Raw genomic sequence first — 56,408 nt, forward strand, 5'->3', positions numbered from 1 at the left:
GTCGGCCAGCGGGGCGCCATCGAGGCCACGGGCGATCTGTCCATGCAGGCCGGGCGGGATATCGGGATCATCGGGAGCGACGTGAAGGCCGGGGGCGATGCGACGTTTTCCGCCGGTCGCGACGTGATTATCGCGGCCCAGGAGCTGGAGTCGCACAACTTTGGCAAGACCGGGAAATCCAAAAGCACCTTCAATACGCAGACCAGCAAGGCGGCCACCGTCGAAGCTGGCGGTTCGGTAAGCATCAGCGCGGGCCAGGATGTGGCAGTTCACGGCAGCAGCGTGTCGGCCGGAGCGGACGTGAACATCGAAGCGGGCCGCGACGTCTCCATTACCTCCGCCACCGACGGCTACGACTATCACTTCAAACAGAAAAGCAAGGGCGGATTCTTCGGCGGCTCAAGCTCCGAGATGCACACGGGCAAAGTCACGACCAACGTGGCTTCCGCCATCACGGCGGGTGGTGATGTGCATGTGGCGGCGGGTCAGGGTGGTGCCGGAGATCTGGCGGTCGTGGGCAGTAAGGTGCGCTCGGGCGGGGATATGAGCCTCAAGGCCGAGGATGGCATCCTCGTCTCTTCGGCTCAAGAGAGCGAATCCATGATCTCCGCTTCGAGCAGATCAACGCTGTTCAGCGGAAAATCAAAAGCCTCTGGAGATGCTCACGTAACCCAGGTGGGCAGCGAGATCGTCGCAGGCAACGATCTTAAAGCGGAAGCCAAGAATGTCGCCGTATCCGCAAGTCAAATCCATGCGGGTCACGATGTCGACATTAAAAGCGCTGAAAGTGATCTTATCGTCTCCGGTGCCCAGAATACAGTATCGGGGTACCGCTATGAAAAGAAGAGTGGTTGGAACCTGTCTGCGCCGCTGGAGATTCCACTGGCCATATTGGTTGGTGGCGGAGTGGAGTTTTACAGTTCGAAGATGAAAGAGGGGAAAAATACCGCATCATCCAACTTCGGTTCTCTCATAACCGCAGGAAACAATATAGATCTGGAATCGGCGCGTGATGCGGTCATGATCGGTTCCAGCGTTGCAGCAGGCAATGATGTCAATATCAGCGCCGTCAGGGACAGCAACATCATTCCCGGTCTGACTGCCCAGATCAGCGAGCGCAGAATCAAAGAGAAGAGCATTGGCTTCTCGTCCCTTTCCATTTCTGAAAACGAAATCAAAGGGTTTGCAGGCGTTACCAAGACAGAAAGCGGCAGCAAATTTACCGGTGATTACAATGCCGGTTCCGTTGTCAGCGCAGGCAATGATGTCAGCATCGAGGCCGGAAATAACGTCAATCAGTTTTCATCGGGCATTGAAGCTGGCCGTGACGTGAAGCTCAAATCCGGCAACGATGTCAATATCGATGCCGATCAGGACGTCGAGCACATGGAGAATTATGCTCGGGAGATCCAGATCGGCGTGACCGCATCGGCCAGGCAGAGCGTCACCACGGCGGCTCGCACTCTGGCGGACACTCCCGGGAACATGGCGGCCGGCGAAGGCAGCGACGCGGCCAAAGGCATAACGGCCGCCAGCGCCATCCTGCGCGGCGTGTCGGCCGCGCAGCAGTTGACCAATGTCGGCGCTTCTGCCTCCATCACCGCTGGTGCGTCCGTTTCCCAGAGCAGATCCTTCATGGATGCGGCTGACGCGGTTGCCTCTTCCATTCGGGCAGGCCGTGATGCGGAGCTTGATGCGGACCGTGACGTCAGGGTCTCGGGGGCAATGGTGCTGGCGGAAGAAGATATCGCCATCCAGGCGGGGCGTGATGTCGAGATCAAGTCCGCCACCAACACCTACAGCGTCGGCGCGGATTCCTTCTTCGCTTCGGCCGGCGTCGGCGTCGGGGCCAGCTACAGCGCACGGGGTGGGGCCGCCGCAGGCATACGGGTGCAGGCCGAGGCCGCAGGCTCCGAGAATACGTCCCGGGCTCAGACGCATGCGAATTCCGTAGTTGCGGCCGGTGAGACGCTTTCGGTGAAGTCCGGTGCGGATACGACGCTTGCCGGGGCCAATCTGGAAGGCAGAAAGGTCGCCATGGATGTAGGTGGGGATCTGCTTGTGAAAAGCGAGCAAGACAAACGTGCCGCCGCTGGGTCCAACTGGAACGCTGGCGGTTCTGTCACCTTTGGCTACGGGTTTTCTGCAGATGCTCATCTTGGCATGGGCAAGAGTTCGGCTGATTCCGCCTGGGTGAACAGGCAGACCTCGGTCATCGGCCAGGAAGAGGTCGATATCCGCACCGAGAAGAACACGCATGTCGAGGGCGCGGTCATCGCCGCCAAGAACGGGAACCTCAAGCTGGATACGGGCACCCTGACTTATGGGGATATCAAGGACAAGGACACGTCCAAGGGCTTTCAGGCCAACCTGTCCGGCTCCTACTCCTCCGGCGGGGACAACACGGGTCCCACTTTCGACGGCAGTTATGGCTCCTCGGATCGCCGCCAAGTCAATCGCGCCACCATCGGCGAGGGCGAGATCATCATCCGCTCCGACCCCGCCACCGGGCTGGAGGGGTTGAATCGGAACTTGAGGAGAGCCCAGGAAATCACCAGGGACGAACAGACCTCGGTTGTCGTGTATTTCGACAGTGCGGCGATCCAGGAAATCGCGAGCGGTTTTGCGGGAATCCGGGGCAATCTGGAGACGCTGGGCGAACTGGTGAAACAGGCGCTACCTGACGATCAACGTCTCCAGGACAGTGTGGATAACCAGCTGTCCATCCGGGGTAAGCTCATTGAAAAGGGAATGACCGATGAGCAGGCAGATGCGATGCTTCAGAAGTATGCCCTGTACGCCGACTTGATGGGTGAGATCGGTAAGTTAGTCGATGCGAAGGGTGGTTGGAGCAATCTGACAGAAACCGAGGCGCAGGCTTTCGTTGATTCGCTCCAGAGAGATTCGCGCTTCGTTACGTTGTTGGCATCCTCCGATAATATTGTTTCTGATTCGCAAGCAATCACTATAAATAGTGGAAAATACCTAGTCGGTACTGTCACTGGCGGCCTTCAGACTGCAGGTTCCGACACGAAGTCAGTTTTGCTCTTTCTCAACGACATGTCAGGTTACATGTTATACAGTGCGAGCGGCGGACTTTTGTTTCAAGAGAATGCCATCAATTTCACAAATACCGTGCATGATTTCACAGATGCAGTTGTATACTTGTCGCAACACATCGATGAGGTTGGCCCAGCCGTAGTTGAAGGGCTAGAAAAAAAGTGGAATGATTACTTGCTGGCTGTCGGGGATGGGGACTATTATCGCGCAGGCAACCTGTATGGAGAATTCTATTACGAAGTAGGCACGGTTCTCGTCACGGCCATAGGAACTGCGAAAAGTTTGATGAGCGGGCTGAAATCCGCAGCCCCGAAGTTCGCTGCGACGGTGGAGGCTGCGGAGGCGGCGAGGGTTGCGAAGGTTGGGGATAAAGTTTTTGGAGTAGCGGTAAAGAGTGTACTGGAGGAAGCGAATTATGCTCAGAAAACTATCGGTAATATGTTTAGCAAGGCTGGTAAATTTGCTGGCCAAAGTGTGGATGATGTTGCTGCTGCCCTCCGCGCTGGTAAACTGAATCCTTCCGAAGTGCCTATCGACTATATAGTCCGTGATGGTAACGCCTTAATTTTAAACACTCGTTCAGCTCAAGCCCTCACTAATGCAGGAATCCCTCGATCTCAATGGAATGCAATTAATAGGACAGGGCAAGCGGCATATGAAGCCAGGTTAACGGGACAATTAACTCGAAACAATCTGACTTCCAAAGGGATTTCAACGGTCAGGCAAACAGGGGGAAGATAATGAAGTACAATATCAAAAAGCATTTTGCACTTGCTGCTCCGTCCACTTCTACCATCTCAGGAGTTAAGCTGACATTTCCTGGAGACATTTTAAAACTCCAATTTGACTATGATAAAGACGGAATAATCTACAAAAGCACTATTCAATTCGATAAGGTTCGGGCGCACCGTCATGAAGCTGAAATTTATTGTCCAGCATGGAAGATTGAATCCAGCTATGATACATTAGTCGAAATTCTAAATTCTACTTGGGCTAGTGATCTGAAAAGCAATGCTCCAGATGATCTGAAGAATTCGTGGAAACTAAATCATTATATGATATATTTTGAAAGCGATGGTTGTTTTGAGGTCATTTCTGATTCATGGAGCATTGCTCCAGAAATGGAAGGATGCTTAGAATGAATTTTACACAGCTAAGAAAGGATGTATTTCATGCCATCAGAAACGATAATTTGATTTATAATCTGGAACTTTATGATTAATGATGTATCGTTACTGAAGACATGTTATAAATATTCAATTGTAATCGACCTGAAAATACATAGGGTTAGACCTTCTTTTGACGATGCTTTCCTGGGGTTACAGATTCTTCATTCGTCACTGCTAGTAAGTGTTGTCTTCAAAGCACTTCTTTCATGGATTCGGCCGATGTCGTTCCTCTTCCATCTGCGCCGGGCGTGAACTCCGTCCGGCCTCCGATGTAGGCATTGCCGGCTAGGAGGTACTGGCATCGGAGAGCTCTTCCGGCCGGCCGGGATGTGGCCATCACATCGGCCACCAACACCTACAGCGCCGGCGCGGATTCCTTTTCCGCCTCGGCCAGCGTCGGAGTCGGGGCCAGCTACAGCGCACAGGGTGGGGCCGCCGCAGGCATACGGGTGCAGGCCGAGGCCGCAGGCTCCGAGAATACGTCCCGGGCTCAGACGCATGCGAATTCCGTAGTTGCGGCCGGTGAGACGCTTTCGGTGAAGTCCGGTGCGGATACGACGCTTGCCGGGGCCAATCTGGAAGGCAGAAAGGTCGCCATGGATGTAGGTGGGGATCTGCTTGTGAAAAGCGAGCAAGACAAACGTGCCGCCGCTGGGTCCAACTGGAACGCTGGCGGTTCTGTCACCTTTGGCTACGGGTTTTCTGCAGATGCTCATCTTGGCATGGGCAAGAGTTCGGCTGATTCCGCCTGGGTGAACAGGCAGACCTCGGTCATCGGCCAGGAAGAGGTCGATATCCGCACCGAGAAGAACACGCATGTCGAGGGCGCGGTCATCGCCGCCAAGAACGGGAACCTCAAGCTGGATACGGGCACCCTGACCTACGGGGATATCAAGGATCACGACAAATCCAAGAACTTCCAGGTCAGCCTGTCAGGTTCTTACTCCTCCGGCGGGGACAACACGGGTCCCACTTTCGACGGCAGTTATGGCTCCTCGGATCGCCGCCAAGTCAATCGCGCCACCATCGGCGAGGGCGAGATCACCATCCGCTCCGACCCCGCCACTGGGCTGGAGGGGTTGAATCGGAACTTGAGGAGAGCCCAGGAAATCACCAGGGACGAACAGACTTCGGTTGTCGTGTATGTCGACAGTTCGGCGATCCGGGAAATCGCGAGCGGTTTTGAGGGAATCCGGGGCAATCTGGAGACGCTGGGCGAACTGGTGAAAAAGGTCTTTCCCGATAACGCCCGCCTCAGGGATAGCGTGGCCAATCAGTTGTCCCTCAAGGAAAAGCTCATCGAGTCCGGGAAGTCGGCCGAAGAAGCTGAGGCTTTGGTCCAGAAGTATGCCTTGTATGCGGACTTGCTTGGGGAGATCGGCAAGCTGGTCGATGCGAAAGGCGGTTGGGACAACCTGACGGACGTCGAGGCGCAGGAGTTCCTAGATTCGTTGATGAGGGATTCGCGCTTTGTGACGCTGGTGGCGTCTTCGGATGACAGCCTCTCTGATTCGATGGGGATTGTGATAGGCAGCGGCAAGTTTGTACTCGGAGCGGTCATGGGTGGCCTTGAGGCCGCAGGTTCCGACGCGAAGTCGGCGCTTTTCTTTCTCAACGACATGTCCGGCTACATGCTGAACAAAGTAAGCGGGGGCTACCTGTATCAACAGGAGGCCCGTAATTACACCAATACTGTAAATGACTTCGTCAATGGTATTGGATATCTGGTTCAGCACGCAGATGAGGTTGGCCCGGCCATTGTCGCCGGATTGGAGAAGAAGTGGAATGACTATCTGACAGCCTTCGAAGCGGATGATTATTACGAAGCCGGCAGGCTGTACGGAGAGTTCTACTACCAGATAAGCATGCTGTTCATCGCGGGCCAAGGGGTTGCGAAGAGCATCATGAGCGGGCTGAAATCCGCAGCCCCGAAGTTCGCTGCGACAGTGGAGGCTGCGGAGGCGGCGAGGGTTGCGAAGGCTGGGGATGGGGTTGTTGAGATTGCTTCAAAGAGCGTAACCAATGTCACAGACGATTTTTTTGCTAACACGAAATTTACAAACAAAGTTCTTAATCAGATGGAGCAAGGTGACTTTCATTCTTTTCCAAAAAGCGTGGAGGGATTCCAAAGTTCCGGAAAAGTAACTAAAATTATCGGAGATGATGGTGAAATACGGGAAATACTCAAAATACAAGGTACCTACAAGGGTAAAGAAGGAGTTTTTGAATTTATAAAGGAGGCGGATGGTACGATTAATCACCGTTTCTTCCGTCCAAATCTGGGGCAATAAGTATGGACACGATTTGGTCAAAAGAATCCGATGCTATTTTAAAAGTTGGTCGTTCCCTTAAAGATGTTGGTGTTTGCAACTGGGCATTGACCAAGGAAGAGACCTTAATGGCTTTGGATCAATTAGAAACTGAAGGAATCGCCATCTTGGGTGGTGATGTGTACGAGATGCAAAGAGAAAACCTGCAATCAAACTATGATAATTGGTATTGTGACCGAGGGGAGAATGAATCCAAGTCGGCCTTCGTATCTCGAAGTATTGCAAAAGCACGAGAATACGTTTCCAACTACAAGTTGAATCGAGATGCAGAATATTATTTCGCAATCGTTCCCAAGTCTTAGTTTAAGTTCGTGTGGGGATTTCAGACTGCATGTTCTGACGCGAAGTCCGTTTTTTTAACGATATGTCTGGTTACATACTCTACTGTGCGATCTGCGGGCTTTTGTTACAGGGAATGGTCAGAAATTTTACCTAGAAAAGAATAGGAAGGGGGTGCATAGGGGTCTTCCGAGTTCCAATTTATAGCTAAGTATCGCCCTCGAGGTAGACCCTCTTCGTTGGTTCCAATCCGATCACTCCATTTCATCCAACAGCCGAAGATTACGATCCCATTCAGGGAGCATGTAGCGCTTGGGCTATCCCATTTGGACATCTGAACTTGCTTCGATCATCTTTCCTTTGCCGCCGCAGTGTTTTGTGGCGTCGCCAATGCGTGTCGCCGGGATGCCGTTCACAAAAACCGAGGCGCTGCCTTCGGAGGCGGTCCATGTGTTGGGGCCGCAGCATTTGCGGTGCCTTCCTGGGTCGCCAATGCGAAGCACCGGGCGTCCGTTGATCAAGACGTCAGGAGAGCCGCTCACGGCTGGTCCGCTGACGCGGTGGGAGCAGCAGGCGCTGCCGTGGGAATCACTCGGGCAGTGTGCCTTGTCTCCGACTCTGCAAATTGGGGGCATGAGATCTCCATGAATGATATTTAATGGCTTGTTATTATTGAGATACGTCTGTCTGTTAGCGGCCCGCGAAATCGGTGCGTTGAGGTCGGCGGGAACAGCCTTGTCGATCAAGCACGCTGCCGCTTGTTTCTTTCCAGATGAATGGCGCCATTTTCAAAAAGTTAATTCGACACAATGTGTAAACGGGGGCCCGCAGAGTTTTTGCAGGCCCCCGTTTGCTTAGGCGGATGCGGACATGGTCCTCCAGTCGTCGCTTTCAGACGTGCTGGCGATTTCGTGCGTTTTGATGATTTTGCGGTAGGTCATGTAGACGTCTTCAAGATGGGTGAAATGCGCTTGTCCAGGGTCTTGGCAGTTGGGCATGTAGGCTTGGATGTCCACGATGATGGCGTCTTCGAGTTGGATGGTGAAGTAGTGTTCCATGGTTCCCGATGCCGAGGTGCGGTAGAACTTCATCGCGACCTTGGGAAGGCGCTCGCCACTGACCAGTGACCGGAAAAGCAGGGGTGATGCCTTGTCCATGACTTTGGTGATCTTGAGGGGCTTGTGCACGCGCTGGCCAGTGGGCTGGCCGGATTGAGGGTCGCGGGGGAGGATGATCTGGTGTTCGAAGGCTTCCACCAGACTTTCGTCCTCGTGACCTTCCTGAAAGATGTTGCCGACAGATGCCTCGGTGAAGTTTCCGGCGGTAATGAGGCCCTGACGCTCTCCGGTGATGCTGATGTAGGCGGGTACTGGCATGATATTCTCCACGTTAAAGGTTGATAATGCCAGCATGTAAGGCAACATCCGTGCCCTCTAAATAATACATTAAATATCAAGTGGTTGCTTGTTTTTTGTCGAGCTGAATTTGGCAAGGTCTTGCTTGTACTTCATCGCAGATGCAGTTTTTTTGGGAAAATCTTAAATTTCGGTGGCTTGTATTGGCAAGGTGTTGCCTGGTTTCTTGGATGTTTCTTTTTGATTTAGTCGCAACAATATAAAATATTGGAGTAAAATATGAGTAATAATTTGCCGGAGGGGGTCCAGTAGGTCGTGTTTTTCTGAAAATTTGAGTGAGCAAATCTCTAAACGCATATTAAGATTATTCTAAATGCAATGGAGTATTTGAAGCATGTTTTGACTAAATTTTATTGTTTATAATTATTCAAAAAATGATCATATCGAAAAATTATTTTTTTAATATGTAAAAAAATATAGATTTTGTTTATGAAATATAATTTTCATAAATATAAGTGTGAATATTAAAATAGTTCGATTTTGTATTTAATAAAAATAAATATTATTAATATCTGTTTAGTCGAGAATTTTCTCTTTTTTTCTTATATGTGTATAAAATATGTATCGATACTACGTGTCAATATTTAAAATATGAGAGCTTTAGTCAGCGAAAAAACTTAATTTTTATTTAAATTATAATTTGTTTCCCGAATTGATTGAAATCTATGTGTCTCATTAAGAGAACGCATGGAAAATTCAGGAATTATTTCAGCAAAGCAAGATTTGCTTCCTTCGCTTCCCGACCCAATATTTCAAACATGGCTCGCCCCTGTTAGCGAAGAATTTCCGTGCGGCGAGGATATTAGTTTTTCCGATGGGTTCGAATCTCTCAAGGAAGAAGTGGAGAAAGAAGTCTCTCTGCACGGAGGACAGAGCACTGACTGGGCTTTTGTCCTGCGCATGGCGACTCAGATTCTCGGAAAGAAAAGTAAAGATTTGTGGGTATTGTGTTATGGAGTGGTGGCGGCGCACGAAACGCAGGGGTTTGTGTGTTGTGCGGCAGCGCTTTCGGCGCTTTCGGCGCTTCTTGATTCCTGTTGGGATGAACTGCATCCCAAGCCTGTGCGCATTCAGAGGAGAATTGCTCCGCTAAGGTGGCTCGCATCACGTTTTGAGGCAAAGATTTCGGCCGTGGTGCATGAAAATGAAAAGGCTGCCATTATTGCACTTAAAAAGGAACTGATCGGACTCCAGACAATTCTTGACTCAAAGATAGGTGACAAAGCCCCTGCCTTTGCCAACCTCTTGCAACTGCCTGCCGAAGAGATCAGAGACAAAGCACCTCTTGGCTCCTCGCAGTGCTCTCCTTCCGGAAATATTCCCCAGACATCTTGCCCTTCCGCTTTTCCTCATTCATGCGCCGACGATCTCCTCGCGGCCATCGATGGTGACGGGCGGGTTTCAGCCGCAGTGCTGCCTCGTCTACTGCGAAGCACTCAAGACCAGTGCCGACAGTTGGCAACGCATTTCGCTTCCTGCGACCCCTTGGATTGGCGAGTGATACTTCTTCATCGTGCGGCGTTGTGGTGCACTGTCACCCAGCTTCCCCAAGCGGACGCGGCCGGCGTGACAATGTTGCGTTCAATCCCTTCCGACAGAGCGCAATTGTACTCGGTGGCGGTTGAAAACAAGCGCTACATGGAGGTTCTTCCGCAGCTGGAACGTTCCGTCGCTCAAGCACCATTCTGGTTCGATGGGCATCACCTGGTTGCCCGCTGCCTTGAAGGGCTGGGCGTAGTTTCTTCTCTGGTAGTCCTGCGCGCCATTATCGCCCAATTTCTGCAAAGTTTTCCTGAATTGCTCCGTTACAAATTTCAGGACGGCACTCCTTTCGCCTCCCCGCGAACATCTCAGTGGCTTGAGTCACTTGAATCCCCGCTATCCGCCCACGCCGCGCCCCGCAACTCATCAAGCGGTGCGGGTGCCGTGCGTGAGCAGGAGCTTTTGGACGAAAGTCTGGCCATTTGGGCGGAGAGAGGCTTTCAGGCTGGCCTGTCACATCTGGAACGGATTCCAGCGGGACGCAGTCGCGCCTCCGTGCGGCAAGGGGTGCTGCTTGCTCGGTATTGCATTGCTGCCAGGAATAAAAAGGCGGGTGTTCGCTTATTGCAAGCACTCTATGCGCAGTTGGAAAAATGGGAGTTGTTGGACTGGGAGCCTGAACTCAGTGCCGACATAATTTCGCTTTTGATCTCTTCGCAGCCCAAGGAGAGAGGTCCTGGGGCGGAGATCATGCTGAGCCGATTGCATTGGCTACATCTCGGAGCGGCAGTGGGCAGTTTCAAAGAATCGTAAATTCAATCTGAACGGAGACTAAAATGGCCAAAGATTCGTCAATTGCACCAAAAGAGCGCATCAACGTCACTTTCAAACCCGCAACAGGCGGGGCCTTGGAAGAAATTGAGCTGCCAATGAAGGTCATGGTCGTGGGTGATTTCATGCAAAGGCATGATCCTCGAAACCTCTGTGACCGCAATCCCGTATCCATCAACAAGCAGAATTTTGAGGAGGTGCTCGCAAAGCAGGAATTATCATTGCAGATATCTGTGCCAAACAGGTTGCTCGACAACGCAGCGGATACGGACATTCCTGTTAGTCTTGAATTTAAGGCAATGAAAGATTTTGAACCAGCTGGAATAGCGGAGCAAATCCCTGAAATGCGCAAGCTTTTGCAGTTGCGTGACGCTCTGGTTTCCCTGAAGGGCCCGATGGGCAACATCCCGGCATTTCGAAAGGCCATTGAGGAGGTGCTAGCTGATGACCGCCAGCGCGAGATGATCATGAAAGAGCTGGGAATGAATGATGCCGAGGTGCGCAACCTGTTGAAAAAGGATGTTCCTGGAGGCGAAACGACCGAGTCCAAAGACACGCCCCGTGCCCCGCAGAAGAAGAATTGAAATTCAGCCACAAAGGAGATCTGCCAATGAACCAAAAGCAAGATGTCGTGCTGGAATCACAGCGCACAGGCTCACTTCTTGAACAAATCATACAGGAAACGAATCTTGATCCGCAGGACGAAGGTTACGAGGCCGCAAGACTTGGCATCAGCGCATTTATCGAAGAGATGCTCAAGCCGTCCTATGCGGGGGAGCAGGTCAAAAAAATCACTGTCGATCGCATGATCGCGGAGCTGGACCGTCGCCTTAGCGCTCAGACCGACGAGATTCTGCATCACAGGCAGTTTCAGGAACTGGAGTCCGCCTGGCGTGGCATCAAGTTGTTTGTGGACCGAACCGATTTTCGGGAGAATATCAGTATTGAGATGCTGCATGCCAGCAAGGACGAATTACTGGATGACTTTCTCGATGCGTCGGAGATTTCCCAATCCAGTCTCTACAAGCTTGTCTACACCGCTGAGTATGGGCAGTTCGGGGGTAAGCCCCTGGGGGCCATCATAGGCAACTACTATCTTGAACCCACGGCTATGGACATGCGTCTGGTGCAGAGTCTGGCCAGCGTTTCGGCCATGGCACACGCGCCCTTCATTGCTTCCGCAGGGCCTTCCTTTTTCGGCTTGAACAGTTTTGAGCGTTTGCCTGCTTTGAAGGATCTGCAGGATATCTTCAGCAGTACCCGCTATGCAAAATGGCAAGCCTTCCGCGACTCGGAAGACTCCCGATACGTTGGTTTAGCCGTGCCGCGCTTCCTCCTCCGTCAGCCCTACGACCCCGAAGAGAATCCCGTCAGGGCTTTCGTTTACAAGGAAAGTGTCGACGACAATCACGAGAATTTCTTGTGGGGCAACGCCGCTTTTGCCTTCGCTTCCCGCATCACGGACAGTTTTTCCAAGTATCGATGGGCCGCGAACATCATCGGTCCCCGTTCTGGCGGTGCGGTGGAAGATTTGCCCGTGCATCATTACGAAAGCCTCGGCGATATCGAGATGAAGATTCCCACCGAGATTCTCATCTCCGACCGCCGCGAATATGAACTGGCCGAGCAGGGGTTCATCGCCCTGACCATGCGCAAGGGCTCGGACAACGCGGCGTTCTTTTCAGCCAATTCCTGTCAGAAGCCCAAGTTTTTTGGCACTTCCGCCGAGGGGCGCGCGGCCGAGCTGAACTACCGCCTTGGAGCCCAGTTACCATACCTGTTCATAGTGAGCAGGTTGGCGCATTACATAAAGGTGCTGCAACGCGAACACATCGGCTCCTGGAAGGAGCGTACGGACCTTGAGCGGGAATTGAACACCTGGATTCGTCAGTATGTTGCCGATCAGGAAAACCCCAGTTCCGACACCAGGAGCCGTCGGCCGTTGCGGGACGCTCGTATCATTGTGGAAGACATCGAAGGCGATCCGGGCTGGTACAGGGTTTCTTTGAGCGTGCGTCCACATTTCAAGTACATGGGTGCGTATTTCACCCTGTCTCTGGTCGGCAAATTGGACAAGGAGTAGCGTCATGGCGGGGAGTCTGTTCGACCGATTGACGCGTGGCGAAGCGGGCCTGCGGATGGATGAGGACGAGTCCATCCGCAGGCATCTTCTGCGCATGCTGACGACGCGTCAGGGCGCGGTGCAGGCGCTGCCGGACTACGGGCTCCCCGACCTCAACGATCTGCGCCTCTCCAGGGCCGAGGTGATCAGGCGGTGTTGCTTGGCCATCGAAAAATGCATCGCCGGATACGAACCGAGGCTTCATGGCGCGAAGGTCGGATATGTGCATCTTGAGGAAGATCAGTTCGTCATGGCCTTTCGCATCGAGGCCATGCGGGTGGACTGCGAAGGCAGGCAGATACCGTGGCGCTGGTCCGTGGTCATGGATGGCGACCAGGTGAAGGAGACGGCGTGAGCTCGTTCAACCGGTACTATCTGGACGAACTCGTTTCGTTGCGAGAACTTGGGCGCGAATATTCCAGGAACAACCCGTCCCTGGCACCTTTTTTCGATACCCCTCATCGTGATCCGGACGTGGAGCGCATCCTGGAGGGCGTGGCCTTTCTGTGCGGGCGCCTGCGGCAGAAGCTGGACGATGAGTTGCCAGAAATCACTCACGCCCTGTTCAGTCTGCTCTGGCCCAACTATCTGCGCACCATCCCGTCCTGTAGCATCGTGCGTTATGAGCCGGCGGCCAATCTGACCTGGGCCGTGACGATTCCGCGCGGGACCATGGTTGAGTCGGCGGAAGTGGAGGGCACCAAATGCCTCTTCCGCACGGTTTACGAAAACCAGGTGTTACCCGTTCGGCTTAATGAGCAGACCGTTTTCGAGCACGACGGGCAGATCATTCTGGCTCTTCGTTTCGGGATCATCGGCTCTAGCCTTGAGAACATTCCGCTTTCCAGGTTGCGCCTGTTTTTCACTGGCGAGCCGGCGATCGCTCATTCCCTGTACTTCACCCTGACGCGTAGCGTTCGCGAGATACGTTTTCTGTTGCGGGGGGAGCAGGGGGCATACAAACCGGTCCATGCTCTTTCGCCGGAAATGATCCGCCCTGTCGGTTTCCGGGAGGACGAGGGCCTGTATCCCTACCCGGCCAACACGTTTCCCGGATATCGCATCATCCAGGAATATTTCTGCTTCAGCGAGAAATTTCTGTTCGCGGAAATTTCAGGTCTCGATACCTGCGTCGCGGCCGGAAAAGATGCTGTGGAGGGGGCCGATGAATTCGTACTGCATTTTGTGCTGTCGGAATTCCCCGAGCAGTACGAATCCTGGCGGCGGGACAACATCCAGCTGTTCTGCACTCCCGTGGTCAACCTCTTCCCCATGGATGCCACTCCCCTGACCGTGGACCACCGTCAGTCCGAATACCGCATCGTGCCCGATCCGAGGCTTCCGGACCACTATGCCGTGTACAGCGTGGAACGGGTGCGCAGATGGGGGAGCAACGGCAAGTTCCGGCGCGAGTACAGAGCCTTCGAGTCCTTTGAACACGGGAGTTCCCCGGATACCGACGCGGCCTACTACCGTCTTCGACTGAGGCCCGCTCTCAACGACGATAGCACGGAAACCTATATTTCCATCGTGCACTCCCAGGCTTCGCCTGCGGCTCAGGACGAGGAGATCATTTCCCTGGAACTGACGTGCACCAACCGCCTCCTGCCGTCCCGATTGATCGTCGGGGACATCAACACCCATGCCGATGACACGCCGGACACCGTGACTCTGGGCAACATCACTCCGGTCACCCCACCCTACACGCCCCCCCTGGAGGGCGACCTGCTCTGGCGGCTCATTTCCAACATGTCCCTCAACTACCTGCCCTTAAGCAACGTGCATGCCATGCGGGCCCTCATCGCAAGCTATGACTTTCGGGCACTGCATGACCGCAACAGGGCGCGGATTCTGAACAAGATGCTGGGGGGCATGACGGGCATCGAATCGAAGGAGACGGATCGGATCTATCAGGGTCTGCCGGTGCGCGGCGCGGTGACGCGGCTGACCCTGGACCGCGGGGGGTTCAGCTGCGAGGGCGACATGTACCTCTTTGCATCGGTCATTAATGAGTTTCTGGCGCTGTATGCCACGGTCAACAGTTTTCATCAGCTCGTGGTCGTCGATGCGAGGCGGGGAGAGGAATACCAATGGCCGGCAAGGCTCGGGAGGAAACTGATCCCGTGAAAGATCCCAAGAAGTCCGTAGCTCTCTCAATGACGGAGGCTGCGGCCCGCATCTCCGGGAACTACGCCTTTTCCAGGGCGGTTGAACTCCTGCTGCGCGTAGGCGACGACAAGCATCCTCCGGAAGATTGGCTGCGGTTCAAGGTCAACCCGAACCTGTCCTTTCCGCCCAGCGACATCCACGGCGCGACGCGCAGTGATGATGACGGCAAAGACGGGCGCGTCTGGTTCGTGCTCAACCTGATGGGATTGCACGGGGCGGCTTCGCCGCTTCCCGCCTATTTCACCGAGCATGTCGCGCAGCACCAGGACGAGCCGGATGCGTTGCGCGATTTTTTCGACGTGATCAACCATCACCTCATCTCGCTCTTCTACGGAATCTGGAACAAATACCGCTATTATCTCCAGTTTCGCGACAACGGGACAGACATCAACTCAAGGCATTTTTTCAGTTTCATCGGCCTTGGGCACAAGGAATTGCAGGGCAGCAGCAGCCTTCGACGCGAACGGCTTCTTTCGTACATGGGCCTCATCGCATTCAGCGGAGAGGCCGCCGGTTCACTGGAGAGTATTCTGCGTCATTACTTCGGGCACCCCCTTGTGCACATCATCCCCTGCATTCGCCGCCTGGTGCCTATCCCTGCGGACCAGCAATGTTCCCTGGGACTGGCCAACTGCAGATTGTCCGTGGATTTTCTGCTGGGCAGCAAGGTGCTCGACCAGACCGGCAAATTCCGCGTGCTTTTCGACAACCTTTCCTGGAAACGATTCACGGACTTTCTGCCCGGGGGGAGCCTCTTTTCGGAACTGCAGACCCTGGTGCGGTTCGTGCTCCGTTCGCGGCTTGGCTTTGACGTGGAGCTCAGGCTTCGTCCTTCGGAGATTCCCGAATTCATCATCGGCCAGGCCAGCCCTTGCCGTCTTGGCTGGACAACCTGGGCGGGAGTCGGGGGTGATGGGGTTATCGTGCTTGAAACAGACAGCAGGTATGTGGACTAACTTATGATCTCAATGAATCTTTCTTCTCTTGTCGGTGCCCTTGACGAAGCATGTCGCGAGGCTCTTGAGGAGGCGGCCGGTGCCTGCGTGAGCCGGGGCGGCTTCGAGATAGGTATCGACGATTACATGGAAAAACTGCTCGCAACGCAGGAGATGACGGACATCTTCACGCAGTTCGACCGCAGCCTCGACACCATGCGCGGACTGCTCGCCCGGACCGTGCGACGGGAGGCTTTCACGTCACGGCCGGTCTTTTCGCCGCTTCTCATCGGGTTCCTGCAGGAGGCTTATCTGCTGGCGAGTCTCGAACTGCGTCGGGACAAGGTCGGGGTCGGCGAACTGGTCCTGGCCCTTCTGCTCAACCCTGCGCGCTATGGGGCCATGCCCTTCTATCAGGAACTCGGGCAGATCCCCGGCGACGCCCTGCGCCGCCTGTTGGACGGGTTGCGGGAAGGGCGGAGCGGACCTGCCGGCAGCCGGGAGACAAGCGGAGGCGGAGGATTCCTGGAAAAGTACGCCACGGATTTCACCGCCGACGCCAGGGCGGGGCGCACGGACCCGGTTTTTGCCAGAGGGCCCGAAATACGCATGATGATCGACATCCTGACGCGGCGCCGCAAGAACAACCCCATTCTGGTGGGCGATCCGGGCGTGGGCAAGACCGCCGTGGTGGAAGGTCTGGCTCTGCGTGTCGTCGAAGGGCAGGTGCCCGATGCCCTGGCCGGAGTGCGCATCGTCGGACTGGACATGGGGCGTTTGCAGGCGGGAGCCAGCGTGAAGGGGGAGTTTGAAAAGCGGCTCAAGGGCGTCATTGACGAGGTCAAGGCCGCGCCCGTTCCGACCATTCTCTTCATCGACGAGGCGCATACCCTGGTGGGGGCCGGTAATGCCCCGGGGGCGGGCGACGGGGCGAATCTGCTCAAGCCCGCCCTGGCTCGGGGCGAGATGCGAACCATCGCGGCCACAACCTGGAGCGAGTACAAGAAATATTTCGAGAAGGACGCGGCCCTGGCCCGCCGTTTCCAGCTGGTCAAGCTGGATGAGCCGTCCGTGGAGGAAACGGTGACCATCCTGCGCGGCATCGTCCCCCATTACGAGAAGACCCACAATGTCTATATCCGCGACGACGCGATTCTGTGCACGGCGGAACTCTCATGCCGCTATCTGAGCGGCCGCCGTTTGCCCGACAAGGCCATCGACGTCCTGGACACGGCCTGCGCCAGGGTGCGGGTGAGTCTTGGCGCCAAGCCGCCAGCCCTTGAGGCTCTGGAAGAGGAGTTGGCCTCGGTCCGCAGGGAACTCGACGCACTGGAGCGTGACTGCGTGACCTGCGGTCTTAAAACCGCCGATCTGCCTGACGGAGACAGACACGCGGGCCTGCGCGGGCGGGTCGACCAGCTTGTCCGGGACATGGAGGTCCTTGCCGAGCGCTGGACCAGGGAACGAGGCCTCGTCGAGTCCCTCCTCAGGCAGCGCAATCAGCCCGGGGGGCAGGATTGCAGGAGCATGGGGGAGGATACAAGAGGTCTGGTGGACGAATTGCGTATTGAACAAGCCGGCCGACCCCTCGTGTTCCATGAAGTCACTCCGCCCCTGGTGCGCGGCATTGTCTCCGAATGGACGGGAATTCCCGTGTCGAAACTCGGTGGCGACGGAGCCGGAGTGATCGAGCGGCTGGGAGAGGATTTGCGCCGACGGGTCCGCGGCCAGGATTTCGCTCTGCAGACCATCGAGCGGACAGTCCTGGCCGCCCAGGTCGGACTCAACAGCCCGACCAGGCCCACGGGCATATTTTTGCTGGTGGGACCCTCTGGTGTCGGCAAGACCGAAACGGCTCTGGCCGTGGCCGACGCGCTGTTCGGGGGCTCCCATATGCTGGTCTGCATCAACATGTCTGAATTCCAGGAGAAGCATACGGTCTCGCGTCTCATCGGATCGCCTCCGGGTTACGTGGGTTTTGGCGAGGGCGGGCGCCTGACCGAGGCCGTACGGAGGCAGCCCTACTGCGCCGTGCTCTTCGATGAAGTGGAGAAGGCGCACCCCGAGGTGCTGAATCTCTTCTACCAGATCTTCGACAAGGGTATGCTTGCAGATGGCGAAGGGCGAGAGGTGGATTTTCGCAACTGCGTCATCTTCATGACCTCGAATATCGGCGGCGACATTGTTTCGGCCCTTTGCGAAGAGGATGAAACCCCCGATCCGGAAGCGCTCAAGGAAGCCCTGCGTCCGGCTCTGCTTCGGCATTTTCAGCCGGCGCTGCTCGGTCGCATGACTGTCGTGCCCTACACCACCATTGGGGGCGAAACCTTAAGAGAGCTCGTCGAGATGAAGCTGGCCAAGGTCAAGTCGCGCCTGGCCGGGAGGCATCGGATCAACCTGCGCTGGGAAGAGGAGGTGGCAGCCTCCATCATGGCCAGCTGCACGGCGGTGGAGACCGGGGCGCGCAATATCGACCACATCATCGGAACATCGTTGTTGCCCGGCATCGCCACCACGCTTCTCGGAGCTCTTAGCGAAAACGGGAATCCCTGCGGCGAGTTGCGCATGGGGCTGAACAGAACGGACGGCTCGTTCACATTCGAACTGGGGGGGCGGTCGTGACGGATGTTCTGGCCCTGAAGGAGTGGGGCGAACGTCTGCGTGGCTGCTCCAGGCCCGATGAGGTGGCTCGCTGTCTGGCTAGCGCCGTGGCCTCCCTGATCGAAACAAGGGCTTGTGCGGTCGGCGTCTTTCTTTTCGATCAGGGCAGACAGTCCCTGCTGCTGGCGGGCCGCCATCCCTGCGATGCGGCAGTCTTCAGCGAGTTGTCCGCCATTCCTGCGTGGGAACTGGACGACCCCCTGGCCTTCAGCGTGCACTGCGGCAAGGCCTGTCGGGTTGAATCGGAATTGTACGCGGGGCTTCCCCCGTCCCTTGAACAGCTCTGCGCCGACATCGAAGGGCACATCCGATGCGCGGTGGTGGAACCCCTGACGGCGCCGGGGAATGTTGTCCTTGGCGGAGTCGTCATGGCCTTCCGGAGCAGGCCGGATATCCTGGCCGACCATGTGCGGATCGTGCTCGATTACGCCGCTGCCGTATTGGATGTGGTCATGCTCAAGGGGCGGCATCATTCCATCGTGAACGGTTTGAGCGAAGACTGCGTCCGACTTGAACGCGAAGCCCAGGAGGCCCGTCTGCGGCCAGAGAAGAGCATTCTCGGGCAGAGCGAATCCATGGAGGAGATCCGGTCGATGGTCGTGAACATTTCGGCCAGCGACGTGCCGGTTCTCATTACCGGCGAAACGGGTACGGGCAAGGAGGTTGTGGCTACGGCAATCCACAATGCAAGCAGTCGTCGCCAGGGTCCCTTCGTGCAGATCAACTGCGCGGCCTTGCCATCCAATCTCCTGGAGAGCGAGCTGTTCGGGCACCGCAAGGGCGCTTTCAGCGGAGCGGAGGCCGATCATGCGGGTCTGTTGCGTAGCGCCACCGGAGGGACGGTCCTGCTGGACGAGATTGGGGACATGCCGGTCAATGTCCAGTCCAAGCTGCTCCGGGTGCTGCAGGAGCACACCGTGCGCCCCGTGGGGGACGTTCGTTCGCACGCCGTGAACATCCGTGTCTTGGCGGCTACCAACCGGGATATGGAAGAGGCCGTGGAGCAAGGCGTCTTTCGTCGCGATCTTTTTCACAGGTTGGCCCTGTTTCATCTGAAGCTTCCGCCGCTGCGCGAGCGTTTGGGGGATCTGCCAATTCTTGCCCGGCATTGTCTGGCGCAGCTTTCGGTTCGATATCAGCGGCCTGGCTTGAGCATAGCGCCCGAAGCCTGGGCAGCACTGCGATCATTGCCTTATCGCGGAAACGTTCGAGAATTTTTTTCCAAGCTGGAACGGGCGGTGATCATGATGCATAAGGACGCGACCGTTATCTCCGCAGAAGGTATTATTGGTGAATATTCTACCTGTAAGTACGGAAGAATGAAGCTGCATGAACTTGTCAATACGTATGAATCGTCCGTTATCCTCGAATTCATGAAGTTTTATGAAAACAGAAAGAAGGATGTGTCGCAGTCTCTTGGGATACCGATTCGTACACTTAATCACAAGCTTCGGCGTATTGTTGATCGCAGCTATTCATAACGTGTATTCAGTGCAATATGTTTCTCTGGAGTAGCCGTGGAATTGATGTTTGAAATCATAAGCCGACAAAAATTTTCGGCAAATTTTCCTACCACTCACGTTTTCAGTGAGGCGGGCGGATTTATTGGGCGCTCAGACGAGTGTGAATGGATACTTCCCGACAGAGGAAGGCGCATCTCTCGAAAACACGCAATAATCAGTTGCGATGGGCATGCGTTCTATATCGAGGACGTCAGTCGCAACGGAATTTTTACGCAACCGGGCACGATGCCGCTGGAAAGGGGCGCGCAGCACAAGATCGAGCATGGGAACAGCTACACTATAGGCGTCTATTCCTTCCAGGCTCGCCTGCTCCATCGCCCAGACGCGTATATCGAGCCGCGAGCGGGCGGGAATTTTCTGCTCCCGGCCGACAACATGCTGTCCTCCGATCCCCTGGTTGCCTTGGAGCAGCAGGAGAATTTCGAGGTCAAGCGGCGTCTGGGTTACTATGACGACCTGCTCGGTGAAGCCATGCAGACACAGGGGGACTCTCCCGCTGATCACAACAGCGTGGCCACGGACAGTCTGTGCCATGTCGACATGATTCCCGAATCCGAGGTTATTGAACTGCCAGAAGATTGGGACGATGACACTGACAGCGCCTTGTCGGCGGTCGCTCCGGCAGCGTCACCCGCCGTTCCCGCAGCGCCACCTGCCGTCGAGCATGGTCCTCCCACGCAGGATCGCGCTCCAGTACCGGAAACCGATGTTTTTTTCAGGATGCTCGGTTTTTCCCAAATCCCCGATTCGCCGCAGGAACGGGCACGCATGCTCGGTCAGGCGGCTGAAATCATACTCGCGGCGGTGGACGGACTACATCACTGTTTGCGAAATCAGGCCGAATGCAAGGCCGATCTGCGCCTTCCCGTGACCACGATGCGGCTGTCCGACAACAACCCTCTCAACTTCACTCCCACTTCCAAGGTCGCCCTGGAGCATCTGCTTGGCCCCACGCGGGAGGGCATGCTTCCGGCAGGAAAGGCCATGCTCTCCGGCTTCAACGCGTTGCACGGGCATCACCTGGGACTCGTGGCGGGAGCCCGGGCATCCATCCGGGCCGTCCTCGAAAAAATATCCCCCAAGTCCGTGGAGGCGCGTCTGGAATACAATGGCCCTGTTTATTTTTGGCAAAAGGCCAGACTTTGGCATTTGTTTCAGAAAATGCATCAGGCGCTTCTGGATGATCATGAGGGCTTTGCCGCTCTATTTTTGCATGATTTTGCCCGCGCTTACGACATGCAGGTGAGGACGCTCAACCCGTTGACGGAGCGCTCTGCTTTCAAAGGAGATTCATGATGCGTTACGCCCTTGTTTTATTCATGCTGTCGGTGCTTGGTTTTCTCGGAGGATGTGCCAAACCCCGGATCGACCTTGCCGTGGCCAGCCAGATCAACTCCAATCCCGACCATACGGGGCGGCCATCTCCGGTCATCGTCAAGGTTTACGAGCTGCGATCCGATCTGGCGTTCAGCCAATCGGATTTCCGTCCTCTCTTCGAGACCCCGGTCCAGGTCCTCGGGGCCGATCTTCTCGCGGCGGACGAACTGGTGCTCGTTCCGGGAGAGGTCCGGCGAATTACTTACGAGCCTGTTGAGGGGACACGATTTCTGGGATTGCTGGCCGGGTTTCGTCAGGTGGAGCGGGCCAAATGGAAGGTCGTCTCCCCCGTCGATTTCGAAGAGGTGAACACCGTTGGAATAGAAATCCGTGACGCAACGCTGATACTCATCCCCGGCGAAGAGGTTGCTGATTGGGATCCCTTGCAGGCGGTGTACAAGTTCCACAATCCCACAGGGGAGAACGCTGCTGCCATGGATGAAGGCGTATCGGCGGAACCGTCTGCCTCCGATGCCGGTGAATCTTCCGCTGGACGTGGGCGTGACGGGTCCGCTCTGGGCGACAGATAACGGCCGGGGGGACTTTATGCTTTCCGAGAAAATATTTTGGTTCGAGGGCATGGCCGTGGCTCCGCAGCATTTTCAGCAGCAAGACCGGTATGTAAATTCCCAGATTCGAATGCGGATCCTTGCGCATGTTCACCATGGTTGGGGATTCATGGATTTTTCCATCGACGAGCAATATCTGGCTCTTGGCAAAGTGGTGTTGAACAGGGCCAAGGGATTCTTGCCCGACGGCACGGTGTTCGATGTGGGGCAGGGGCAAGAGGCCTTGGCCCTGGACATCCCGTCGGGCATCACCAATCGGCGCGTAGTGTTGGCCCTGCCGTTGGCGGCGGAGGGAACTTCAGAGGTTCGCCAAGAGGGGACCCAGGGCATCTCGACTCCGTATGTGGCCCATCGGGTTTCCATCAGAGACAGTGTCGCGGGCAGCCACAAGGAGATGGAGATCGCCTGCTGCCGATTGGATCTGAGGCTCATGCTCGAAGAGGATACAGAGGTTAAGGGATATATCAGCATGCCTGTCCTGCAGATCCTGGAGTGCAAGCCGGATAGGACTGTCCTGCTCGACAAGGATTTCATGCCGACCTTTCTGCATCTTGCGGCCTCTCCGCTTTTGTCCGGATACCTGCGGGAAATAGTCGGCCTGCTTTCACATCGGGGCGATCAGCTGGCCTTGCGGGTGAGCAGCGCAGGACAGACGGGCACGGCCGAAGCCGCCGATTTCTGGCTTCTTCAGTGCATCAACCGTGTGGAACCCGTGTTTCGGCATTTGGGACAGACTCCGGGGCTGCACCCGGAGGAGTTTTATGTGCGGCTGCTCGGTCTCGTTGGTGAATTGTCCTCCTTTGCGGAATCCCGGAAGAGGCCTGGGGAATTGATGCCGTATGATCACAGCGCCCAGGACGCGGTTTTTTCCAACTTGATGAGTCATGCCCGGCAAGCCTTGAGCATGGTGCTGGAGCAGCATGCCGTGGAGTTGCCCTTGCAGGAGCGCAAGTATGGCATCCTCGTATCGCCGATCCACGATCGCAACCTGCTCAGCACCGCGACTTTCGTTCTGGCCGTGCGCGCGGACATGGATTCCGAAACCATCCGGGCCACGATGCCAAGGCAACTCAAGATCAGTTCCGTGGAACGAATTCGCGACATGGTTCGGCTGCAGTTGCCCGGGATCAAGGTTCGGGTCCTGCCCGTTGCGCCGCGTCAAATACCCTTTCATGCCGGCAAGACATACTTCAAGCTGGAGATAACCTCTGAAGAACTGGCGCAGCTTGAACTTTCCGGTGGCTTCGCACTGCACGTTTCCGGAACATTTCCAGGCATTCATCTGCAATTCTGGGCCATCAAGGAGTAGGCATGCAATCCAGAGATGACGACAAGACAAAGTTTGAAGGGGAGGCGCACTCGCCCGAAAAGTCGCGGCTTCCGGATGAGGAAGTGCACGTGACGCCCGGGGAGCATGGCTCGCGTTCCGCGGTCTATATTGCGCAACAGGCATCCCTGGAAGATTATACTCCAGGGTTGAACCCGCTGGTCAACTGTGCTTCCGGCTTGTTGCTTGAGATGGTGCGTTTGAGGGCGTTGGGTTCTGAAACGGTGAAGTCGCAGGGTGAGGGTGAAACCCGAGATGAAGAACTCGGATTGGATGACCTCAGAAACCGTCTTGAAGCCGAGATTCGTGGTTTCGAGAACAGGGCGCTGGGAAGCGAGATCGATCATTCGCAAGTACTGGCGGCGCGCTACGTGTTGTGCACGGCTCTTGACGAGAGCGTGAGCACCTCGCCGCAAGGTGCTCAGGGGGGCTGGTCGCGCAAGGCTCTCTTGAGCACCTTTCACAACGAAACATGGGGAGGAGAGAAGTTTTTTCAGATTATAGACAGGTGCATACAGCAACCGGCGCGCAATCTTTATCTTCTTGAACTGATATATCTTTTGCTCAGCCTCGGTTTCGAGGGGCGTTACAAGCTACAATCCCGCGGACCGATAGAATTGGAGTTGTTGCGTGAACGGATATACCGGCAAATCCGCATACTTCGTGGAGAGCCCGCTCAGGATTTGTGCAAGAAATTGCCGGACGGGAATTACAAGAACAAAATCTATACATACGTTCCCCTTTATCTTCTGGTCATCTTCGTTGTTACTTGTCTGGCCGCCACTTACGCGTCTTTTTTTCACATTCTCGATAATCGCGCAGAACCTCTTTTGCATCAGTTCGCGATCAGTTCTTCTGCAAGCGGGAGGGAAGGCAAATGATCCGTCGTTGTTGTAATTTCCTGCTGAAAACTCTGAAGACACCCTGGGTACAGGGACTGATTTGCGCGTTGCTTCTTGTTATGGTGCTATGGGTGGCCGGGCCGCTGGTAGCCGTGGCTGGGCATGTCTTTTTCGAGAGCACGACATCCCGTCTGGTGGGCACGCTCGTGATTGTGTTCATCTGGGGGCTCATGGTGGCGATACTGTCTTCGCGGCAGCGCAGAAGAGAGGCGGCAGATCCCGAAATTGCGACTCGCAAAGAGAAGGATGCGGCTTTACAGGATCGCCTTCGCGAGGACTTCCGGCACATAAGGCACACCATCAAGACGGCCATCAAGACCGTTACAACCTCGAATTTTTATGGACCCACGAGCCGCTCACGCTATGCCCTGCCGTGGTATATGGTCCTGGGGCCTGAGAACTGCGGCAAGACGTCGCTTTTACTGAATTCCGGATTGCAGTTTCCCTTGAACGAGCAGGCCGACAGGCATCTCTACAAGCTGAAGAGTACCGGTAAGATCGAGGTCCTTTTTGCCAATCAGGCCGTGTTCATAGATACCCCTGGATTCTATGCCCAGTGCAATCAGGAATCCAGGGAGCACGGACTTTGGACCTATCTGCTTCGGCGCTTGTTCAGGGAGCGTCCGGCCAAGGCGCTGAACGGCATCATCGTTTGTGTAAGCATGCGCGACATGCTCGATGGTGATACCGCCCGTCGCGAGCATCTGGCCCGGACGATTCGGACACGGTTGGGCGAAGTGCTGAAAAATTTGCGCTCCTACACGCCCGTATATCTCGTGTTCACCAAGTGTGACGCGGTTCCAGGCTTCGCGCAGTTCTTTGCGCATTTGTCCCGGAACGAGCGCGAGCAGATATTCGGTTGCCCGGCTCGTTCAAGCGCCATGGACTTGGACGCGACGCGTCAGGAACTTCATGAACTGATGCAGACCTTGAACGCCCAGATAATCACGAAGATACATCAGGAGAGGGATTGCCTCGCTCGGGCCAGGATGTTTCGTTTTCCACAGGAACTGGCTGCGTTGGGTTCCAGGATCGAGGATCTTATTTTCGAAGCGTTTGGGCCATCCCGCTATCACCGGCCGGTCATGTTTCGTGGTTTTTTCTTTTCGAGCGCCCTGTCTTCCTCGGATGTGATGACTGGCGCCGCCCGCGAAGGAGAGCTCGCTTATCAGAGCGGTTTTCAATCCTTTTTGGGCGATTACGCCAAGGGTTTTTTCCTGCTGCGATTGCTTGAAGGGTTCGTCATTCCGGAGGCCGGCCTGGCGGACGCCGACCGGGAGCACATCTGGATGCTGCGTTTTCGCCGCTTCGGCACGCAGTTGGCGGCAGGGATTGTGCTCATTGCGGGCGTGTCTCTTCTTGCGTTCAGTTTCAAGGACAATTTTCGCCGGATGGAATTACTGGAGGTCATGTCCAATGATTTCAAACGGGAACAGCAGGCACACCTTGAGGCTGGAGACGCTCTGAAAATCTTGCCCGAACTCGCGCCTTTGGAGAAGGCTTTGACGGTTTATGACCGCCACCAGGATCCATTCCTTTCGCGTAGGATGGGCTTGTATCAGGGTGATGTTTTCGAGGGGGCGACCAGACGCGCCTATACCGGGGTTTTGAACGCGCGCCTCCTGCCGCGAGTGCGAGAAATGGCCGTGAATACCATGGGTGAATCCCTGGACGATCTGGGAGCTCTGAAGTCGGCCCTTCGGGCCTATTTGATGCTCTGTCAGCCCGAAAAGCTGAGCGAAAGGTTTCTCAAGGAGTGGCTGGAGACGCGATGGGCCGAGCTTTATCCCGAAGGAGTGGCGGACCAGCGCATGCTGATGCGGCATATGTCCTTCCTGATTGAAGAGGGGATTTCTCCGGTATCTCCAGACGAAGAGACCCTTGCCAAAGCGAGAACGGCCTTGCTCAAAAAGCCGCTTTCGCATCTGGCCTACCAGCAGATGAAAGAAGAAGCCTCCGAGGGCGGGAACTCGGCATTTACATTTCATGGAGTTTTCGGAGGCCGCATCTCCGCATTCTCCGGGGACACGTACGCCATTCCGTATCTGTATACTCTTGAAGGCTTTCACGAATATATCATGGAACGCTGCCCCGAAATCATCAAGGAATTGACTGAAGACAGCTGGGTATTCGGGCCCAAGTCCATGCTTTTCAGCGCCCTCGACGTGGAGAAAATTTCCAAGGACGTCAGAGTCCTGTATTTTAAAGACTATGCGCGCCACTGGAATCAGGCCTTGCAGGAACTTCGTGTTTTTACTCCCAGGAGCTTGGTCGGTGCTGCTGACCTCGCGGAGCAGCTTGGTTCCGGAGTATCCCCGGTGGTGCTGATGCTGCGAGAATTGCGCAAAAATACGACTTTTGTCGCGCGGGAAGAACAAGAAAGCGGATTGGAGAGTGCCGTGGAGGATCAGGCGGCCAAACGGGGAACCAGGAAATTGGCGGGCGTGGCCGGAACAGCGCTTGCCAAGGCTGCCACCGAAAGCGTTTTGGACGTTGTGGCGCAGGCACGAACCAAGGTTGCCCGGGAGGCGCTACGGGACGCGCAGCTGGTCACTCAGTCTTTCAAGCATCTTGACAGTCTCATTGATGCAGAAGGAAATCCTGCTCCGGCTCTCAAGGGGGTTCATGACGCCATGAGGGACGCCGGCCTTCTTTTTCGAAGGATCAATGACAGCAACAACAGAAGCAAACAGTTGCTTGCTGCCTTGCAGGATATCGCCGAAGACCGGGACGACACCTTGCATTCGCTCAGCAGTGCTGCGGAAAGGCTGCCCGCGCCTGTTCGAAAATGGTACTCCACAGTGTCCACGGGTGGCTTGAAACAGATGCTTGCAGAAGCTGCATCGATCATCGATTCCGTCTATCATGATTCTGTATTGCATGTGTACAATGCAGGATTGAAGGACCTTTATCCGCTACGCATAGATAGCGAGCTGGATGCAAATCTTGTTGAATTTACAAATTTTTTCAAAAAAGCGGGAGTATTCGACGTATTTCATGACACCTATATCCGGCCATTCGTCTCAAAAAATGGAGAAATTCGTCCTGTTCTGGGTTGTTCGCTGCCAATTTCGAAAGAATCAATTGAGCAATTGCAGCGGGTTCGCAAGATTCAGGATGCCTTCTTTGTTTCCGATAATGATTTAGGCATCAGCTTCCTCATTGAACCGTATGCTCTCGACGTAAAACTCAAACAAGTTGAACTTTCCCATGGGAGCAAGATGCTGAGCTATTGGCACGGGCCGGTCCAGGGCGCGAATTTTGTCTGGCCGCTCGATGCGGGTCAGTCTCCCGAGGCCTCTTTGGCCATGACGGATGTTCACGCAGTCAGGGCATTCAAGGAGATGCGTGGGGATTGGGCTTTTTTTCGCCTTCTGCAGAACGGGAAAGTCAAGCTGATGGAAGGAAATAAGTGCATTGTTGAATTGTACGAAAACGGAAAATGGGCGCAGTTTCTTATCCAGTTCCGAAACAAGGCAAACCCATTCGATCCTGAGGTATGCAGCTTTTCTTTGCCCGAAACGCTGTTCTGATCTTCATGAGGGGGTTGCTACTTCTTGCATGTTCAATGGTCAATGACAACTGCGTTGGCCTGAATGTGAAAAGAAGAATATCGGGCAGCGTTTTGTTCATGGTCAGTCTGTGTCTTCTTTTCATGACGGGTTGCGCCTGGAAAAAGGGCGCAGGCATGGACGCAGCTGGTCCCGTGGTATCGCGGGCTGTCTTGGTCAGCCGTACAGTTCTTGAGCCGGCTCGGGATATTGTCGCCGGATCTTCGCGATCAGTGGTCGCATCCCAGGAGCTGTGGGGTTCATCCGCGTTGCCAACGCCGACTGGCTCATCCCGAGCACCGGCCATTCATGAAGGAGAGTCGGCTGTGCTGGGCTGGTTGCCGCCGGAAGAGACTGAAACCATGCAGCGTTTTGTGCACGACCTGCATGGAGGAAAAGGGGCGGGCGCATTCATTTTGAGCAGGGCCCGGCAGTATCTGCCCGTGATCCTCGATGTTCTTGAAAAGTACGATCTTCCTCGGGAGCTGGCATTTTTACCGCTGGTCGAAAGTCGGTTCGAGACTCAAGCGGTTTCCTCTGCCGGCGCGGCTGGCCTGTGGCAGATCATGCCGGACACGGCGTTCAGGTTTGGGCTCAAGATCACCGAAAGTGATGATGAGCGTTTTGATGTGCGCAAATCGACCTATGCGGCAGCAGCTTATCTGGCGGCCTTGCATAAACGGTTCAAGGATTGGCCGTTGGCTCTGGCCGCCTATAATTGCGGGGAGGGCGCTCTGTCCCGGGCGCTCATGCAAACAGGAGCGGGAACGCTTCCGGAGTTGATCGAGATATGTCGCATGGAAGAATCCGCGTCCGGTGTTCTGGCCCGCGAAACGCTGGAGTATGTGCCGAAATTTGTCGGTGCGGTTCGGGTCATGTCCGGCCTGGTGAATATTGCGGGGTGTCGGTCCAGGAGCGACGATGCATGTGACGGGACATGCGGTGGTCACTTGCCCCGGAATGCGGATACACGGATCCGCCATGAGAATGAGGTGGCGTTGCAGGACGGGGCACCATGATTGGCAGAAGGATGCAGTGAAAGGGGTGGGTTCATGAAATCGGCTTCACCGGCAGCCGCCCTCACGGTCGAATCCTGGGGCATGACCAGGCGGGGGCACGCTTGCCATGAAAATCAGGATGCGTTTTTGAACTGGCCGGAGCATTTGCTCTGGGGCGTGGCGGATGGAGTCGGGGGCAGCGGCAACGGGGCGTCGGCAAGCCGGCTTCTGGTGCGCTACCTGATGCGCACTCCGGCTCCGCCATCCTTGGACGGCCACGTCGAAAACGTCACCCGTCTTCTGGCGCGATCCAACCGGGAGCTTCGTCAGGGCGGTCTGGGCGATGCCGCCAGTACCGTCGTCGTGTTGTTGATTCATGGTGGCGGCGCGGCCTGCGTGTGGTCGGGAGACAGCCGGTGCTATCTGTTGCGCGAGAGGACACTCTATCAGTGCACGCGAGACCACACTGCGCGCCAACGCACAATAGAACGCGATGAGCTTACGCATCATGAAGCCGAACGCATGGTGCGTGGCAATGTGGTCACCAACGCCGTTGGGGTTCGGGACACGCTCCGTCTGGAGACAACACGTTTGTCCCTGCGCCGTGGCGACAGGTTCCTGCTCTGTTCTGACGGGCTTTCGGACAGTGTTTCTCCTGAAGCTCTTGCCACGCATCTTGGCAGGCCTCGGGCCAGGGACGCCGCCTTGGGCATTGCAGAGACGCTGGATGGAAAGGAACAGCCGGATGACGCAACTTTTGTGACCGTTTTCCTTTCAGGATAATAATGATGGGCGGGAGGAAAAAGCGGCAGCGTCAAGCTGGGGGCAAGAACAGTTCGGCCCTGGATCGTGTTTCCAAAACCTGGGTGTTGAGGACTGGTGGCCCGGGACGCTTCGCCCTCCAATCCAGCCTTGGGGTGGGAGGCATGTGCGAGGTTTGTTCTGCCATTGACCTGCGGCGGATGGAGTGTGGAGATCCGCGTCCCGTCGTGGCGGTGAAGCGTTTGCTGCCCAGTCTGGTCGACAACCGCAAGGCACAGCTGGCTCTTGCCCGGGAGTTTTTCATCTTGCGCCATCTGACGCATCCCGGCGTTGTGCGCGTGTTCGATCTGCACAGGGAGCATTGGGGCATTTGTTTCAGCATGGAATTGCTGGAAGGGGCATCGGCGTATTCGATGCTTGGCGAGCACCCCTCGGGGATGGGAAAGTCCGGGATTGTCGCAGGACGGAAGATTTTCGACATCTTGGACTATCTGCACGCACATGGCGTTACTCATGGAGATGTGAAGCCCGCCAATATTGTCTTGGAACAGGACGGGCGGCTTGTGCTCCTTGATTTCAATATCACTCAATTCAGCGCGAGGCCCGGGCTGGCCAGCGCCGCGATGTCTCGTGGCCTGGAGAAGTCCCTGCGCGTTTCTGCCTACAGTCGCCTTCATTCCAGTCCTCAGATGCTTTGGGGCGCTCCGCCTTCGCCCAGCTGTGATGTCTTTTCAGCCAGCTGTACCGTGTATGAAATGCTTTCGGGAGAGCACCCCTTCAAAATGATGCCTGCGGATCAGGCGGCGACACGGAAACTCGAACCGTTGCGGCCGGCATGTTTGCCGGGCCGACAATGGAAGTGGCTTCGACGTGGATTGTCGTTCGAATCTCGGGATCGGCCAAGTTCAAGGCAGCTTTTGGCCGCTTTCGGGGAGCGGAGCTGGTTCAGGGCGGTGTCATGAAGGCCGCGGCTTCGTCGTCTGGAGCAATCATCAGCCGCGCGAGCCGCTTTATTGCCCAAAACGAACGCAGCGCATGGAAATCGAGCCCAACGTCACCCGGTCATTGAAGAACGTCGGGGAATTATCCGCGCCTGCGGCGCCCAATACATAAAGCAGGGGCAGATAGTGTTCTTCCGTGGGGATGGCCTGCCGGGCGTTCGGCAAGTTCGGATAGTCGATCAGGGCCTGGTGGTTGGCTGCGACGATCAGGTCCGCCATGGCGGCATCGCTCTGCATCGCCCAGTCGAAGCCTCCTTGCTGCCAGGCCATGTTCCGCAGATTGTGGGCCATGTTGCCGCTGCCCAGAATCAGTATGCCCTCCTTCCTCAATTCGCCCATCTCCTTGCCCAGTTCATAGTGAAAGGCCGGAGGCGCGCTCATGTCCAGGCTGACTTGCACCACGGGGATGTCCGCGGGCGGGTACATGCGGCAGAGCACGGACCACGCGCCGTGATCCAAGCCCCAGGAGCGGTCTGGCCTGATGCGTGTAGAGCGTGCCGTGGCGCGCACCCGTTCCGCCAATTCCGGCGAGCCTGGCGCCGGGTAGACCATGTTTTCGAGGGCTGCCGGAAATCCGGTGAAATCATGGATGGTCGCTGGGTGCTCCATGGCCGTAACGCAGGTGCCGTCCGTTTCCCAGTGCGCGGAAATGCAGACTACACCGTTGGGGCGCGGCATTGATTTGCCCAGTTCCGTCCAGGTTCGGCTGAATTCGTTGTCTTCGATGGCGTTCATGGGGTTGCCGTGGCCGACGAACAATGCGGGCATGCTCATGGGAACCTTTATGCGTTGGTTGTGGTGAAGACCCGGGTCCAGGTCAGGGTCAGGGCGATGGAGAAGAGGGCGGCGACGATGCCCAGAGCCACGTCGTACATGGGCGGAGCGGCCAGGGCCAGACGGATGAAGAGCGTCGAGAGGGCGTAGCCGGAGTTGCGGAAAACCGCATGGAACGAGGGCCTAAAGCATTGGGAGATGAGCACCACCAGAATGTCGGTGAATATGAGCAGGGTGTAGAAGACCGGAAAGAAATCGATGTGCGGCAGACCCGCGACTTTGTTGTAAAGGTTGCCAAGGCCCAGGATGAAGAAGGTGGCGAGGATCAACAGGGCGATGCCTTTTTTCGCGGCCACGAACCGAAACAGATCGTGCGGCAGTCCCATGTCCTGCTTCTTGCCCGGCTGGATACGATAATAGACGCCAAGCAGGGCGAAAATGACCAGGGCTCCGAACCCATAGCCAAGAATGTGCAAGACGGGAGTCAATTCCGTGCCCACGGTGATGGGTTCGGCGAAGTAGGACAATTCCTTGAAGGCGTCCCGCAGCAGAATGAGTGATAGAATCTCGAACTGCTTGCCCACGGATTTGGAAAAGGAGCAGGGCAGGGTGAAGATGAGACTCACGACTTCAAGGATCAGCACCAGTGTGAACGCCAGGTTCACGGCATGGAAATGGTTGGTGGGCGTGTGTGCGGCCAGAGAGGCAGGGAGAAGGCCCTGCCGGTTCAGTTCTATGCTGACGAGCGAGCCCAGGAACACGACGATGAGTCCGAGCGCAAAACGGCGGTGCATGCGCTCATGCTCCCAGAAATGATGCAGGGGATCGAATATGTAGGTGAGTCGCTCGAACAGGAAATCCATAGGCTGGCTCCGCGTTTTTTAAAGATATCTTGATGTTATGGATACGACTTCGCCAAGATAGGATTTTCGGGTCTCATCGCTGACTACGTCCAGACTGCCGAAAAATGCATGGTGCAGGACTTCCATTCCGCAAAGTTCGAAGATGCCCGTGTTCGTGGTCAAAGACATGGCTTCGTGCATGCCTTGGGATGTGTAGAACGGACTGGGCAGCCCTGTCGTGTTGAAAATGAGGACTCTCTTTCCGTTCAGCAGTCCTTTCGCGGTATCCCCTTGCAGGGAGTAGGCAAATTCCTGACAAAAGACCCGATCGACATAGCCTTTGAGCATGGCCGGCATTCCGGCCCACCATACCGGGTAGACAAAGGTCAGCAAGTCGGCCCAGGCGATGAATTCCTGCTCCTGCCTGACGTCCTGTGGAGCCATTTCCGCAGGGCTGTCCACATCCATTTTCGACAATACCGGATTGAAGGCGATTCCGTACAAATCTCGACAACATGTGTCGTGCCCCAGCGCTTCGGAAACGGCCTGCACCGAATCGGCGATGGCACGGTTGAAGCTTGTGGCGCTGGGGTGGCAGAAAATGATCAGGTGGTTCATGGCATCCCCTTGTTGGTGCATGCGTTGCGTGGAATCGGTCCGGACTGACTCCCCGGGATTCCTGAGAAAGGAACTCCGGATTATGCTGCACCATACGACAAGGGTGAAAATCTTGAAAGCGATATTTGCCTGGCAAGGGGTTCTCAGACAAAAAATTATTGCAGGTCAAGTTTGTCGCAAAAGCCCCAGGATCTGATCGGAACTTGGGATGCGTCTGGTTTGCTGTTTGGAATATATCAGTGTGTCGCCAAGCAGAATTTCGAAGTCGCCTCTGCTCCCGCGCGTAAGGGATACGGTGGCTCCTGCATCAGAGCGCAATTTTTCCGCAAGACTTGCGGCGCGTGCTTCATAGCCCATTCACAAACCGCAGTAGACGATTTGTATCTGCATTGAGTCGCTCCCGTGCGTCATGGTGGTCATTTCTGAAAGAACTCCGTTTGCTTGAGCTCGCCGCCTTCGAAGGTCAGGACGTAATATCCGCCGCTGGCCTCATAGGTCAGCTGAGTGATGTAGAGGAGGCGTTCTCCGCCGCGGTTTGTCCTCGTGACCTCACCGATGCGGTCTTCCCACCGGGGATCGCCGCATTTTTGGCGGACCTTGGTGATGATGGTGCCGGGGGTCATGAGATCGCCCTGGCAGCGAAGATCCGCGGCCTGGGCCGGGGTTGTCAAAAATAAAAGCAGGGTGAGCAGAAAAAAGTGCTTTCTCATTGAGTTGTCTCCGATTAATTGATGACCAAGGTATTCTAGACCGCAACTGAATCACGAGTAAAGAGGGCATTATGAACTACCGAGTCGAGAAGGACTCTCTTGGAGAACGCAAAGTGCCGGAACACGCCTATTATGGCGTGCAGACCGTGCGGGCCATGGAGAACTTTCAGGTCACGGGGATTCCCATTTCCCATTATCCACTGCACATCGAGGCCCTGGCGTGCATCAAGCAGGCGGCGGCCCTGGCCAATCTGGAGCTTGGGCTGCTCGATGCGGACATTGCCGACGCCATCCTTGGCGCCTGCCGGGAGGTGCGCGAGGGGAAGCTGAACGATCATTTCGTGGTTGACGTCATTCAAGGCGGGGCCGGGACTTCGGTCAACATGAACATGAACGAGGTTGTCGCCAATCGGGCGCTGGAACTGATGGGCCACGCCAAGGGCGAATACGGCTTCTGTCATCCCAACAACCACGTCAATCTGTCCCAGTCCACCAACGACGTGTACCCCACGTCGCTTCGAATTACGGCCATCTGGAAGATCAGGGAACTGGTGAGCGCCATGGGGGATCTGGTCGATGCCCTGGCGTGCAAGGGCGAAGAGTTCGCCGATGTGCTCAAGATGGGCCGGACCCAGTTGCAGGATGCCGTGCCCATGACGCTCGGACAGGAGTTCGCGGCCTGGGCGGTGACCGTGGGCGAGGACATCGATCGCGTTCAGGACTGTCGCAAGCTTCTCATGGAGATCAACATGGGGGCGACGGCCATCGGCACGGGCATCAACACCGTGCCGGCCTACGCCGCGTTTGTTTGCGAAAAGCTGGCGCACATCACCGGCCTGCCCTTGACCAAGTCGCCAAACCTGGTGGAGGCCACTTCGGACACGGGGGCCTTCGTGCAGCTCTCGGGCGTTTTCAAGCGGGTGGCGGTGAAGCTGTCAAAGATATGCAACGACCTGCGCCTGCTTTCCTCGGGCCCCTACGCCGGCCTTGGAGAGATCAACCTGCCACCGAGGCAGCCAGGCTCCTCCATCATGCCCGGGAAGGTCAACCCGGTCATTCCGGAAATGGTCAACCAGGTCTGCTTTCAGGCCATCGGCAACGATCTGACCGTGACCATTGCCGCAGAGCACGGACAGCTCGAACTCAACGTCTTCGAGCCCATCATCGCCTTTAACCTTTTCCAGACCATGGACATGCTGCTGCGGGCCATGCGCATCCTTAAGGATCGCTGCATCGTCGGCATCACCGCCAACCGGGAGCGCTGCGCCCAGTTGGTGCGCATGTCCGCCGGGATCGTGACCGTGCTCGTGCCCTATCTTGGCTACGACGAGGCCTCGGCCATCGCCAAGGAGTCGGTGGCGACCGGAAGAACGGTGTATGACCTGGTGCTGGAGAAGAAGCTCATGACTATCGAAGAGCTTGAAGACGCTCTCGATCCCATGAAGATGACGCATCCGCGCATGGTGCAGAGGAGCGCATGCCCCCGGCCAGAGGGAAAGCCGCGCCGATGATCCTTGCAAGGAAGGGGGTGCCGATTGGTCTGTCCGGCCAGGCTTGACGAAAGGATCGGGAGCGGCCAAAGCGAACTCATGTGGCGTTCGACGTTATCTGAACTTTTCCGCTATCTGCGGGTGGCTCCGTTTCCGCATCTGACAACGCTCAAGGTTTCGGCCCTGGCGGCCTTGTCGGGTTGCGAGGCATGGCTTTTTCTTGAGCAGCCGGAGTTTTCCTGGGCGGCATGGGTCTGGATTGGGCTGACCGGCCTTTTTGCCTGGGGCGTGGTTCTGTGCCAGGCGGATGCTTTTTCTCGTTACCGGGAGTTCAAGAGGCTCCGTCGGTTGCTGCGGCGCTATGGATTCAGGCCCGGACTCTTTCGGCTGGTGGCGGCTTCCCGCTGCCAGCGCGACGCCGCGCTGCTGGCTGCCCGGGAAACTGGCTGCCGCGCTCAGGCGAGGCATGTTTTCCGGGAGCTCGGGTATCGCTGGTACCACGTCCTGCCTGACGCCATCGTGGCCAATCCCTTCATTTTCTTTCATCCCAGATTTTTGCGATCCACCTTCGTGCCGGGGAAGCGGACCAAGGGTCTGCCCTGCGGATGACGCCGTCGAAGCGGAGTCTCGCGGCCTTGCCGACGTAATCTCGTGGTGCAATAAAAGGGAGCCTCCAAGGGCTCCCTTTTATTGCGGGCGGCTTACCAGTTTTCGGCAAGTTCCTCGAAATGGGCCTGGGGATGGGCGCAGGCCGGACAGAGTTCGGCGGCCTTTTCAGCGGCATGCACGTAGCCGCAATTGCGGCAGCGCCACGTGATCTTGTTTGCCCGCTTGAAAACACGCCCTTCCTTGATGTTTTTGGCCAGCGCCAGATAGCGCCGCTCGTGTTCCTTTTCGGCCACGGCGATGGACAACATGATGGCTGCGATTTCCGGAAAACCTTCCTCTTTGGCGGTCTTGGCGAACTCGGGGTACATGTGTTCCCATTCGTGGTTTTCGCCACCGGCGGCTTCGCGCAGATTTTCCAGGGTGGTGCCGATACGACCTGCCGGGAAGGAGGCGGTGATCTCAACCTCTCCTCCTTCAAGCAGATTGAACAGTCTCTTGGCGTGGGCCATTTCCTGGTCCGCCGTTTCGGCAAAAATATCGGAAATCTGGACAAATCCCTCTTTGCGGGCCTGTTTGGCAAAATAGTTGTAACGATTGCGGGCCTGGGATTCGCCGGCAAAAGCGGTCAGGATATTTTTTTCGGTCTGTGTTCCTTTCAGAGATTTCGACATAAATCCTCCATGGTTGAAATGTGACCTGCGTTTATCAGGGTAAAATTTATCTGTCAAATTAATGAGAGTCATTCTTGATAAGTGATAACTTGGCGATTTTTTAGCACCTTTGCTCAACCTTGTCCGGCTAGTCATTGGTCTTGACGCTCGTGCGATCGTGTTTATTTAGTTGCCATCGTAATGATTGGAGGTATGCCGTATGGTTATCGATTTCAGTACATACTATGATTTACCGCGCAACGTGGACAGTTTTTTCGAAGAGTTGTGGAGGCCGAGTACATTGAGCCAGAGACGCATCTCCTACCCGCCTGTCAACATCAGCGAGGGAGAAGATGAAATTGTCGTCACGTCGGAAATTCCTGGAATGGATACGGAAGACATCGAGCTGACCTTGAATGAAAAGAGCCTGGTCATCCGGGGCACAAAAAAGAACGAGGTCGGCAATTATTACAGACAGGAGCGTCCGACCGGGAGTTTCCAGCGGATCATCAGCCTGAATGTTCCCGTGCGCGCGGAGGCGATCAAGGCATCCATGAAGGATGGGGTGCTGCGGGTGGTCCTGCCCAAGGCCAAGGAAAGCCATCCGCTGACCATCGCCATTGATGCCCAGTAAGTGTTGCAAGGAGGAGAAGAGCCCATGACTAACGATATGGAAAAAAAGACGGCTCCGGCCCTGCCCCGGTTCCGCCCCAACACAGACGTGCTGGAGCGTGAAGACGGATTCCACATTTTTGTGGACATGCCCGGAGTGGGCAAGGAAGGCTTGTCCATCGACCTGAGAGACAACGAACTGGAGATTCGCGGCAAGGCGGTCTATCCGCGAGAGGAAAAAGCCAAGGCCTTGCACGTGGAATTTGGGGACGGGGAATATGTTCGCACCTTCACCATCTCCGATGGCGTGGACCGGGAAGGAATCCGTGCCAGCCTGAAGAAGGGTCTGCTTGAGGTCTACTTGCCCAAGGCGGCCCGCTTCAAGCCGCGCCGCATAGAGATTCAGGCCGGATAAGATCGCCTGGGTCAGAACGCCTGGTGTTTTGGGCGTTTTTAAGACTGCATGAATCATAAAAAAGCGCGTCCGGACAGTTCCTGTCAGGGCGCGCTTTTTTGTGGCCAAATTTCTTCAATCCCTGGTAGGCAGTTCGCAGCCTGCGTCTTTGGTGGAACCGGGTCCGACCAGGGGCCGGAAGCATCTTTTCGTGCCCCCGCATATGGGGCAGCGCCAATCTTCCGGCAGGTCTTCAAACTTCACCCCTGCCGGGATCTTTCCCTTCCTGTCTCCCTTGTCCGGATTGTACATGTAGCCGCAATTGACTGTCTGGCACTGGTAAATCTCTTCGGGGGCCGCCATTGTCCGCTCCTGGTTTGAATGTTGATCGGTATTATACATTATGGACTTCGGGTGGGAGGTCAATCGCGGAATCAGGATGCACGGCTTGCGAGCCACGGGGGCATCCAATCGGCGTAGGGGCGGCCCTGCGTGGCCGCCCTCCCCGTGACGTCCTGCACCCTGCGGCCCGAAGAGGGCAGGCACACAGGCCTGCCCCTACGGGATGCGGAGATTGTCGGAATCGGGTGCCCAGAGGGGCTGGGCGGCGCTCCATCCGAGCCGGCCGAAAAGATCGAGGAGCTCTTGAGCCGGGGGGCAGGTCAGGGTCAGGGGACTGTTGTCTTCGGGGTGGCGAAAGGTGAGTTCCACGCTGGCCAGCAAGAGGCGGTGCACTCCGAAATGCTCGCGGAAGAAGCGGTTCTGGCGGCCGTCGCCGCGCAGCACGTCGCCGATGAGCGGGTGGCGGATGTGGGCGAAGTGACGGCGGATCTGGTGGGTGCGGCCGGTTTTGGGGCTGACCCGGACCAGACTGTAGCGGGCCGTTGGGTTGGGGCCGACCGGATGCGGGATTTCCGCCGTGGCCAGGCGCGTGAATTCGGTCCGGGCCTCTTGCAGGTTGCCGGAATCGGATTTGAGCGGGTCGTCGATGAGACCTTGAAGAGGTGTGAAGCCCCTCGTCACGGCAAGATAGGTCTTGCCCACTTCCTGTCCCGCAAACTGGAGGGCCAGGAGATGGGCGGTCTGTGACGAGAAGGCCATGATCATGAGGCCCGAGGTGGGGCGATCCAGGCGATGTACCGGATACAGGCGCTGTCCGAGCTGGTCGCGCAGCATCTGCAGCAGGAAGGGTTCGCGTCCGGCATGGGCGTTGCGGTGCACCAGCAATCCGGCCGGTTTGTGCACGGCGACGAAGTGCTCGTCCCGGTACAGTACCGGAATTTCCGCGATTTCAGGTTCAGGCATTGTTTTCGGTCAGCTCACCGCGGAGGTTCCTCGGTATGCGCTCCCGGATTTCCTCCGGCGTGAGGCCCAGGCTGAAGAGATAGATCATCTTGGTCAGGGCCGCTTCGGCCGTCATGTCCGCGCCCGAGACCACTCCCGCGCGGGCAAGAGCCGACCCGGCCTGGTAGCCGCTCTGGTCCACCGTGCCGCGCAGGCATTGGGTGCAGTTGACGATGACCACGCCGCGCGCGCATGCCTCGGCCAGAACGTCCATCAATTCTGCGTCGTTGGATGGGCCGTTGCCGAGCCCGTAGGTTTCAAGCACGAGCCCCTGCAACGGCGAGCGCAGCACATTGGCCACAAGCTCGGCCGAGATGCCCGGGAAAAGTCTGAGCGCTCCGACCTTGGCGTCGGACAGCGGGTGCACGGTCAGGCCGTTCACGGGGCGCTTTGGGAGAAGCAGTTCGGGATGGGGGCGGATGGTCACGCCGATATGTCCCAGGTCCGGGTAATTTGGGGAATCAAAGGCCTGGAATCCGGCGGCGTCGACCTTGGTCGTGCGGCAGCCGCGCAGGAGACGGTTGCCGAAGCACAGGCAGACCTCAGGCACCGGCGTCAGGGCGATGACCATGAGCGCCGTGACCAGATTGTCCCGGCCGTCGCTCCTGACCCTGCACAGGGGGATCTGGGATCCGGTCAGGACCACGGGCTTGGCCAGTCCCTCAAGCATGAACGGCAGGGCAGATGCCGTGTAGGCCATGGTGTCCGTGCCGTGAATGACGATGAATCCGTCGAATTCGTGGTATTTGTCGGCTATGTCGCGGGCGATGGCCAGCCAGTGTCTGGGACCCATGTTGGAGGAATCGAGCAGTGGCGCATATTCGCAAATGACGTAGTCGGGCATTTCCGGGCTTGAAAAATCCGGCATGGATGCCATGACGCGGCCCAGGTATCCCGCCTCCGGCGCGTATCCCTGCGGCGTCGGCTTCATGCCGATGGTCCCGCCCGTGTAGAGGATGCAGACCTTTTTTTTCACGAGGCGCTCCAGGCCGTGAGCTTCCAATGGATAAACTCCATGATCTCCTCGTGCTCGTTTTTACCCGCGCCCCGGATGATCATGGGGTCGCCAAAACAGAAGCGGGCCGGAATCTCCGGCCGGATGGCCCCATAATCCTTGCTCAGCGTGCCAAGGCCCCAGGCATCGGTCTTGAGGGCCAGGGGCACGACCGGAACTCCCGCCTTCTTGGCCAGCTTGATGCCGATGGAGTTGAAGGCCTTGCGGTCAAGATTCAGGGTGCGTGTCGTCTGGGGAAAGACGATGACGGAAATGCCCCGCGCGAGGCGCTCCTGTCCCTGCTCCATGACGGTCTTGAAGTCGTCCCGGGGGTTGACGCGGTCGACGGCGATGGGTTCGACGGCGTTAACTATCCGCTGGAAGATTGGATAGGTCGTCAGGCTGCGTTTGATCACAAAGGCGATGGGTCGATGGGTGGCCAGGATGGCCGGCATGCAGAAGGTTTCCAGGGTGGACATGTGGTTGGCCACGACCACGCAGGGCCCGGGCAGGTTCGTGACGGCGGAGGCGTTTTCGATGTGAAAGCGCAGACCGCTGGCTTCGGCCCTGCGCATGACGGTCAGGCTGTCCATGGCCCATTTCTCCATGGAATAGCCGCCTCCCCTGGTTCGCCACGCAGCCTCGCAGACTATGGACAATATTCGCGCATAAAAGGCGGCGCTGGGAAAAAGCCGTGAAAACGGGCCGATCTGAATTTCAGGGGTATGGTACGGATCGCTGAGAGATTTGATGTTCATGCAAAAGCTACCGGGATGGGGTTTGAGGGGCCGCGGCACTCCTGCCCCTTCGTGTTTCGTGCCCGCGCACGTTAGCTCAAGAGGTCCCGGGCTTCCAGATGTTTTTCAATGGTTCTCCTCCGGCCCGGGCATCATAGCGCCTGTGTCAGCTTGGGCAGGATGGCGCGCAGCTGCGCCGTCTCTTCCGGGGTCAGGGCCGATTGCAGATCCCGGGTCAGGTGCAGGTGATGGGCGTGGTGCTCGCGATAAAGTTCCTGCCCGGCCTCGGTCAGGGTCACGAGGATGGAGCGGCGGTCCGTCTCGTGCGGGATGCGCGCCACCAGGCCCAGTTTTTCCAGGCGGTCCACCCCCACGGTCAGGGTTCCGGTGGTAACGCCCATCTTGGCCGCGAGCTCCTTCATGCGCAGGGGGGACTGTTGACCCAGGATTTCAAGGGTGTGCATCTGCGGCAAGGTGATGGCCGAGTCACGGACCACGGCCTGTTCCCAGGAAGAGAGTTTTTCGTAGAATTCGATGATCAGATCGCTTAGTTGTTCAAGATCATGCATGATCGGCCTCCGGGCAGACCTGGTCCCGGCTTTCCGCCGGACACGGGCAGGAGTGCACTTCCACGGTGACATGCTCCAGATGCGCGACCTCGGCCAGAAGATCCTTGTAGAATTCGGGCGGACGGGGACTCGCGTCTTCCACGGTGACGTGGGCCGCCAGGCGGCGAGGTCCAACGTTCCAGGCATATAGGTCGCGGACCCGGATCTCTCCTCCCTGCTCGATGCGGCGCAGGATGTCGGCATGCAGATCCTTGTCCGCGCGACGATCGAGGAGGATCCAGCCGGTTTCACGCATGAGGCCGATGGCCCAGCGCCCGATGACCAGCGCTCCGACGATGCCCATGGCCGGATCGAGCCAGTTCAGGCCGTAATACTTTCCGCCCAGCAGGGCGAAGATGGCCAGGATCGAGGTCAGGGCGTCGGCCAGGACATGCATGTAGGCTGCCTTCAGGTTGTGGTCGTGACTGTGTACATGGTCTTCGTCGCGAAGCCACCATGCGCTGACCAGATTGATGGCCAGACCCAGCACCGCCACCAGCGTTGCCGGTCCAAAGGAGATGGGCACGGGTGAGAAGAGCCGGGTCAGGGATTCGCCCGCCATGTAGAGAGCCACGAGGATGAGGCCCACCGCCGAGGCGAATCCGGCCAGGGCATTGACCTTGCCCGCTCCAAAGACCAAGTCGGGGTTGTCGGCGTTCTTGCGCGCCCAGACATAGGCGAACCAGGCCACGGCCATGGCGCCCGCATGACTGGCCATGTGCCAGCCGTCGGCCAGGAGGGCCATTGATCCGAAAATCCAGCCGGAAAAGATTTCCACGGCCATGGTGATCACGGTCAGCCAGAAAACGAAACGGGTCCCGCGTTCGCCGTGATCAGGATTGTGGTGATGGTCATGGCCGCAGGAACATGAATGGTTGTGCATGGGGATGCTCGCTATTGTTTGTTTGTCGAGTTGTTTGATGTGCAAGCAAATATGTCGATATTGTTTGATTGTCAAACTTGAATTTCGGGTTTTTCTGAACCGGTAGCACAGGGATGTTTCATGCTTGATACGCACGCCAGACGCCTTTTTCAGCCTCTTTTTGACACAATGGCGTACGCTCTGGGCCGCAGGGGAATCGGGCCGGCGGCGGTGACCCTGTCGGCCGCGCTTCTGGGTGGGCTGGCTGCGGGAGCCCTGGCCTTGGGCTGGCCAGTCCTGTTCTTGGCCCTGCTGTGGCTTTCAGGGCTGCTGGACGCGGTGGACGGAACCCTGGCCCGTCAGGGCGGATTGACAAGCAGGGCCGGGGCCATGCTGGACATTGTCTGCGATCGGGCCGTGGAGGCGCTGGTCATCGTGGCTTTCGGGCTGCGTTTTCCCGAGGCAAGGCTTGAGCTTTTGGTGCTATGCGCGGCCATCATCCTGTCCCTGACGGTTTTCCTGACGGCGGCAGCGGCCCTGCCCGCGTCCGTGGGCAAGAGTTTTCACTATCAGGCCGGGTTGGCCGAACGTAGCGAGGGGTTCCTGTTTTTTTCCCTTATGGCCGTGTGGCCGTCGGGAGTCCCGGAGGTGGCGCTGGTCTTTGCATTGGTGGTACTGTTCACGGCTGGTCAACGTTTGCGGTCGGCGCTGGGATTTTTCAGGGATTGACAATTGTCCCGGGCTTTGAAAGTCCCGGAAACAAACAATTTTGGAGGCAACAGTGCAGGACAAAGACGGAATCTTCTACTACCCGTATCCCGAGAACAAGCGCATCCGCATGTTCGTGCGGGAGCAGGACGGCAATATCGAGTTCAGGCTCAGCAATGTCGATCATCCGGAAATATGGGAGCGGCACGGCTGGCTGGATCTGGACATCATCCGGCGCGGTGCCAAGATGTTCGAAGAGCGTGGCTCCAAGGCCGATCCGACGAAAATCTACGACGTGGAAACCGCGCGTTATCTGCTCAAGGAAGCCAGGAAAAAATAACGCGGGCCGGGGGCTGCATGACCATTGAAGGTTTGGTGCAGGTGGCGGGGATCGGTAGCCTGGCCGAAGGGCGCATGCTGTTGGATTGCGGCGCGGACCTGCTCGGTTTTCCCCTGCGCCTGCCGGTGCATGCGACGGACACCTCGGAGGACGAAGCGCGCGCCATCATCGCGGAGCTTGGGCCGTCGTTCTGCGTGCTCATCACCTATGAGCAGGACCCGGATCGACTGGTGGAGTTCTGCCGTTTTTTGAACGTGAACACGGTACAGCTTCATGCCGACGTTTCCGCGGACACCCTGGCCCGGATCAGGAGCCGTCTGCCCCTGCGCATCTTCAAGAGCTATGTCGTGGGTCGGGAATCCTTGGGGCCCGCGCGCTTCGCGCAGGTTTACTCGCCGGTTTGCGAAGCCTTCATCACCGATACGTTCGACCCCTCGACGGGAGCCAGCGGAGCGACGGGCCTTGTCCACGACTGGGGCGTCAGTGCGGATCTGGTCCGGCACAGTCCTCGTCCGGTCATTCTGGCCGGAGGCCTGAACCCGGCCAATGTGCGCCAGGCCATAAGGACGGTGCGTCCGGCCGCGGTCGATGTGCACACGGGCGTTGAAGCTCCGGACGGCACCAAGGACCCGGTGCTGGTCCGGGCTTTCGTGCGCGAAGCCCGCGCCGGATTTGCCGAGGCTGCCGGGTCCTGATCGTATTTTGTCGGGTATTGCAAATTCAAGCCCTGGTTCGGCGCGAGTTCCGCCGGCCCAGGGCTTGTTTGCGTGGGAATTCAGGGCAGGGGGTCGGTGGTGTAGGCCACGTTTGCCGCTTCGGAGGAATAAAGGGGCAATTCCTTGCCCTGGCGGACATCCTCCACGAAGTCCGGGTTGAGCAGGATGGACTTGCCGGACAGGACAATGTCCGCCTCGGTGAGTGCCTGCTGCGCTGTCCTGCGGTCATGAATCTTGCCGCAGATCATGAGCGGCTTGGTGGTCCGGGAACGTGTCAGGCCGGACATGGTTTGCTCCGTGTCAAAAGCGCGGGCCTTGAAGTCGTAGGTCGAGAGGGACAGGGCGTCGATGGGTTCGGAATCGATGAGGTCGATGAGCTCTTCCCACTCACGGGCACCCTTGCACAAGGATACGTCCATGTCGGCAATGCCCCAGTTGGAGACGCGAAATGTGAGCAGCGTGTCTTTGGGCAGGACTTCGCGCACTGCACGGATGATCATCCGGGCCAGGCGGAAGCGGTTGGCCAGGGTGCCTCCGTATTCGTCAGTGCGGTGGTTCGAATAGCTGGAGAGGAACTGGCTGATCAGGTAGCCGTGGGCACCATGGATCTCCACTCCGTCAAACCCGGCGGCCACGGCTCCCTTGGCTGTCTCCACGAATCCGTTGACGACATGCGCGATGTCAAAATGACTCATGGCGTCGGGCACGGGGTAGGGCTGGCCAGTGAGTGGATTGAGCTGCCTGGGCGTGACGGGGCTGGGCGCGATGGAACGGCCGGCAGGGTTGATCTCCGGCCAGGCCATTCGTCCGCAGTGGAACATCTGCATGATGGACACGGCCCCGTGCGCACGAATCGCCTCGGTGACGGGTTTCCAGGCTTCGATCTGGGGCTGGGTCAGGATTCTGGCTTGGCCGGGATAGCCCTGGGCGCTCTCGTAGTCCGTGACGATGGCCTCGGTGAAGATCAGTCCCGCGCCGTTTTGGGCACGGCGCACCAGAAAATCCAGTACATCCTGACGAGGAATGGCTTCCCGGCCTGCGGACATGCGGGTCATGGGTGCCACGCCAAGTCGGTTCTTCAATGTGTACGTGCCGAGTGCGAAGGGTGCGAAGATCTCTGGTGTCATGTGGAGCTCCCGTTTGTTAAAGGCTCTGGCGACAGGGTCTTGCCACCTGGTGATTCGGCCTGACAGGGCCGGCCCTTACTTCAGGTCGAACAGAATGCCGCCTGTTCCGTCTGGAACCGGTACGGGCGGTTCCGGTGCATGGTAGATCTTGCGGATTTTCTCGCCGAGCACGCGCAGGTCCTCCAGGGATCGCTTCGAATCGCTCACCTTGCCCAGCAGGCGTGCAAGGAGCTGCTCCTTGCGCGGGCCATCCTCGATGGATTTCAGGGCTTCGATGTAATCCGACATCAGTCCGTACTGCATGGCCTGGGCCTGCACGATGTTGTTCAGCCGGTCCGAGAGGCCGCCCATGGTCCGGCGGTAGGTTTCCAGTTCCGTGCGTTCGATGACCGCGCGCATGTCGTGCAGGATGATCTGGTAGCTTTCCAACAGGCCCGAGTTGCGGTTTTTTCTGCAGCCCCCCGTGACCACGACTTCCACGGTTTCCCCGGTCAGGGTTTTTAGCCTGGTCGGGTGGTCGGTGATGCTGCCGTCCTGGATGATCGTGGACATGATGGCCTTTCGTTCGTCTTCGTCCGTGAAGTGGTCGATGACGTTGCCCTTCAGCGCGTGCTCGCGGCTTTCGTACCCAAAAAGCGAGATGGCGGCCTGATTTATGTCCACGAAGCTTCCGTCCGGCATGGCCACGAAGATCGGGTCGGTGGAGTACTGGAAGATGCGCCGGTATTTCTGTTCGTTGACGCGCAGTTTTTCCTCGTCGTTCTTGCGGTCCGTGATGTCCTTGATGAAATGGTAGATCTGCTGGATCCTGCCCAGGCCCTGCTCCTTGTAGATCACCTCTCCCTCGTCGCGAACCCAGCGGATGTCGCCGTTGGCGTGCACGATGCGATATTCGATGCGGTCGATCTCCTTTTCTATCAGGCCCGCATAGAAGGCTTGAACCTTCGCGGCGTCCTCGGGGAAAACCAGGTCTATGGGGTGAAAGATGTTCCCGACAAACTGGTCGGCAGGAAGTCCGTAGAGTCCTTCCGTGGCGCTGTTGGCCGACTCTATGCGCGAGTGCTCGCGGTCGAAGGCCATGATCACTTCGGGGATGGAATCGAGAATGCGCTTGAGTTTCTGGCTGGTCTTGGTCTTCTGGGTGATGTCGGTCAGGGAGCAGAGCATCGCCGGCCTGCCCTGGTAGCTGATCTTTCTGGCCTGCATTTCGACGAACGATTCCGCTCCGTTTGCATCCAGCAGGGTGAACTCGATCGGCTTTTGGGAGCAGCTCGGCTCGTCCGGAATGCGGCTCAGGTATTTCTCGACCCGGTCGTGATGCTTGGGGATGACGAAGTCGCAAAAGGACCTGTCGAGCAGGGTCTCGCGCCCGGCGTTGCAGATCGCGGCAAAGCAGAGGTTGGCATGGGAAATCCTGCCGTCTCGGAGGATGACCGCTCCCTGACTCAGGGCGTCGAGCAGCTGGATATGTTCGGGGTTCATGAGGTGCATATGTTCATTCCTGGCCGAGGAAGTTTCCGGCCGATTACTTCGAGGTGATGTCGATCATGTCCAGCCTGGTCAGACTGGCCCGGGCGCGCGTGCCGGGAGCGTTCAGCAGATGCCAGGCCGTGTACTGCTCTGCATAGAGGGTTCCTGCCGACATCCCGTCCACGGGTACTATGACGTTCAAGCCGCGCATGGCGGCTCCGGTGGCGGTGTGCAGGACCGCTCCTTCGGCGGTGGTGCCGGTGATGATGACGTTGCTGACGCCCAGCTTTTTCAGGATCGCCTCCAGCTCGGTGTTGAAGAACTTGTCCACCGATGACTGGACAATGGGCTCTCCGGGCAGGGGCCTGGCCTCGGGAAGAATGGTTTCAGGCGTGCCTTTGCTGGTCAGACTGTGTACCACAGGCATTCCCGCCGCCCTGACCCTGGCCAGGAAGGCCCCGATGCGGGGCGCGGACTTCACGCAGCGCGGCCGCGCCTGCGTGTTGCAGGTTCGTTCTTCGATATCGAGTACAAGAAAAGCCGTATTCGCCGGGCTGACCGTCGCAGCCTTGAGTTCAACGGGCGTGGGAGGCGTTACCGTGTTCCATTCTTCGACAATGGTTCCCGCCAGGGCGGGCGTTATGCATAGGAAGACAAGCGCTGTCAAAACGAAAACCAGTCTTGATTCTTTCATGGATGCCTCCTCGCGGGCTGTCATGGATTGCTGATCGGGATGCACATGTTGTCCGGAGCCTTTGCCCCTGCCTTTCGAATATTATACACGGCCCGCCCTTCGGCAATGACTACATCAAGATTATTGGCGGAGAAAATCTGCACGGTGGCGTTGCCGACCCTGTTGCCCAGCAGCTTGACCTCGCCGATGGCGATGAGATCCGCCGGGTCGGCCGGGCGCAGGTAGTCCACGCGCATGTCGATGGTCGAAACCCGGTCGCGCACCGAGCAGGCCGCCCACACCGCCGAGCCGCCGCAGGTGTCCACGAGCATGGAGATGAGACCGCCGTGCAGCGCCGGGCGCCTTGGGTCGCCGATGAATTCCGGGCGGTAGGGCATGCGCAGCCGGGCATAGCCGGGCCGGATTTCCTCCACCAGAAGGCCCAGAAAGCGGTCGTAGGGAATTTCCTGCTCGATGACGTGCCGAATATCCATGAAGCACCTCGGATTTGATGTGACGTGATGCATTTTCATGTGCAAGACCGGGGGGCCCGTCAAGGGGCGGTTCCGAGAAGGGGTGGATCCAAGAAGGGGGGCTGGGTAGGCTTGTGTTCGGCATCAGGCCAAGGTAAAGCCGCCGTTCATCCTCGGGGCATTCCCCGGATCTTAACGCTTAACTCCTTAAGGACATTGATGTGTCGTCCTTTGAAATAAAGGGAAAAGTCGCGCCTTGCACACTTTTCAGGCCCTTGACGGTCGATTTGGCCGATCTGGGCGCTGATGTTGAAGAACGTCTGGGGCAGACTCCCGAATTTTTCCGCAACATGGCAGTCATAGTGGACCTTTCCGCTTTGGGCGAGATGCGCAACGGGCTTGACCTGAACGGCCTGGTGAGGCTGCTGCGGGATCAGGGCATGATGCCCGTGGGCATCCAGGGCGGGAACGAGTATCATGAGCGGCTGGCACCCAATCTTCATCTGGGCGTTTTTCCGGAGAGCAAGCCTGCTCCGGGACGGGCGGCCAATGGCGGGGCGAGTGCTCCTTTTGGAGATGCAGCGGCCATGGTCGTGGACAAGCCCGTGCGTTCCGGCCAGCAGATCTATGCCAAGGGCCGCGATCTTGTGGTGCTGGCTCCCGTGGGACAGGGCTCCGAGGTCATCGCCGACGGCAATATCCATATCTACGCGCCGCTGCGCGGCCGGGCCCTGGCCGGGGTCATGGGTTTCGAAGGGGCGCGGATCTTTTGCAAGGAACTGCGGGCGGAACTGATCTCTGTCGCCGGGCTGTACCGGGTCAGCGAGGATTTGCCCGAAAACCTGCATGGCGCTTCGGCTCAGATCCGTCTGAGCGGGCGTCAGCTTTTGATTGAATCTCTTTGACAGGACCAGGAGGGACTGTGGGTAAAATTATTGTTGTTACTTCGGGCAAGGGCGGGGTCGGCAAGACCACTTCCAGCGCTTCCCTGGCCACGGGCCTGGCCCGTCGAGGCATGCAGGTCGCGGTGCTTGATTTCGACGTAGGCCTGCGCAACCTTGATCTGATCATGGGCTGCGAGCGCCGGGTGGTCTATGATTTCGTCAACGTCATCCAGGGTGATGCAACCTTGCATCAGGCCATGATCCGCGACAAGCGGGTCGAAAATCTTTTCATACTTCCCGCGTCCCAGACCAAGGACAAGGACGCCCTGCGCATGGACGGTGTGGAGAAGGTGCTGGACGAGCTTTCGGCCCGTTTCGACTTCGTCATCTGCGATTCGCCGGCGGGCATAGAGCACGGGGCGCTCATGGCCATGCATTTCGCCGACGAGGCCGTGGTCGTGACCAATCCGGAGGTGTCCTCGGTGCGCGATTCCGACCGGGTGCTGGGCCTTTTGCAGAGCAAGACCAGAAAGGCCAAGAATGGCGGGAATATACGGGAACATCTGCTTCTTACACGCTACGATCCCGAGCGGGTCGAGCGGGGCGAGATGCTCAGCGTGGCCGACGTGGAGGAGATCCTTGCCATCCCGCTGCTGGGGGTGATCCCGGAATCCAAGTCTGTGCTGGCCGCCTCCAATTCCGGCGAGCCGGTCATTCTCGACGACGGAAGCGACGCGGGACAGGCCTACGAGGACGCGGTGTCCCGATTGATGGGCGAGGATCTGCCGCATCGTTTCCTGACTTCGCGCAAGAAGGGTTTTTTCGCCCGGATTTTTGGAGGCTGACATGGGTATCTTCAGTTATTTCCGCACCAAGAAAAACACGGCTGAGGTGGCCAAGAACCGGCTGCAGATCATCGTGGCCCACGAGCGGGCCCAAAACGGCGGGTACGAATTTCTGCCCCGTCTGCGTCAGGAGCTCATGCAGGTGGTGCAGAAATATGTGCATGTGGAACTTGATGACATCCGGGTGGACGTGAACAGGGACGGCGATTGCGAGGTCCTGGAATTCAACGTGACCCTCCCTGACAACAAGCGCTGATTTGAAAAATTGCCAAGCGCCGGGGCCGCGTTACGCCGCCCCGGCTTTTTTTCAGGGAAAGTGATTCCCGACCAGACATTCCGCATGGCGTTGACAGCTCTGGGAAGGGCCTTTCAAGCACTTCTCATCACATTGAGGCTCTTGCCCCTGCCGTTCTTTGCGATCCAAAAAAATCACTTTTAATATTTTTTCTGACACGTAACGCAGTGCGTCGACGTCCGTCCGGCGATCTTTGCGGCCTGCAAGGGCTTTTTGCAGGCCGGGCAGGGCTCGCCCTTCTTGCCGTAGACCGCGAAGCTGTCCTGGAAGATGCCGCTTTTGCCGTAGGCGTTGCGGTAGTCGCTGATGGTGCTGCCTCCGGCCGCGATGGCCTCAAGCAGGATGCGGCGCAGTTCACTGCAAAGGACGATACGCCGTTCCGGAGGGATGCTTGAGGCGAGGCTGGCCGGATGGATGCGGGCCGCAAAAAGGGATTCGTCGGCATAGATGTTGCCGATTCCGGCCAGGATGGTCTGATTGAGAAGCAGGCCCTTGACGCAGGCCCGACGCGTGCCGATGCGTTCCGCCAGTTCCTCGGAGGAACTCTCCAGCGGTTCGGGGCCGAGGGAGCGGTAAAAGCTCCAGGTCTCAAGGTCTTGCGGCTTATATATTCCGAAAAATCCGAAACGCCGCGTATCCTCGAAGATCAGGCGGTCCCGGCCTTCAAGGTCGCAGACCAGATGTGTGTGTCTGGGCAGTTCCTGGCCCGGGCTTGCTATCCAGACCCGTCCGGTCATTTTGAGGTGAAAGGCCAGACACTCGCCCTGGTCCAGATGGACGAGGAGAAGCTTGGCCCGGCGCGAGACATGGGTGATGGTCCTGCCCGGCAGGGAGTCCGGGTGTCCTGCCCGCAACACGCTCGGCGTGAGCAGATGCGCTTCGAGGATGCGACGCCCCTGGACCAGGGTGTACAGGCCACGGGCGATGGTTTCGACTTCGGGCAGTTCGGGCATCAGTCTTGAGGGGCGGCCAAGGGGATGGTCAGGCTTATGGTCTGCCCGGCACGCTTGACGGTGAGTTTAAGCGGCTTGTTCTGACGGGAAGCGGCCATGGCCGCGAAGTGCAGATCCATGGCTTCGGTCAGGGGACGACCTGCGGCCTCGACCAGTACATCTCCGGCCATGAGTCCTGCCGATTCGGCCTTTGAGCCGGGTTCCACGCTCTCGACGCGCATGGCCTTTTCCTCGAAAAGGATATTCATGCCGAGGCGGCTTTTGTGCTGGGCCGCGCAGTGGAAATAGACCTGCTCCGCAGGCATGGGGCGCTGCGATGTGTCGGCCTGGGCCTTGAAATCCTCTGCATCGCGCACGGGCATGACGGAGAGACAGGCGGCTTCGGGTTCAAGGGTGCGCAGCCGGTATTCGATGCCCCAGCCGTGCTCCACATGTCCGCTCCCGGCCAGGATCAGCATGGGCCGGTTCAGCCTTTCCCGGGAGAGCAGGGCCTGTTCGGCCATCATGGAATCCCACAGGGCCTGCACGAGGTAGAATTTTTCGGCCATGGCGTTCATGGAAGGGACCTTGCCGGGCATGGCTTTGGACGCCTTGGCATCCTTGGCCGGCGTGTCCGTGGCATCGGAGCCGGGCGCGGTGGCCGTACGCATGCTCTGATGCAGTCCGACCTGCATCTCCAGGGCTGCCTTCTGGGCCGGACTGGCCGGGATGATCCGGCGTGGCAGGGCGTTTCTGTCGGCCTCGCTCAAGGCCTCGTTGCCTTTGTCGCGGAAGGTGACCAGCGTTTGTCGCGGGATGTTCAGGCCGATTACGGGAAGGTCGAATTCTTCGGCCAATTCAAAAATGGGTTTGTAGAGAGCGTAGGGGTAGCCCCAGATCTTTTCCCAGTTCACCGCTTCGCCCAGATCGGCGGCAGCGATGCGCCGTGCGTTGAATTCGTCCAGAACGGTTTGCGTCGTGACCGGCAGCATCTCAAGGCCGATGGAGAAGCGATGTCCGCTTTGTGCCAGGGCTTCGATGAGGCGTGCCTGGACGGTGTGGTCGCAAGGGTTGGTGTGGCTTTCGCCCATGAGGATGAAGTCGGCGGGCCGGGCCCGTTTCACGACGTCTGCGTCGCTCAGGGGCTCAGCCTTGGCCGAGAGAAAGGATCCCGGCGACGGGGAGACCCATGGGGGAGTCACCGCCGCCGGTTTTGCGCATCCGGCAAGCATGGCCAGCAGGAGGGGCAGGATGAGGCTTCTCGCCAATCCAATTCTCGTTAATCCCATTCTCATCAATCCCAATTGCGCTTGTCCTCGATGAACCGGATCTGCGGAGGCAGGGTGCCGGGGGTGAGGATCTTCAGCGCCGGCCGGATCTTGATCTTCTCGCGGAACATGTGCAGCAGCTCCTCTTCCCGCTTGAAGCCCGAGGTCTCGATCAAGAGTGTCATCTCGTCGATGCCGCCTGGGTTGGTGACTTCGATCTGCCATCTCTTGATCTCTTCGAAACTGGAGATGACTTGCTCGACCTGGTGCGGGTAGACGAACATGCCCTTGATGCGGGCGGTGGTGTCCACGCGGCCGACAATGGTTCCAAGGCGCGGGGACGTGCGGCCGCAGGGGCAGGACGCGCGGTCGATGTAGGACAGGTCGCCGGTGGCCAGGCGGATCAGCGGGTAGGTCTTGTTGAAGGCCGTGACCACGATCTCGCCCACTTCGCCGTCCTTGAGCGGGATGCCCGTGTCGGGGTGGCAGATCTCCACGTAGGCGCGGTTGGCGATGTGCAGGCCGTTCTTGTGGAAGCATTCGTAGCCGATGCAGCCCACGTCGGCGGTGCCGTAGCCCTGGCGCATGATCAGGTCGAATTTCTTTTCAAGGGTGGAGCGCAGCTTCTCGGAGAATTTTTCGCCGGTGACGAAGGCCACTTCCAGGTACAGGTCCTTGCGCAGGTTGAGGCCCTTCTCCTCGCCCTTCTGGGCCAGGTGCATGAGGTAGCTGGGCGTGCCCACGTAGCCGGTGACGCGCAGCTTCTTCATGATGTCGAGCTGGCTGCCGGTGTTGCCGGGGCCCGTGGGCACCACGGCGCAGCTCAGCTGGCGCAGGGGCTCCTCGAACATCAGGCCGGCCGGGGTCATGTGGTAGTTGAAGGTGTTCTGGACCAGGTCGCCGGAACGGAAGCCCGCGGCGTAGAAGCTTTCGGTCCAGCCCCAGTAGTCGTCCCCTCTGTCCTCGGGGTCGAAGATCGGGCCGGGGGACAGGAAGACGCGGCGCAATTCGCCCAGGTCCTTGGTCAGAAGGCCGCCCAGGCGCGGGCCCATGGACTGCAGGAAGATGAGTTCCTTTTTCTTGAGGATGGGGACATGTTTGAGGTCGATGAGATCGCGGAATTTTTCCACGGAAAACTGGGCGCGGTCAAAGCGCTTCTTTACGTCTTCGGAATATCTATACGCATAAGAGAGCAGCTCTTTGAGCTGGATCTGGTAGTATTTCTGGCGTTCCGTGGCATCCAGAACTTCGCGTCGGCTGAAAATGCCTTCAGTGCGATCCTTGCGGGTCATCAGCACTCCTCCTTGCGGTGGCAGGGTCCGGCCGTGGGGTCGGGGTTAAAAGGTGGGGAAAAAGGTCTTATACAGGAATAAAAAAAGGATTTGCAAGTGGGTACTTGCAAATCCTTGAAATTGAAGATGAATTAAAGACTGATCAATCTTCGGTCAAAGGCTCCTGCGGCATGTCTTCCTGCGGGAGGGCTTGTGGCTCCTCGGTTTCAGGCGTGTCAAGCTGGGCAAAGGTGCGGGCGAAAACCAGGAAGCCGGTATGGGCAACCATGCGGTCCTCGGGGCGCAGACGCTCGGGCACCGGCTTGTAGTGGCGCAGGAATATCTCCACCACCTCGATCTGCCTGAAGGGGCCGTCCTGCAGTGACTTCAGCAGATCCTGGACCTGATTGGTGGTCGGCAGCAGGAAACCGACAGGCGCGCCGGGCACAACCGCGTTCGGAATATGATGGATATAATCGCAAGGTTCGCGCACATCCAGAAAGAGGGCGTCGGCGGCGTGAGGCTGGAAACCTTCGGCGATGTCGTGATGAAACTGCTCCACGCGGTGGGAGAGGCCGATGCGCTCCAGATTCTGGCGGCAGAGCGTGTAGAATTCTTCACGGCGTTCGTAGGTGTAGACCTTGCCCGTGTCGCCGACCAGCCAGGCCAGAGCCGTGGTCAGACCGCCGGAGCCGCAGCCGGCCTCGACGATGCGGCAACCGGGCCCGATGCCCAGCTTCATGACAATGTAGCCGATTTCCTTGGGATAAATGATCTGGGTGCGGCGTTTCACCGACTTGACCAGATCGTAGAGGGTGGGGCGCATGACGGTGAAGGGATAGCCCTTGTGCGTCATGACCTGTTGTCCCCAGCCTGCGGCGCGGACTTCGTCAAGGTGCAGAAGTCCTTCATTTGTATGCATTACCTGCCCTTCCTGGGCAGTAACAAAATATCGCTTGTCGTTTGCGTTGAGCAGCATTACCAGCTGTCCCGGTTCGAGCATGTGGCCTCCTGTAAAGTGCGTAGGCGGGAGTAGCCACGGCATAATGGTATGTCAAGCAATCCCCCTGGCTCTGAAGATGGTTTTTCTTGCTATAGCTCCGTTGGCCGGTTAAAGAACATACTTGATACTCGGCGTGCTGTGCGTCCGGCAGAGTCCGGTCATTGTCCTGTTTTCTGCGCCACACGCTTCGTTTTCACAAATTTTTTCCGGTTTCTTGATACGCAAATTTTTATTTTTCCCCGGCTTTGCCGGAAACTTTTTTCATTTGAGGATATCTATGGGCGAGAAGCAGAAACGCAAGATGTTCATCAGCGTGCTGCCTGGTGAACAGGTGGAAGTAGCCATCATGGAAGATGGCGTGGTGTGCGAATATTATGTTGAAATGCTCCATCAGAGCAAGACCAAGGGCAACATCTACAAGGGCAAGATTCACAACGTCGATCAGGCCCTGCAGGCCGCCTTCATCAACTACGGGGCGGACAAGAACGGATTTCTTCAGGTCGACGAGGTCCATCCCGAATACTACCAGGGCGACGTGCCCAGCCGGGGCAAGTATCCGCCCCTGCAGAAGGTCCTGAAGCCAGGCCAGGAAGTGCTGGTGCAGGTGGTCAAGGAACCTACCGGTTCCAAGGGCGCCTTCCTGACGACCTATCTGTCCATCCCCGGACGCTATTTTGTGCTCACCCCCGGGCGCGAACAGCTCGGTATTTCCCGCAAGATCGAAGACGAAAAGGAGCGCGACCGCCTCAAGGAAGTCGTCGAGGAGCTCAAGCTCGACGAGGGCCTGGGCGTCATCGTGCGTACGGTCAGCGAATCCCAGAGCAAGAGCAGCCTGTCCCGTGATCTGCAGTTCCTGAAGCGCCTGTGGAAGGACATCCGCAAGAAGGGCATCTCCTCCGAGTCTCCGGCCCTTATCTATGAGGAAAAGGATCTGGCCTTTCGGGCCATCCGCGACTACCTCACTCCCGATATCGCCGAATGCTGGGTCGATGACGACGAGACCGCCAAGCAGATCACGGATTTCGCAGCCCTTATTTTTCCCCGCCGCAAGACCTTCATAAAGGTTCACTCCGAGACCGAACGGACCCTTTACGAGCGTTTTCGCATCGAGGCGCAGCTGCAGAAGATTTTCAGCCGCAGCGTCAACCTGCCCAGCGGCGGACAGCTGGTCATTGACCACACCGAGGCCCTGACCGCCATTGATATCAACTCCGGAAAGATCGGAGGAGAGAAGAATTTCAAGGAGATGGCCCTGCGGACCAATATCGAGGCCGCGCAGGAAATCCCCAACCAGCTCATGCTGCGCGACATAGGCGGCCAGATCGTGGTCGACTTCATCGAAATGAAGGACGGCAAGCACATCCGCGAGGTGGAGAAGGTGCTGCGTCAGGCTCTCAAGGTCGATCGCGCACGCACGGACATAGGCCGCATCTCCAAATTCGGCCTGCTTGAGATCGTCCGCCAGCGTCTTGGCACCTCGGCCCTTTCCGGAAGCCTGGAGCCCTGCCCGCACTGCTCCGGGGCAGGCACCCGCCGCAATCTGGAATGGCGCTCCATGCAGGCCCTCAAGGACATCTACCGCGAACTGCGCAAGGACAAGAGCTCCGAGACGTTCACCTACAAGACCGACGCGGATCTCATGCAGTACCTTGTCAACCGCAAGCGGGAAAAGCTCATGGAATTCGAGCAGACATTCGGTCGCAAGATCTTCGTCATGCCCACGGAAACGCCCAACTGCGCATTTTGCTAGGTTCTTCCATGAAGATTTTGGTTCACATCTGCTGTGGGCCGTGCGCCATCACACCCGTCCGGGCCTTGCTTGAGGCCGGGATGGGTGTGACAGGCCTATATTACAATCCCAACATTCATCCCCTGCAGGAATACCTGCGTCGCCGGGAAGGCGTGGTCCAGATGGCCGAACGCCTGGATATCCCGGTCATCTTCAAGGATGACGAGTACGACCCCAAGGCCTATTTTCGGGCGGTGACCTATCGTGAGCCGAACCGCTGTCTGCCGTGTTATTCCCTGCGGCTGGAGCGGACCCTGTCCATCGCCCGGCGCGGTGGCTTCGACGCCTTCACCTCCACGCTCCTTTACAGTAAATTCCAGAAGCACGAACAGATTCGGACTTTGGGCCATGATCTGGCCGAGGGTTCGGGAGTGGCGTTTCACTATCAGGATTTTCGTTCAGGCTGGTCGGAGGGCATTGCCCAGTCGAAGGATTGGGGGATGTGCCGGCAGCAGTACTGCGGCTGCCTTTACAGCGAATTCGAGCGCTACTCCTCGGAGCTTGGCAGGCGCGTCTAGACCATGCTGCTTTACGTTCACGTGCCTTTTTGCGTGCGCAAATGCGGTTACTGCGCCTTCCATTCCGGCCCGTTTTCCCGGGAGGCGGCGAAATTATATGTAGGGCAGGTTCTGCAGGAGATGGAGGGCTGGGGGCGGAGTCTGGGCCGGGTTCGACTTGAGTCGGTCTATATCGGGGGCGGGACGCCATCGCTTCTGGAGTCCGGACAGATCGAGGCCCTGCTGCGTGCGGCCGATACCTGTTTTGAACTGAGTTCAGGGGCTGAAATCACGCTGGAGGCCAACCCGGATTCAGCGCTTCGGCCCGGATTTCTGGACAGCGTGCGGAGCCTTGGAGTGAACAGGCTCAGTCTCGGGGTGCAGAGCCTGCAGGACGATCTGCTGGCGAT

The 56,408-nt window shown here is 57.6% G+C and carries 55 protein-coding genes (1 of these 55 running past the window's edge); 33 read left to right on the forward strand and 22 right to left on the reverse strand.

Annotation, left to right across the window (positions count from 1 at the left end; genetic code table 11):
* The first annotated feature begins 18 nt into the window (after positions 1–18).
* The 4 genes from BMZ24_RS13590 (at position 19) to imm40 (ending at position 6,861) form a co-directional block, all read left to right on the forward strand.
* Complete coding sequence (locus tag BMZ24_RS13590; protein ID WP_279625545.1) at positions 19–3,801, forward strand: hemagglutinin repeat-containing protein; 3,783 nt, start codon at positions 19–21, stop codon at positions 3,799–3,801.
* The gene (locus BMZ24_RS13595) at positions 3,801–4,202 is read left to right on the forward strand and encodes a hypothetical protein (protein ID WP_092193158.1); all 402 of its coding nucleotides are present in this window, start codon (positions 3,801–3,803) and stop codon (positions 4,200–4,202) included. The genes BMZ24_RS13590 and BMZ24_RS13595 overlap by 1 nt, the downstream gene beginning before the upstream one ends.
* Before the next feature lie 305 nt (positions 4,203–4,507).
* Positions 4,508–6,520: a hemagglutinin repeat-containing protein gene (locus BMZ24_RS13600; protein ID WP_092193160.1), complete on the forward strand. Its 2,013-nt coding sequence runs from the start codon at positions 4,508–4,510 to the stop codon at positions 6,518–6,520.
* A 2-nt stretch (positions 6,521–6,522) separates the two neighbouring features.
* Positions 6,523–6,861: an Imm40 family immunity protein gene (gene imm40 / locus BMZ24_RS13605; protein ID WP_092193162.1), complete on the forward strand. Its 339-nt coding sequence runs from the start codon at positions 6,523–6,525 to the stop codon at positions 6,859–6,861.
* A 294-nt stretch (positions 6,862–7,155) separates the two neighbouring features.
* On the opposite strand, the gene BMZ24_RS13610 is transcribed toward imm40, so the two are convergent.
* Positions 7,156–7,473 carry a PAAR domain-containing protein gene (locus tag BMZ24_RS13610; RefSeq protein ID WP_092193165.1) on the reverse strand — a complete coding sequence of 106 codons (318 nt, stop codon included), beginning with the start codon at positions 7,471–7,473 and terminating at the stop codon, positions 7,156–7,158.
* A gap of 219 nt (positions 7,474–7,692) precedes the next feature.
* Entirely contained in the window at positions 7,693–8,214 is a 522-nt protein-coding gene (locus BMZ24_RS13615; protein ID WP_092193167.1) for an Hcp family type VI secretion system effector, read from the reverse strand.
* Positions 8,215–8,940: 726 nt separating this feature from the next.
* On the opposite strand from BMZ24_RS13615, the gene tssA reads away from it, so the two are divergent.
* From tssA to BMZ24_RS13695, 16 genes are read left to right on the forward strand one after another with little or no spacing between them, the layout of a single operon-like run.
* Positions 8,941–10,548 (forward strand): type VI secretion system protein TssA, encoded by a 1,608-nt coding sequence (tssA, locus tag BMZ24_RS13620; protein ID WP_092193169.1) that lies wholly within the window; start codon positions 8,941–8,943, stop codon positions 10,546–10,548.
* A 23-nt stretch (positions 10,549–10,571) separates the two neighbouring features.
* Positions 10,572–11,150 (forward strand): type VI secretion system contractile sheath small subunit, encoded by a 579-nt coding sequence (gene tssB, locus BMZ24_RS13625; RefSeq protein WP_092193171.1) that lies wholly within the window; start codon positions 10,572–10,574, stop codon positions 11,148–11,150.
* 26 nt (positions 11,151–11,176) lie between these two features.
* Positions 11,177–12,649 carry a type VI secretion system contractile sheath large subunit gene (tssC, locus tag BMZ24_RS13630; protein ID WP_092193173.1) on the forward strand — a complete coding sequence of 491 codons (1,473 nt, stop codon included), beginning with the start codon at positions 11,177–11,179 and terminating at the stop codon, positions 12,647–12,649.
* A 4-nt stretch (positions 12,650–12,653) separates the two neighbouring features.
* Entirely contained in the window at positions 12,654–13,043 is a 390-nt protein-coding gene (tssE, locus tag BMZ24_RS13635) for a type VI secretion system baseplate subunit TssE (RefSeq protein WP_092193175.1), read from the forward strand.
* The gene (gene tssF / locus BMZ24_RS13640) at positions 13,040–14,815 is read left to right on the forward strand and encodes a type VI secretion system baseplate subunit TssF (protein WP_092193177.1); all 1,776 of its coding nucleotides are present in this window, start codon (positions 13,040–13,042) and stop codon (positions 14,813–14,815) included. Before tssE ends, tssF begins: the two co-directional genes overlap by 4 nt.
* Positions 14,812–15,813, forward strand: a complete 1,002-nt coding sequence (gene tssG / locus BMZ24_RS13645; RefSeq protein ID WP_244150367.1) for a type VI secretion system baseplate subunit TssG — start codon at positions 14,812–14,814, stop codon at positions 15,811–15,813. Before tssF ends, tssG begins: the two co-directional genes overlap by 4 nt.
* A 12-nt stretch (positions 15,814–15,825) precedes the next feature.
* On the forward strand, positions 15,826–18,414 hold the full coding sequence (gene tssH / locus BMZ24_RS13650; protein WP_244150368.1) for a type VI secretion system ATPase TssH: 2,589 nt from the start codon (positions 15,826–15,828) through the stop codon (positions 18,412–18,414).
* A complete protein-coding gene (locus BMZ24_RS13655) occupies positions 18,411–19,934 on the forward strand; it encodes a sigma-54 interaction domain-containing protein (protein WP_092193181.1) in 1,524 nt (507 codons plus the stop codon). Before tssH ends, BMZ24_RS13655 begins: the two co-directional genes overlap by 4 nt.
* A gap of 45 nt (positions 19,935–19,979) precedes the next feature.
* Entirely contained in the window at positions 19,980–21,272 is a 1,293-nt protein-coding gene (gene tagH / locus BMZ24_RS13660) for a type VI secretion system-associated FHA domain protein TagH (protein WP_244150373.1), read from the forward strand.
* Positions 21,269–21,883: a type VI secretion system lipoprotein TssJ gene (gene tssJ / locus BMZ24_RS13665; RefSeq protein WP_092193185.1), complete on the forward strand. Its 615-nt coding sequence runs from the start codon at positions 21,269–21,271 to the stop codon at positions 21,881–21,883. Before tagH ends, tssJ begins: the two co-directional genes overlap by 4 nt.
* A gap of 16 nt (positions 21,884–21,899) precedes the next feature.
* Complete coding sequence (gene tssK / locus BMZ24_RS13670; protein WP_092193187.1) at positions 21,900–23,231, forward strand: type VI secretion system baseplate subunit TssK; 1,332 nt, start codon at positions 21,900–21,902, stop codon at positions 23,229–23,231.
* Positions 23,232–23,233: 2 nt separating this feature from the next.
* Complete coding sequence (icmH, locus tag BMZ24_RS13675; RefSeq protein WP_092193189.1) at positions 23,234–24,130, forward strand: type IVB secretion system protein IcmH/DotU; 897 nt, start codon at positions 23,234–23,236, stop codon at positions 24,128–24,130.
* On the forward strand, positions 24,127–27,684 hold the full coding sequence (gene tssM, locus BMZ24_RS13680) for a type VI secretion system membrane subunit TssM (RefSeq protein ID WP_092193191.1): 3,558 nt from the start codon (positions 24,127–24,129) through the stop codon (positions 27,682–27,684). Before icmH ends, tssM begins: the two co-directional genes overlap by 4 nt.
* Before the next feature lie 35 nt (positions 27,685–27,719).
* Entirely contained in the window at positions 27,720–28,721 is a 1,002-nt protein-coding gene (locus BMZ24_RS13685) for a lytic transglycosylase domain-containing protein (protein ID WP_161949162.1), read from the forward strand.
* Positions 28,722–28,754: 33 nt separating this feature from the next.
* Positions 28,755–29,483, forward strand: coding sequence for a PP2C family protein-serine/threonine phosphatase (locus BMZ24_RS13690; RefSeq protein ID WP_092193195.1), 729 nt, complete (start codon positions 28,755–28,757; stop codon positions 29,481–29,483).
* Between the two features lie 5 nt (positions 29,484–29,488).
* Complete coding sequence (locus tag BMZ24_RS13695; RefSeq protein WP_279625540.1) at positions 29,489–30,424, forward strand: serine/threonine-protein kinase; 936 nt, start codon at positions 29,489–29,491, stop codon at positions 30,422–30,424.
* Positions 30,425–30,472: 48 nt separating this feature from the next.
* Here BMZ24_RS13695 and ygiD read toward each other — a convergent pair whose 3' ends face one another.
* The 5 genes from ygiD to BMZ24_RS13720 all read right to left on the reverse strand — a co-directional run bounded on the left by ygiD (position 30,473) and on the right by BMZ24_RS13720 (position 33,407).
* Positions 30,473–31,237, reverse strand: a complete 765-nt coding sequence (gene ygiD, locus BMZ24_RS13700) for a 4,5-DOPA-extradiol-dioxygenase (protein WP_092193199.1) — start codon at positions 31,235–31,237, stop codon at positions 30,473–30,475.
* A gap of 8 nt (positions 31,238–31,245) precedes the next feature.
* Positions 31,246–32,100 carry a hypothetical protein gene (locus BMZ24_RS13705; RefSeq protein WP_092193201.1) on the reverse strand — a complete coding sequence of 285 codons (855 nt, stop codon included), beginning with the start codon at positions 32,098–32,100 and terminating at the stop codon, positions 31,246–31,248.
* Between the two features lie 18 nt (positions 32,101–32,118).
* Positions 32,119–32,697 carry an NAD(P)H-dependent oxidoreductase gene (locus BMZ24_RS13710; protein WP_092193203.1) on the reverse strand — a complete coding sequence of 193 codons (579 nt, stop codon included), beginning with the start codon at positions 32,695–32,697 and terminating at the stop codon, positions 32,119–32,121.
* A gap of 165 nt (positions 32,698–32,862) precedes the next feature.
* Positions 32,863–33,054 (reverse strand): Rdx family protein, encoded by a 192-nt coding sequence (locus BMZ24_RS20520; protein ID WP_092193205.1) that lies wholly within the window; start codon positions 33,052–33,054, stop codon positions 32,863–32,865.
* Positions 33,055–33,113: 59 nt separating this feature from the next.
* A complete protein-coding gene (locus tag BMZ24_RS13720) occupies positions 33,114–33,407 on the reverse strand; it encodes a DUF2845 domain-containing protein (protein ID WP_092193207.1) in 294 nt (97 codons plus the stop codon).
* Between the two features lie 71 nt (positions 33,408–33,478).
* Here BMZ24_RS13720 and aspA point away from each other — a divergent pair, with 71 nt between their 5' ends.
* Positions 33,479–34,918: an aspartate ammonia-lyase gene (gene aspA / locus BMZ24_RS13725; protein ID WP_092193209.1), complete on the forward strand. Its 1,440-nt coding sequence runs from the start codon at positions 33,479–33,481 to the stop codon at positions 34,916–34,918.
* Between the two features lie 78 nt (positions 34,919–34,996).
* Positions 34,997–35,506 (forward strand): hypothetical protein, encoded by a 510-nt coding sequence (locus BMZ24_RS13730; RefSeq protein WP_092193434.1) that lies wholly within the window; start codon positions 34,997–34,999, stop codon positions 35,504–35,506.
* A 92-nt stretch (positions 35,507–35,598) separates the two neighbouring features.
* On the opposite strand, the gene rbr is transcribed toward BMZ24_RS13730, so the two are convergent.
* Positions 35,599–36,177 carry a rubrerythrin gene (rbr, locus tag BMZ24_RS13735; RefSeq protein ID WP_092193211.1) on the reverse strand — a complete coding sequence of 193 codons (579 nt, stop codon included), beginning with the start codon at positions 36,175–36,177 and terminating at the stop codon, positions 35,599–35,601.
* 199 nt (positions 36,178–36,376) lie between these two features.
* Between rbr and BMZ24_RS13740 the strand changes: the two genes are divergently transcribed.
* Both BMZ24_RS13740 and BMZ24_RS13745 read left to right on the forward strand, forming a co-directional pair.
* Complete coding sequence (locus tag BMZ24_RS13740; RefSeq protein ID WP_092193213.1) at positions 36,377–36,790, forward strand: Hsp20/alpha crystallin family protein; 414 nt, start codon at positions 36,377–36,379, stop codon at positions 36,788–36,790.
* A 24-nt stretch (positions 36,791–36,814) separates the two neighbouring features.
* Positions 36,815–37,183, forward strand: a complete 369-nt coding sequence (locus BMZ24_RS13745; protein ID WP_092193215.1) for an Hsp20/alpha crystallin family protein — start codon at positions 36,815–36,817, stop codon at positions 37,181–37,183.
* 114 nt (positions 37,184–37,297) lie between these two features.
* Here BMZ24_RS13745 and BMZ24_RS13750 read toward each other — a convergent pair whose 3' ends face one another.
* The 6 genes from BMZ24_RS13750 to BMZ24_RS13775 form a co-directional block, all read right to left on the reverse strand.
* Positions 37,298–37,525 (reverse strand): rubredoxin, encoded by a 228-nt coding sequence (locus BMZ24_RS13750; protein WP_092193217.1) that lies wholly within the window; start codon positions 37,523–37,525, stop codon positions 37,298–37,300.
* Between the two features lie 195 nt (positions 37,526–37,720).
* The gene (locus tag BMZ24_RS13755) at positions 37,721–38,467 is read right to left on the reverse strand and encodes a pseudouridine synthase (RefSeq protein WP_092193219.1); all 747 of its coding nucleotides are present in this window, start codon (positions 38,465–38,467) and stop codon (positions 37,721–37,723) included.
* Positions 38,460–39,482: an asparaginase gene (gene ansA, locus BMZ24_RS13760; protein ID WP_244150369.1), complete on the reverse strand. Its 1,023-nt coding sequence runs from the start codon at positions 39,480–39,482 to the stop codon at positions 38,460–38,462. Before ansA ends, BMZ24_RS13755 begins: the two co-directional genes overlap by 8 nt.
* Positions 39,479–40,258, reverse strand: coding sequence for a lysophospholipid acyltransferase family protein (locus tag BMZ24_RS13765; RefSeq protein WP_092193223.1), 780 nt, complete (start codon positions 40,256–40,258; stop codon positions 39,479–39,481). The genes ansA and BMZ24_RS13765 overlap by 4 nt, the downstream gene beginning before the upstream one ends.
* A 131-nt stretch (positions 40,259–40,389) precedes the next feature.
* The gene (locus tag BMZ24_RS13770; protein WP_092193225.1) at positions 40,390–40,806 is read right to left on the reverse strand and encodes a MarR family winged helix-turn-helix transcriptional regulator; all 417 of its coding nucleotides are present in this window, start codon (positions 40,804–40,806) and stop codon (positions 40,390–40,392) included.
* Positions 40,799–41,728 (reverse strand): cation diffusion facilitator family transporter, encoded by a 930-nt coding sequence (locus tag BMZ24_RS13775; protein ID WP_092193227.1) that lies wholly within the window; start codon positions 41,726–41,728, stop codon positions 40,799–40,801. Before BMZ24_RS13775 ends, BMZ24_RS13770 begins: the two co-directional genes overlap by 8 nt.
* A gap of 120 nt (positions 41,729–41,848) precedes the next feature.
* On the opposite strand from BMZ24_RS13775, the gene BMZ24_RS13780 reads away from it, so the two are divergent.
* The 3 genes from BMZ24_RS13780 to BMZ24_RS13790 are packed head-to-tail and all read left to right on the forward strand — an operon-like array spanning position 41,849 to position 43,450.
* On the forward strand, positions 41,849–42,436 hold the full coding sequence (locus tag BMZ24_RS13780; protein WP_092193229.1) for a CDP-alcohol phosphatidyltransferase family protein: 588 nt from the start codon (positions 41,849–41,851) through the stop codon (positions 42,434–42,436).
* 52 nt (positions 42,437–42,488) lie between these two features.
* On the forward strand, positions 42,489–42,755 hold the full coding sequence (locus BMZ24_RS13785) for a hypothetical protein (protein ID WP_092193231.1): 267 nt from the start codon (positions 42,489–42,491) through the stop codon (positions 42,753–42,755).
* A 17-nt stretch (positions 42,756–42,772) separates the two neighbouring features.
* Positions 42,773–43,450, forward strand: coding sequence for a phosphoribosylanthranilate isomerase (locus BMZ24_RS13790; protein ID WP_092193233.1), 678 nt, complete (start codon positions 42,773–42,775; stop codon positions 43,448–43,450).
* An 80-nt stretch (positions 43,451–43,530) separates the two neighbouring features.
* Here the strand turns inward: BMZ24_RS13790 and BMZ24_RS13795 are convergent, their stop codons facing one another.
* The 4 genes from BMZ24_RS13795 to BMZ24_RS13810 all read right to left on the reverse strand — a co-directional run bounded on the left by BMZ24_RS13795 (position 43,531) and on the right by BMZ24_RS13810 (position 47,235).
* A complete protein-coding gene (locus tag BMZ24_RS13795; protein ID WP_092193235.1) occupies positions 43,531–44,598 on the reverse strand; it encodes an oxidoreductase in 1,068 nt (355 codons plus the stop codon).
* 75 nt (positions 44,599–44,673) lie between these two features.
* On the reverse strand, positions 44,674–46,089 hold the full coding sequence (locus tag BMZ24_RS13800; RefSeq protein ID WP_092193237.1) for a PAS domain S-box protein: 1,416 nt from the start codon (positions 46,087–46,089) through the stop codon (positions 44,674–44,676).
* Positions 46,090–46,123: 34 nt separating this feature from the next.
* On the reverse strand, positions 46,124–46,762 hold the full coding sequence (locus BMZ24_RS13805) for a cysteine hydrolase family protein (protein WP_092193239.1): 639 nt from the start codon (positions 46,760–46,762) through the stop codon (positions 46,124–46,126).
* A 20-nt stretch (positions 46,763–46,782) separates the two neighbouring features.
* Complete coding sequence (locus BMZ24_RS13810; protein ID WP_092193241.1) at positions 46,783–47,235, reverse strand: PaaI family thioesterase; 453 nt, start codon at positions 47,233–47,235, stop codon at positions 46,783–46,785.
* A gap of 200 nt (positions 47,236–47,435) precedes the next feature.
* Here BMZ24_RS13810 and minC point away from each other — a divergent pair, with 200 nt between their 5' ends.
* The 3 genes from minC to minE are packed head-to-tail and all read left to right on the forward strand — an operon-like array spanning position 47,436 to position 49,199.
* Positions 47,436–48,119 carry a septum site-determining protein MinC gene (gene minC / locus BMZ24_RS13815; RefSeq protein WP_161949164.1) on the forward strand — a complete coding sequence of 228 codons (684 nt, stop codon included), beginning with the start codon at positions 47,436–47,438 and terminating at the stop codon, positions 48,117–48,119.
* A 17-nt stretch (positions 48,120–48,136) separates the two neighbouring features.
* Positions 48,137–48,943, forward strand: coding sequence for a septum site-determining protein MinD (gene minD / locus BMZ24_RS13820; protein ID WP_092193245.1), 807 nt, complete (start codon positions 48,137–48,139; stop codon positions 48,941–48,943).
* A 1-nt stretch (position 48,944) separates the two neighbouring features.
* Positions 48,945–49,199: a cell division topological specificity factor MinE gene (gene minE, locus BMZ24_RS13825; protein ID WP_092193247.1), complete on the forward strand. Its 255-nt coding sequence runs from the start codon at positions 48,945–48,947 to the stop codon at positions 49,197–49,199.
* Between the two features lie 179 nt (positions 49,200–49,378).
* Here the strand turns inward: minE and mutM are convergent, their stop codons facing one another.
* The 4 genes from mutM to BMZ24_RS13845 all read right to left on the reverse strand — a co-directional run bounded on the left by mutM (position 49,379) and on the right by BMZ24_RS13845 (position 53,712).
* On the reverse strand, positions 49,379–50,191 hold the full coding sequence (gene mutM, locus BMZ24_RS13830) for a bifunctional DNA-formamidopyrimidine glycosylase/DNA-(apurinic or apyrimidinic site) lyase (RefSeq protein WP_092193249.1): 813 nt from the start codon (positions 50,189–50,191) through the stop codon (positions 49,379–49,381).
* A complete protein-coding gene (locus tag BMZ24_RS13835) occupies positions 50,191–51,438 on the reverse strand; it encodes a ChaN family lipoprotein (RefSeq protein WP_161949165.1) in 1,248 nt (415 codons plus the stop codon). The genes mutM and BMZ24_RS13835 overlap by 1 nt, the downstream gene beginning before the upstream one ends.
* 26 nt (positions 51,439–51,464) lie before the next feature.
* Positions 51,465–52,730 carry a phenylacetate--CoA ligase family protein gene (locus BMZ24_RS13840; RefSeq protein ID WP_092193253.1) on the reverse strand — a complete coding sequence of 422 codons (1,266 nt, stop codon included), beginning with the start codon at positions 52,728–52,730 and terminating at the stop codon, positions 51,465–51,467.
* A gap of 142 nt (positions 52,731–52,872) precedes the next feature.
* Complete coding sequence (locus BMZ24_RS13845; RefSeq protein WP_092193255.1) at positions 52,873–53,712, reverse strand: tRNA (adenine-N1)-methyltransferase; 840 nt, start codon at positions 53,710–53,712, stop codon at positions 52,873–52,875.
* A gap of 277 nt (positions 53,713–53,989) precedes the next feature.
* Here BMZ24_RS13845 and BMZ24_RS13850 point away from each other — a divergent pair, with 277 nt between their 5' ends.
* The 3 genes in view from BMZ24_RS13850 to hemW are tightly spaced (at most 8 nt apart) and all read left to right on the forward strand, a layout consistent with a single transcriptional unit that may run on beyond the window.
* The gene (locus BMZ24_RS13850; RefSeq protein WP_177192962.1) at positions 53,990–55,462 is read left to right on the forward strand and encodes an Rne/Rng family ribonuclease; all 1,473 of its coding nucleotides are present in this window, start codon (positions 53,990–53,992) and stop codon (positions 55,460–55,462) included.
* Between the two features lie 8 nt (positions 55,463–55,470).
* A complete protein-coding gene (locus tag BMZ24_RS13855; protein ID WP_092193257.1) occupies positions 55,471–56,019 on the forward strand; it encodes an epoxyqueuosine reductase QueH in 549 nt (182 codons plus the stop codon).
* A 3-nt stretch (positions 56,020–56,022) separates the two neighbouring features.
* Positions 56,023–56,408 carry the beginning of a radical SAM family heme chaperone HemW gene (gene hemW, locus BMZ24_RS13860; protein WP_092193259.1) on the forward strand. 769 nt of this gene lie beyond the right edge of the window, so the window shows 386 of its 1,155 coding nt (coding positions 1–386); the start codon lies at positions 56,023–56,025; its stop codon lies beyond the right edge, outside the window.

It is taken from the genome of Desulfomicrobium norvegicum (assembly GCF_900114595.1).
Classification (GTDB): domain Bacteria; phylum Desulfobacterota; class Desulfovibrionia; order Desulfovibrionales; family Desulfomicrobiaceae; genus Desulfomicrobium; species Desulfomicrobium macestii.

Coding starts and splice junctions, on each gene's coding strand:
- BMZ24_RS13765 (WP_092193223.1), bottom strand. CDS start 40,258: ATGAACATCAAATCTCTCAGCGATCCGTACCATACCCCTGAAATTCAG.
- BMZ24_RS13755 (WP_092193219.1), bottom strand. CDS start 38,467: ATGCCTGAACCTGAAATCGCGGAAATTCCGGTACTGTACCGGGACGAG.
- tssE (WP_092193175.1), top strand. CDS start 12,654: ATGGCGGGGAGTCTGTTCGACCGATTGACGCGTGGCGAAGCGGGCCTG.
- BMZ24_RS13615 (WP_092193167.1), bottom strand. CDS start 8,214: ATGCCAGTACCCGCCTACATCAGCATCACCGGAGAGCGTCAGGGCCTC.
- BMZ24_RS13745 (WP_092193215.1), top strand. CDS start 36,815: ATGACTAACGATATGGAAAAAAAGACGGCTCCGGCCCTGCCCCGGTTC.
- tssK (WP_092193187.1), top strand. CDS start 21,900: ATGCTTTCCGAGAAAATATTTTGGTTCGAGGGCATGGCCGTGGCTCCG.
- tssJ (WP_092193185.1), top strand. CDS start 21,269: ATGATGCGTTACGCCCTTGTTTTATTCATGCTGTCGGTGCTTGGTTTT.
- BMZ24_RS13695 (WP_279625540.1), top strand. CDS start 29,489: ATGGGCGGGAGGAAAAAGCGGCAGCGTCAAGCTGGGGGCAAGAACAGT.
- BMZ24_RS13855 (WP_092193257.1), top strand. CDS start 55,471: ATGAAGATTTTGGTTCACATCTGCTGTGGGCCGTGCGCCATCACACCC.
- icmH (WP_092193189.1), top strand. CDS start 23,234: ATGCAATCCAGAGATGACGACAAGACAAAGTTTGAAGGGGAGGCGCAC.
- BMZ24_RS13790 (WP_092193233.1), top strand. CDS start 42,773: ATGACCATTGAAGGTTTGGTGCAGGTGGCGGGGATCGGTAGCCTGGCC.
- tssM (WP_092193191.1), top strand. CDS start 24,127: ATGATCCGTCGTTGTTGTAATTTCCTGCTGAAAACTCTGAAGACACCC.
- tagH (WP_244150373.1), top strand. CDS start 19,980: ATGTTTGAAATCATAAGCCGACAAAAATTTTCGGCAAATTTTCCTACC.
- imm40 (WP_092193162.1), top strand. CDS start 6,523: ATGGACACGATTTGGTCAAAAGAATCCGATGCTATTTTAAAAGTTGGT.
- BMZ24_RS13770 (WP_092193225.1), bottom strand. CDS start 40,806: ATGCATGATCTTGAACAACTAAGCGATCTGATCATCGAATTCTACGAA.
- BMZ24_RS13595 (WP_092193158.1), top strand. CDS start 3,801: ATGAAGTACAATATCAAAAAGCATTTTGCACTTGCTGCTCCGTCCACT.
- BMZ24_RS13730 (WP_092193434.1), top strand. CDS start 34,997: ATGTGGCGTTCGACGTTATCTGAACTTTTCCGCTATCTGCGGGTGGCT.
- BMZ24_RS13610 (WP_092193165.1), bottom strand. CDS start 7,473: ATGCCCCCAATTTGCAGAGTCGGAGACAAGGCACACTGCCCGAGTGAT.
- BMZ24_RS13775 (WP_092193227.1), bottom strand. CDS start 41,728: ATGCACAACCATTCATGTTCCTGCGGCCATGACCATCACCACAATCCT.
- BMZ24_RS13795 (WP_092193235.1), bottom strand. CDS start 44,598: ATGACACCAGAGATCTTCGCACCCTTCGCACTCGGCACGTACACATTG.
- rbr (WP_092193211.1), bottom strand. CDS start 36,177: ATGTCGAAATCTCTGAAAGGAACACAGACCGAAAAAAATATCCTGACC.
- BMZ24_RS13800 (WP_092193237.1), bottom strand. CDS start 46,089: ATGCACCTCATGAACCCCGAACATATCCAGCTGCTCGACGCCCTGAGT.
- BMZ24_RS13840 (WP_092193253.1), bottom strand. CDS start 52,730: ATGACCCGCAAGGATCGCACTGAAGGCATTTTCAGCCGACGCGAAGTT.
- tssH (WP_244150368.1), top strand. CDS start 15,826: ATGAATCTTTCTTCTCTTGTCGGTGCCCTTGACGAAGCATGTCGCGAG.
- BMZ24_RS13710 (WP_092193203.1), bottom strand. CDS start 32,697: ATGAACCACCTGATCATTTTCTGCCACCCCAGCGCCACAAGCTTCAAC.
- BMZ24_RS13690 (WP_092193195.1), top strand. CDS start 28,755: ATGAAATCGGCTTCACCGGCAGCCGCCCTCACGGTCGAATCCTGGGGC.
- BMZ24_RS13850 (WP_177192962.1), top strand. CDS start 53,990: ATGGGCGAGAAGCAGAAACGCAAGATGTTCATCAGCGTGCTGCCTGGT.
- tssA (WP_092193169.1), top strand. CDS start 8,941: ATGGAAAATTCAGGAATTATTTCAGCAAAGCAAGATTTGCTTCCTTCG.
- BMZ24_RS13780 (WP_092193229.1), top strand. CDS start 41,849: ATGCTTGATACGCACGCCAGACGCCTTTTTCAGCCTCTTTTTGACACA.
- BMZ24_RS13740 (WP_092193213.1), top strand. CDS start 36,377: ATGGTTATCGATTTCAGTACATACTATGATTTACCGCGCAACGTGGAC.
- aspA (WP_092193209.1), top strand. CDS start 33,479: ATGAACTACCGAGTCGAGAAGGACTCTCTTGGAGAACGCAAAGTGCCG.
- BMZ24_RS13845 (WP_092193255.1), bottom strand. CDS start 53,712: ATGCTCGAACCGGGACAGCTGGTAATGCTGCTCAACGCAAACGACAAG.
- BMZ24_RS13685 (WP_161949162.1), top strand. CDS start 27,720: ATGGTCAATGACAACTGCGTTGGCCTGAATGTGAAAAGAAGAATATCG.
- BMZ24_RS13705 (WP_092193201.1), bottom strand. CDS start 32,100: ATGGATTTCCTGTTCGAGCGACTCACCTACATATTCGATCCCCTGCAT.
- mutM (WP_092193249.1), bottom strand. CDS start 50,191: ATGCCCGAACTGCCCGAAGTCGAAACCATCGCCCGTGGCCTGTACACC.
- ygiD (WP_092193199.1), bottom strand. CDS start 31,237: ATGAGCATGCCCGCATTGTTCGTCGGCCACGGCAACCCCATGAACGCC.
- BMZ24_RS13805 (WP_092193239.1), bottom strand. CDS start 46,762: ATGAAAGAATCAAGACTGGTTTTCGTTTTGACAGCGCTTGTCTTCCTA.
- tssB (WP_092193171.1), top strand. CDS start 10,572: ATGGCCAAAGATTCGTCAATTGCACCAAAAGAGCGCATCAACGTCACT.
- BMZ24_RS13750 (WP_092193217.1), bottom strand. CDS start 37,525: ATGGCGGCCCCCGAAGAGATTTACCAGTGCCAGACAGTCAATTGCGGC.
- minE (WP_092193247.1), top strand. CDS start 48,945: ATGGGTATCTTCAGTTATTTCCGCACCAAGAAAAACACGGCTGAGGTG.
- BMZ24_RS13720 (WP_092193207.1), bottom strand. CDS start 33,407: ATGAGAAAGCACTTTTTTCTGCTCACCCTGCTTTTATTTTTGACAACC.
- BMZ24_RS13810 (WP_092193241.1), bottom strand. CDS start 47,235: ATGGATATTCGGCACGTCATCGAGCAGGAAATTCCCTACGACCGCTTT.
- BMZ24_RS20520 (WP_092193205.1), bottom strand. CDS start 33,054: ATGGGCTATGAAGCACGCGCCGCAAGTCTTGCGGAAAAATTGCGCTCT.
- tssC (WP_092193173.1), top strand. CDS start 11,177: ATGAACCAAAAGCAAGATGTCGTGCTGGAATCACAGCGCACAGGCTCA.